Source organism: Paracoccus thiocyanatus, assembly GCF_900156255.1.
In the GTDB taxonomy this organism is placed as follows: Bacteria; Pseudomonadota; Alphaproteobacteria; order Rhodobacterales; family Rhodobacteraceae; genus Paracoccus; species Paracoccus thiocyanatus.
The window spans coordinates 56,090-100,402 of sequence record NZ_FTMK01000014.1; the positions used below are offsets into that span (position 1 = coordinate 56,090).

General features: G+C 67.0%; 43 protein-coding genes (1 of these 43 running past the window's edge). 17 read left to right on the forward strand and 26 right to left on the reverse strand.

Annotation, left to right across the window (positions count from 1 at the left end; genetic code table 11):
- On the forward strand, window positions 1–96 hold the 3' end of the coding sequence (locus F3H32_RS11400) for a nucleoside deaminase (RefSeq protein WP_149766006.1). Its footprint begins 354 nt before the window's first position; 96 of the gene's 450 nt are visible here — the last part of the coding sequence; its start codon lies beyond the left edge, outside the window; the stop codon is at window positions 94–96.
- A gap of 93 nt (window positions 97–189) precedes the next feature.
- Window positions 190–3,624 (forward strand): pyruvate carboxylase, encoded by a 3,435-nt coding sequence (gene pyc / locus F3H32_RS11405; RefSeq protein ID WP_149765964.1) that lies wholly within the window; start codon window positions 190–192, stop codon window positions 3,622–3,624.
- A gap of 50 nt (window positions 3,625–3,674) precedes the next feature.
- Here pyc and F3H32_RS11410 read toward each other — a convergent pair whose 3' ends face one another.
- The 3 genes from F3H32_RS11410 to F3H32_RS11420 form a co-directional block, all read right to left on the reverse strand.
- Window positions 3,675–4,724, reverse strand: coding sequence for a YeeE/YedE family protein (locus F3H32_RS11410; protein ID WP_149765965.1), 1,050 nt, complete (start codon window positions 4,722–4,724; stop codon window positions 3,675–3,677).
- 64 nt (window positions 4,725–4,788) lie between these two features.
- Complete coding sequence (locus F3H32_RS11415) at window positions 4,789–5,121, reverse strand: ArsR/SmtB family transcription factor (RefSeq protein ID WP_223191423.1); 333 nt, start codon at window positions 5,119–5,121, stop codon at window positions 4,789–4,791.
- A 104-nt stretch (window positions 5,122–5,225) separates the two neighbouring features.
- Window positions 5,226–5,588, reverse strand: a complete 363-nt coding sequence (locus F3H32_RS11420; RefSeq protein WP_316702257.1) for a thioredoxin family protein — start codon at window positions 5,586–5,588, stop codon at window positions 5,226–5,228.
- Between the two features lie 110 nt (window positions 5,589–5,698).
- Between F3H32_RS11420 and F3H32_RS11425 the strand changes: the two genes are divergently transcribed.
- The 13 genes from F3H32_RS11425 to F3H32_RS11485 all read left to right on the forward strand — a co-directional run bounded on the left by F3H32_RS11425 (window position 5,699) and on the right by F3H32_RS11485 (window position 17,483).
- Window positions 5,699–6,436: a cytochrome c biogenesis CcdA family protein gene (locus F3H32_RS11425; RefSeq protein ID WP_149765968.1), complete on the forward strand. Its 738-nt coding sequence runs from the start codon at window positions 5,699–5,701 to the stop codon at window positions 6,434–6,436.
- 13 nt (window positions 6,437–6,449) lie between these two features.
- Complete coding sequence (locus F3H32_RS11430; protein ID WP_149765969.1) at window positions 6,450–7,010, forward strand: SoxW family protein; 561 nt, start codon at window positions 6,450–6,452, stop codon at window positions 7,008–7,010.
- A gap of 114 nt (window positions 7,011–7,124) precedes the next feature.
- Window positions 7,125–7,598, forward strand: coding sequence for a sulfur oxidation c-type cytochrome SoxX (gene soxX, locus F3H32_RS11435; protein WP_149765970.1), 474 nt, complete (start codon window positions 7,125–7,127; stop codon window positions 7,596–7,598).
- Window positions 7,599–7,639: 41 nt separating this feature from the next.
- Complete coding sequence (gene soxY, locus F3H32_RS11440) at window positions 7,640–8,062, forward strand: thiosulfate oxidation carrier protein SoxY (RefSeq protein WP_149765971.1); 423 nt, start codon at window positions 7,640–7,642, stop codon at window positions 8,060–8,062.
- A 23-nt stretch (window positions 8,063–8,085) separates the two neighbouring features.
- Window positions 8,086–8,415 (forward strand): thiosulfate oxidation carrier complex protein SoxZ, encoded by a 330-nt coding sequence (soxZ, locus tag F3H32_RS11445; RefSeq protein ID WP_149765972.1) that lies wholly within the window; start codon window positions 8,086–8,088, stop codon window positions 8,413–8,415.
- Window positions 8,416–8,454: 39 nt separating this feature from the next.
- Complete coding sequence (soxA, locus tag F3H32_RS11450) at window positions 8,455–9,327, forward strand: sulfur oxidation c-type cytochrome SoxA (protein ID WP_149765973.1); 873 nt, start codon at window positions 8,455–8,457, stop codon at window positions 9,325–9,327.
- 117 nt (window positions 9,328–9,444) lie between these two features.
- Window positions 9,445–11,139 (forward strand): thiosulfohydrolase SoxB, encoded by a 1,695-nt coding sequence (gene soxB / locus F3H32_RS11455; protein WP_149765974.1) that lies wholly within the window; start codon window positions 9,445–9,447, stop codon window positions 11,137–11,139.
- 23 nt (window positions 11,140–11,162) lie between these two features.
- Entirely contained in the window at window positions 11,163–12,458 is a 1,296-nt protein-coding gene (gene soxC, locus F3H32_RS11460) for a sulfite dehydrogenase (protein ID WP_149765975.1), read from the forward strand.
- Entirely contained in the window at window positions 12,442–13,587 is a 1,146-nt protein-coding gene (locus F3H32_RS11465; protein WP_149765976.1) for a c-type cytochrome, read from the forward strand. The genes soxC and F3H32_RS11465 overlap by 17 nt, the downstream gene beginning before the upstream one ends.
- A 3-nt stretch (window positions 13,588–13,590) precedes the next feature.
- Window positions 13,591–14,301, forward strand: coding sequence for a c-type cytochrome (locus tag F3H32_RS11470; protein ID WP_115756377.1), 711 nt, complete (start codon window positions 13,591–13,593; stop codon window positions 14,299–14,301).
- A gap of 52 nt (window positions 14,302–14,353) precedes the next feature.
- A complete protein-coding gene (locus F3H32_RS11475; RefSeq protein ID WP_149765977.1) occupies window positions 14,354–15,616 on the forward strand; it encodes an NAD(P)/FAD-dependent oxidoreductase in 1,263 nt (420 codons plus the stop codon).
- A 17-nt stretch (window positions 15,617–15,633) separates the two neighbouring features.
- Window positions 15,634–16,545 carry an MBL fold metallo-hydrolase gene (locus F3H32_RS11480; RefSeq protein WP_149765978.1) on the forward strand — a complete coding sequence of 304 codons (912 nt, stop codon included), beginning with the start codon at window positions 15,634–15,636 and terminating at the stop codon, window positions 16,543–16,545.
- Window positions 16,545–17,483, forward strand: a complete 939-nt coding sequence (locus F3H32_RS11485; RefSeq protein ID WP_149765979.1) for an MBL fold metallo-hydrolase — start codon at window positions 16,545–16,547, stop codon at window positions 17,481–17,483. Before F3H32_RS11480 ends, F3H32_RS11485 begins: the two co-directional genes overlap by 1 nt.
- A gap of 53 nt (window positions 17,484–17,536) precedes the next feature.
- On the opposite strand, the gene F3H32_RS11490 is transcribed toward F3H32_RS11485, so the two are convergent.
- The 6 genes from F3H32_RS11490 to F3H32_RS11515 all read right to left on the reverse strand — a co-directional run bounded on the left by F3H32_RS11490 (window position 17,537) and on the right by F3H32_RS11515 (window position 23,265).
- Complete coding sequence (locus F3H32_RS11490) at window positions 17,537–18,121, reverse strand: rhodanese-like domain-containing protein (RefSeq protein ID WP_115756380.1); 585 nt, start codon at window positions 18,119–18,121, stop codon at window positions 17,537–17,539.
- A 105-nt stretch (window positions 18,122–18,226) separates the two neighbouring features.
- Window positions 18,227–19,288, reverse strand: coding sequence for a YeeE/YedE family protein (locus F3H32_RS11495; RefSeq protein ID WP_149765980.1), 1,062 nt, complete (start codon window positions 19,286–19,288; stop codon window positions 18,227–18,229).
- Between the two features lie 230 nt (window positions 19,289–19,518).
- Window positions 19,519–20,688, reverse strand: coding sequence for an NnrS family protein (locus F3H32_RS11500; protein ID WP_149765981.1), 1,170 nt, complete (start codon window positions 20,686–20,688; stop codon window positions 19,519–19,521).
- The gene (locus F3H32_RS11505) at window positions 20,685–21,434 is read right to left on the reverse strand and encodes an ABC transporter ATP-binding protein (RefSeq protein ID WP_149765982.1); all 750 of its coding nucleotides are present in this window, start codon (window positions 21,432–21,434) and stop codon (window positions 20,685–20,687) included. Before F3H32_RS11505 ends, F3H32_RS11500 begins: the two co-directional genes overlap by 4 nt.
- The gene (locus F3H32_RS11510; protein ID WP_149765983.1) at window positions 21,431–22,249 is read right to left on the reverse strand and encodes an ABC transporter permease; all 819 of its coding nucleotides are present in this window, start codon (window positions 22,247–22,249) and stop codon (window positions 21,431–21,433) included. Before F3H32_RS11510 ends, F3H32_RS11505 begins: the two co-directional genes overlap by 4 nt.
- Window positions 22,246–23,265, reverse strand: coding sequence for an ABC transporter substrate-binding protein (locus F3H32_RS11515; RefSeq protein WP_149765984.1), 1,020 nt, complete (start codon window positions 23,263–23,265; stop codon window positions 22,246–22,248). Before F3H32_RS11515 ends, F3H32_RS11510 begins: the two co-directional genes overlap by 4 nt.
- 328 nt (window positions 23,266–23,593) lie before the next feature.
- Between F3H32_RS11515 and F3H32_RS11520 the strand changes: the two genes are divergently transcribed.
- Complete coding sequence (locus tag F3H32_RS11520; RefSeq protein ID WP_149765985.1) at window positions 23,594–24,526, forward strand: sugar-binding transcriptional regulator; 933 nt, start codon at window positions 23,594–23,596, stop codon at window positions 24,524–24,526.
- Window positions 24,527–24,529: 3 nt separating this feature from the next.
- Here F3H32_RS11520 and F3H32_RS11525 read toward each other — a convergent pair whose 3' ends face one another.
- The 8 genes from F3H32_RS11525 to F3H32_RS11560 all read right to left on the reverse strand — a co-directional run bounded on the left by F3H32_RS11525 (window position 24,530) and on the right by F3H32_RS11560 (window position 33,810).
- Window positions 24,530–25,972 (reverse strand): FGGY-family carbohydrate kinase, encoded by a 1,443-nt coding sequence (locus F3H32_RS11525; protein ID WP_149765986.1) that lies wholly within the window; start codon window positions 25,970–25,972, stop codon window positions 24,530–24,532.
- A gap of 15 nt (window positions 25,973–25,987) precedes the next feature.
- Window positions 25,988–26,671, reverse strand: coding sequence for an HAD-IA family hydrolase (locus tag F3H32_RS11530; protein ID WP_223191424.1), 684 nt, complete (start codon window positions 26,669–26,671; stop codon window positions 25,988–25,990).
- The gene (locus F3H32_RS11535) at window positions 26,649–28,112 is read right to left on the reverse strand and encodes a mannitol dehydrogenase family protein (RefSeq protein ID WP_149765987.1); all 1,464 of its coding nucleotides are present in this window, start codon (window positions 28,110–28,112) and stop codon (window positions 26,649–26,651) included. Before F3H32_RS11535 ends, F3H32_RS11530 begins: the two co-directional genes overlap by 23 nt.
- Window positions 28,113–28,131: 19 nt before the next feature.
- Window positions 28,132–29,130 (reverse strand): ABC transporter ATP-binding protein, encoded by a 999-nt coding sequence (locus F3H32_RS11540; protein WP_149765988.1) that lies wholly within the window; start codon window positions 29,128–29,130, stop codon window positions 28,132–28,134.
- A gap of 9 nt (window positions 29,131–29,139) precedes the next feature.
- Complete coding sequence (locus F3H32_RS11545) at window positions 29,140–29,970, reverse strand: carbohydrate ABC transporter permease (RefSeq protein WP_149765989.1); 831 nt, start codon at window positions 29,968–29,970, stop codon at window positions 29,140–29,142.
- Window positions 29,971–29,974: 4 nt separating this feature from the next.
- Window positions 29,975–30,844 (reverse strand): carbohydrate ABC transporter permease, encoded by an 870-nt coding sequence (locus tag F3H32_RS11550; protein WP_149765990.1) that lies wholly within the window; start codon window positions 30,842–30,844, stop codon window positions 29,975–29,977.
- A 79-nt stretch (window positions 30,845–30,923) separates the two neighbouring features.
- Complete coding sequence (locus F3H32_RS11555) at window positions 30,924–32,231, reverse strand: ABC transporter substrate-binding protein (protein ID WP_149765991.1); 1,308 nt, start codon at window positions 32,229–32,231, stop codon at window positions 30,924–30,926.
- Between the two features lie 148 nt (window positions 32,232–32,379).
- The gene (locus F3H32_RS11560; protein ID WP_149765992.1) at window positions 32,380–33,810 is read right to left on the reverse strand and encodes an alkaline phosphatase D family protein; all 1,431 of its coding nucleotides are present in this window, start codon (window positions 33,808–33,810) and stop codon (window positions 32,380–32,382) included.
- 125 nt (window positions 33,811–33,935) lie between these two features.
- On the opposite strand from F3H32_RS11560, the gene ligD reads away from it, so the two are divergent.
- Window positions 33,936–34,823, forward strand: coding sequence for a non-homologous end-joining DNA ligase (gene ligD / locus F3H32_RS11565; protein ID WP_223191425.1), 888 nt, complete (start codon window positions 33,936–33,938; stop codon window positions 34,821–34,823).
- A gap of 8 nt (window positions 34,824–34,831) precedes the next feature.
- Here ligD and F3H32_RS11570 read toward each other — a convergent pair whose 3' ends face one another.
- From F3H32_RS11570 to F3H32_RS11610, 9 genes are all read right to left on the reverse strand, one after another.
- On the reverse strand, window positions 34,832–35,896 hold the full coding sequence (locus F3H32_RS11570) for a sn-glycerol-3-phosphate import ATP-binding protein UgpC (RefSeq protein WP_149765994.1): 1,065 nt from the start codon (window positions 35,894–35,896) through the stop codon (window positions 34,832–34,834).
- Window positions 35,897–36,760: a sn-glycerol-3-phosphate ABC transporter permease UgpE gene (gene ugpE / locus F3H32_RS11575; protein ID WP_149765995.1), complete on the reverse strand. Its 864-nt coding sequence runs from the start codon at window positions 36,758–36,760 to the stop codon at window positions 35,897–35,899.
- Window positions 36,753–37,634, reverse strand: a complete 882-nt coding sequence (ugpA, locus tag F3H32_RS11580) for a sn-glycerol-3-phosphate ABC transporter permease UgpA (protein ID WP_149765996.1) — start codon at window positions 37,632–37,634, stop codon at window positions 36,753–36,755. Before ugpA ends, ugpE begins: the two co-directional genes overlap by 8 nt.
- Before the next feature lie 64 nt (window positions 37,635–37,698).
- Window positions 37,699–38,994 (reverse strand): sn-glycerol-3-phosphate ABC transporter substrate-binding protein UgpB, encoded by a 1,296-nt coding sequence (gene ugpB, locus F3H32_RS11585; RefSeq protein WP_149765997.1) that lies wholly within the window; start codon window positions 38,992–38,994, stop codon window positions 37,699–37,701.
- A gap of 291 nt (window positions 38,995–39,285) precedes the next feature.
- Complete coding sequence (locus F3H32_RS11590) at window positions 39,286–40,389, reverse strand: acetate/propionate family kinase (RefSeq protein WP_149765998.1); 1,104 nt, start codon at window positions 40,387–40,389, stop codon at window positions 39,286–39,288.
- Window positions 40,386–41,312 (reverse strand): bifunctional enoyl-CoA hydratase/phosphate acetyltransferase, encoded by a 927-nt coding sequence (locus F3H32_RS11595; RefSeq protein WP_149765999.1) that lies wholly within the window; start codon window positions 41,310–41,312, stop codon window positions 40,386–40,388. The genes F3H32_RS11590 and F3H32_RS11595 overlap by 4 nt, the downstream gene beginning before the upstream one ends.
- Window positions 41,313–41,462: 150 nt before the next feature.
- Window positions 41,463–43,178, reverse strand: a complete 1,716-nt coding sequence (locus F3H32_RS11600; protein WP_149766000.1) for a cation acetate symporter — start codon at window positions 43,176–43,178, stop codon at window positions 41,463–41,465.
- Window positions 43,175–43,483 (reverse strand): DUF485 domain-containing protein, encoded by a 309-nt coding sequence (locus tag F3H32_RS11605; RefSeq protein WP_149766001.1) that lies wholly within the window; start codon window positions 43,481–43,483, stop codon window positions 43,175–43,177. Before F3H32_RS11605 ends, F3H32_RS11600 begins: the two co-directional genes overlap by 4 nt.
- A gap of 192 nt (window positions 43,484–43,675) precedes the next feature.
- Window positions 43,676–44,313, reverse strand: a 638-nt coding sequence (locus tag F3H32_RS11610; RefSeq protein ID WP_149766002.1) for an AMP-binding enzyme, incomplete at its 5' end; no start/stop codon positions are given.

Below are 44,313 nucleotides of genomic sequence, written 5' to 3' on the forward strand. Positions count from 1 at the left end.
CATGCGCAATGCCACCATCGCCCCGAGGTCAATGACGGCATTTCGGCAGAAGAATCGCGCCGCCTGCTGCAAGACTTCTTCCGTGAGCGGCGATGACATGGGAAAAGCCCGCGGCAAAGCGTCGCGCGGCGGGCTTGCGCTGCATCGCAGCATGATTAGGATGCCCGCCGGGCGAACAGGGGGGAACCGATGTTCCAAAAGATTCTCATAGCGAACCGTGGCGAGATTGCGATCCGGGTGATGCGGGCTGCGAACGAGTTGGGCAAGCGCACGGTCGCGGTCTATGCCGAGGAAGACAAGCTGGGCCTGCACCGCTTCAAGGCGGACGAGGCCTACCGGATCGGGGCGGGGCTGGGGCCGGTGGCGGCCTATCTCTCGATCCCCGAGATCATCCGCGTCGCCAAGCAATCGGGCGCCGATGCCATCCATCCGGGCTATGGGCTTTTGTCCGAGAACCCGGATTTCGTCGATGCCTGCCAGGCCGCCGGCATCGCCTTCATCGGCCCCTCGGCCGACACCATGCGGGCGCTTGGCGACAAGGCCTCGGCGCGGCGTGTCGCCATCCAGGCCGGCGTGCCGGTGATCCCGGCGACCGAGGTGCTGGGCGAGGACATGGAGGCGATCAGGCAGGAAGCCGCGCAGATCGGCTATCCCTTGATGCTGAAAGCCAGCTGGGGCGGCGGCGGGCGCGGCATGCGGCCGATCATGGGTCCCGAGGAACTGCCCGAGAAGGTCCGCGAGGGCCGGCGCGAGGCCGAGGCGGCCTTCGGCAATGGCGAAGGCTATCTGGAAAGGATGATCCTGCGCGCCCGCCATGTCGAGGTGCAGCTTCTGGGCGACGGCCATGGCGGGCTTTACCATCTTTATGAACGCGACTGCACCGTGCAGCGCCGCAACCAGAAGGTCGTGGAACGCGCCCCCGCGCCCTATCTGAGCGCCGAACAGCGCGCCGAGGTCTGCGAATTGGCGCTGCGGATCGGCCGCGCGGTGGGCTATCGCAATGCCGGCACCGTCGAATTCCTGATGGATATGGACAGCCAGCAGTTCTACTTCATCGAGGTGAACCCGCGCGTCCAGGTCGAGCATACCGTGACCGAGGAGGTCACCGGCATCGACATCGTCCAGGCCCAGATCATGATCGCCGAGGGCGCGACGCTCGCGCAGGCGACCGGCGTCGCCCGGCAAGAGGACGTGCACCTGAACGGCCATGCCCTGCAATGCCGGGTCACGACCGAGGATCCGCTGAACAGCTTCATCCCCGATTACGGCCGCATCACCGCCTATCGCTCGGCCACCGGCAACGGCATCCGGCTGGACGGCGGCACCGCCTATGCCGGCGGCGTCATCACCCGCTATTATGACAGCCTGCTGGTCAAGGTCACGGCCCATGCCCAGACCCCGGAAAAGGCCATCGCCCGCATGGACCGGGCCTTGCGGGAATTCCGGGTGCGCGGGGTGGCCACGAATATCGAATTCGTCATCAACCTGCTCAAGCACCCGACCTTTCTCGACGACAGCTATACCACCAAGTTCATCGACACCACGCCGGACCTGTTTGCGTTCCGCAAGCGCCGCGACCGGGCGACGAAGCTCTTGGTCTACCTGGCCGACATCACCGTCAACGGCCATCCCGAGACCGCCGGCCGCCCCCTGCCCCCGGCCGAGGCGCGCATCCCCCTGGCCCCCAGGCCCGAGGCCGAGCCGGCACCGGGAACGCGGCAACTCTTGGAGCAACAGGGCGCCAAGGCCGTCGCCGACTGGATGCTGGACCAAAAGCGGCTCCTGATCACCGACACCTCGATGCGCGACGGGCACCAAAGCTTGCTCGCCACGCGCATGCGCTCGATCGACATGATCCGGGTGGCGCCGGCCTATGCCGCCAACCTGCCCGGCCTCTTCTCGGTCGAATGCTGGGGCGGCGCCACCTTCGACGTCGCCTATCGCTTCTTGCAGGAATGCCCCTGGCAGCGGCTGCGCGACATCCGGGCGCGGATGCCCAACCTGATGACGCAGATGCTGCTGCGCGCCAGCAATGGCGTCGGCTACACAAACTATCCCGACAATGTGGTGCAAAGCTTCGTGGCCCAGGCGGCCCGAACCGGCGTCGACGTGTTCCGGGTCTTCGACAGCCTGAACTGGACCCCGAACATGCGCGTCGCCATGGATGCGGTGATCGAGGCCGGCAAGATCTGCGAGGGCACGATCTGCTATACCGGCGACCTGCTGGACCCCGCGCGCGCGAAATACGACCTGCAATATTACCTGAAGATGGCGCGCGAGCTTCGCGATGCCGGTGCGCATGTGCTGGGGCTGAAGGACATGGCGGGGCTTTTGAAGCCCGCCTCGGCCGGCATCCTGGTCCGGGCGCTGAAAGAGGAAATCGGCCTGCCGGTGCATTTCCACACCCATGACACCGGCGGCATTGCCGGCGCCTCGATCCTGGCCGCGGCCGCGGCCGGGGTGGATGCGGTGGACTGCGCCATGGATGCGCTGTCGGGCAATACTTCGCAGCCCTGCCTGGGCTCGGTGGTCGAGGCGCTGCGCCTGACCGAGCGCGACACCGGGCTGGATATCGCCGCCATCCGCCGGATCAGCAATTACTGGGAGGCGGTGCGCGAACATTACGCCGCCTTCGAAAGTGGCCTTCAGGCACCGGCCTCGGAGGTCTGGCTGCACGAGATGCCGGGCGGCCAGTTCACCAATCTCAAGGCCCAGGCGCGCAGCCTGGGACTGGAAGAGCGCTGGCACGAGGTGGCCCAGGCCTATGCCGAGGTGAACCGGATGTTCGGCGACATCGTCAAGGTCACGCCCAGTTCCAAGGTGGTGGGCGACATGGCGCTGATGATGGTGGCGCAGGGGCTTTCGCGCCAGCAGGTCGAGGACCCGGCGGTCGAGGTCTCCTTCCCCGACAGCGTCGTCGACATGATGCGCGGCAACCTGGGCCAGCCGCCCGGAGGCTGGCCCGAGGCCTTGCAGAAGAAGGTGCTGAAGGGCGAGCCTGCCCTGACCACCCGCCCCGGCGCGGCCATGGCGCCGGTGGATATCGAGGCCACCCGCGCCGAACTGGTCGAGCAACTGGAAGGCAAGGCGGTCGATGACGAGGACCTGAACGGCTACCTGATGTATCCCAAGGTGTTTTTGGACTACATGGGCCGGCACCGGCAATACGGCCCGGTCCGGGTGCTGCCGACGCGGGCCTTCTTCTACGGCATGGAGCCGGGCGAGGAGATCGAGGCCGAGATCGACCCCGGCAAGACGCTGGAGATCCGGCTGCTGACCGTGGGCGACACCGACGAGACCGGCGAGGTCAAGGTGTTCTTCGAACTCAACGGCCAGCCGCGGGTGATCCGGGTGCCGAACCGCCTGGTGAAATCGCAATCCGCCGCCCGTCCCAAGGCCGATCCGGCGAACGAGGGCCATATCGGCGCGCCGATGCCCGGCGTCGTCGCCTCGGTCGCGGTCGCCCAGGGGCAAAAGGTCAATCCCGGCGACCTGCTTCTGACCATCGAGGCGATGAAGATGGAAACCGCCATCCACGCCGACAAGGCCGGGGTGGTCAAGGCGCTGCACGTCAGACCGGGAGAGCAGATCGACGCAAAGGACCTGCTCATCGAAATGGAATAGGAAAAAGGGCGCCGAAAGGCGCCCTTCCAGCCGTGGGTCTGGCGGGCGGGCTAATCCACGGCCTTCTGGAAACCGCCGATCAGGTGGCGCAGGCCGAACGCAGCACCGGCAATGATCGCCGCCAGCGTCACCGGGCCGGACCAGGCCATGGCGGCGAAGGCGGTGATCCCCTGGCCGATGGTGCAGCCCATGGCCACCACGCCGCCTGCCCCCATCAGCGCCGCGCCGCCGACCTGGCGGCCGAGTTCGCGCGGATCCTCGCAGGCTTCCCATTTGAACAGGCCGCGGATCATCGAGCCGATCAAGGCCCCGGCCATCACCCCCACCACCGAACCCACCGAAAAGGTGATCCCGCCCGCCGTCGCGGTCATCAGGAAAATCAGCGTCCGGCCGACCGGCGCGGTGAAGGACGGCCCTTCGATCTGGACCGCGCCCAGGCTTTGGTCGTAAAGCCAGCTTGTTCCGAAAAAGCACCAGGTGATCGCCAGCCCGGCCGCAACGCCCCAGGCGATCATGCCCGGCCGGGCGCGCAGCGGCGCATGGCCCAGCCCCCAGGCCAGGGCCGCAAGGCCGACCAGCGCCGCCGTGACCGCAGCCGGCACCCCCAGCAGGCCCAGGTCGTGCAGGATACCTTGCGGCCCGGTGGCCTCGGGCTGGGGAAACAGCAGCACCCGCAGCGGCGCCAGCGGCCCGGAAAGCACGATGAAGCCGACGATGGCCATCACCACCACCACGACCAGCGAGCGCAGATCGCCGCTGCCAAAGCGCACCAGCGCGCCGAAACCGCAATTGCCGGCCATGGCCATGCCATAGCCAAAGACCAGCCCGCCGATGATCGAGGCCAGCGGATTCCACTGGATGGTGTGATGAAAGCTGTTCTCAATCTCGATCCAGCCGGCCATCGCCAGGCCCTGGGTCGTCAGGATCGCCACGCCCAGCACGACGCCCCAAAGCCGCAGCCGGCGGGAATCCTTGCCATAGACCGCCGATTCCAGCGCCCCGAGCGTGCAGAAATCACCCAGCCGGGCGGAAAGCCCCAGCACGATGCCACCCGCCAGGCCGACCAGCGCCGCAAGCACTCCATAGGGCAGTTCGTCCATCACATCTCTCCATTTCCAGCGGAAGCCGTTCCCCATGGCGCGCCGGCATCATCCGTCCGCAGGATCAGCAATCCGTCCCGAACAGCTTTTTCAGAACCGTCAGCAAGTCAACGACCTTGGGATCCAGGATCGAATAAAAGATCGTCTGCCCATCGCGCCGCGCGCTTACCAGCCCTTCGTGGCGCAGCCGGGCAAGCTGCTGGCTGACCACCGCCTGGCGCGAGGACAGCAGGTTTTCCAGCTCCGTCACGCTTTTCGGACCGCTCATCAGATAGCACAGAATCATCAGCCGGCCATCATGCCCCAGCGCCTTGAGAAAGGTCGAGGCCTCGGTCGCGGCCTTTACGAGCGCGTCGAAATCGGTCTGCTGTTCCGGTTCCGGCCGGATGTTCTCCATACCGCCCAAGGCTGATCCCCATTCCTTCCGGTCCCTAAATGCCGGTTACGACGGCGGGCGGCAACCGAATCCAAAGGATGGGGCCAATTTATCGCAGGCGGATGTCAATGCGCCGTTTCGGTCCCGGCAATCAGCCGCGCCAGCAGCGGCCAGAAGAAATCCTCGCCCGGATAGCCTTCCAGGCGCCCCGCCTCGACATTGCCGTCCAGCAGCACGAAGGTCGGGGTGAATGTGACGGGCCGGTCCAGTTCCAGTTCGGGCGGAACCGGATCGCGAAATTGCAGGCGCCGGAGCGGGGCGGCCTTGCCCTCGTCGGTCAGGGGATATTGCGGCGCGATCTCGGCGTCCCAGCGCGCGCAATAAATGCAGCCGGGCTGTTCGAACATCAAAAGCCGCAACTCGGCCGCAGCCGCGCCCCAGCTTCCAGCCAGCAGCACGAGCAGCGCCGCGAACCAGGGGCCGGACAACTGTTTCAGTCGAAAGGATTGACGGCAGAATTTGTACATAGGAATATTCTAATGTAACGCGAACCGCCGGGCAAGCACCGGCAGGCCGGCAGGCAGCAAGGGAGAGGCCGATGCTTGACGTGACCTATGGCGGGGCGGCGCTGGCCGGGCTGCTGTCCTTTCTTTCGCCCTGCATCCTGCCGATGGTGCCCTTTTACCTGTCTTACATGGCCGGTGCATCGGTGCGCGAATTGCGCGACGGCGGCACCATCGCGCCGGGTGCGCGCCAGCGCATGGTGCTGCGCGCCCTGGCCTTTGCGCTAGGCGTGACGACGATCTTCCTGCTGCTGGGGCTGGGCGCCACGGCACTGGGCAAGGCGTTCGCGCAATGGAAGGAAACCCTGTCCTGGGTGGCGGCAGGCGTGCTGATCCTGTTCGGCCTGCATTTCCTGGGGGTGCTGCGCATCGGCCTGTTATACCGCGAGGCGCGGGTCCAGACCGAGGCCAAGCCCTCGACCCTGATCGGCGCCTATGTGATGGGGCTGGCCTTCGGCTTTGGCTGGACGCCTTGCGTGGGCCCGGCGCTGGCCGCTATCCTGATGGTGGCTTCGGGGATGGGGGATCTGTGGCGCGGCGGGCTGCTTTTGGTGGTCTACGGGCTGGCGATGACGCTGCCTTTCGTGCTGGCCGCGTTTTTCGCCGCGCCCTTCCTTGGCTGGGTGGCGCGTCACCGCGCGCTGATGGGCCATGTCGAAAAGGCCATGGGCGTCATGCTGATCCTGTTCGGCATCCTGATCGCCACCAATTCCGTGAACGCCATCGCCGACTGGATGATTCGCAACTTCGACTGGACCTCCACGCTCAAGTGAAAGGAACCCGACCATGAAACCGATCCGCGCCCTGGCCGCCTGTCTGATGCTGGCGGCCACCCCCGCAATGGCGGTCGATCTTGGCGATGACGGGCTGCACAAGCCCACCTGGCTGCGCGAGACCTTCAAGGACCTGCGCGAGGATCTGGCCGACGCCAATGCCGAGGACAAGCGCCTGCTGGTCATCGTCGAGCAGCGCGGCTGCATCTATTGCGCCGAGATGCACGAGAAGATCTTTCCCGATCCCGAAATCGACGCGATGATTCGCGACAACTACTTCGTCGTGCAGATGAACCTGTTCGGCGATGTCGAGGTTACGGATTTCGACGGCACCGTGCTTTCGGAAAAGGACATGGCAGTGCGCTGGGGCGTCATGTTCACGCCCACGATGATCTTCCTTCCCGAAGAGGTGGCACCGGACCAGACCGCCGCGCAGGCCGCGGTGGCGCTGATGCCGGGGGCCTTCGGCAAGGGCACGACCGGCGCCCTGCTGGCCTGGGTCCGCGACCATGGCTATGAAAACGGCGAACATTTCCAGAAATTCCTGGCCCGGCAGCTTCAGCAGAATGACTGATCCCCGGAGCCTGGCCCCGGCCGACACAAAATATTCAAAAATTGCTATATTTATGTTGTCAGGACCGCGGCCCATTCGCTATCATCACCCCAGGGAGAGCACAGGGAGGACAGCATGAGCAGCCATCTATGGCATGCGGCGGTGGTGGCAACGGCCATGGCCACGCCTGCCATCTGTGAAACGGCACCGAAGGACGTGATCTACGCCGAAGGCGCGATCGAGACTTCTTTGACCGGAGTCGCGGGCAACCCCGAGGAAGGGGTCCGCATCATGACAACCAACGCGCTGGGCAATTGCGTGGCTTGCCACCAGATCGCGGCGCTGCCGGATGTCGAATTTCCCGGCAACATCGCCCCGGCGCTGGACGGTGCCGGCGACCGCTGGACCGAGGCGGAGCTGCGCGGCATCGTCTCGAATGCGAAGATGACCTTCGAGGGCACCTTCATGCCGGCCTTTTACAAGGTGGACGGCTTTACGCGACCGGGCGACGGCTTCACCGGCAAGGCCGCGACCGAACCGCTGCTCCCTGTCCTCAATGCCCAGCAGATCGAGGATGTCGTCGCCTTCCTCGTGACGCTCAAAGAGTGACGCCTGACTTCGACAGGCTCCGTAAAACCAAGGAGAGAACGATGATCCTTTCAAGACGCGAGGCGCTCTGGATCGGCTTTGGCGGGATCGCCGCGGCCGTCCTGCCGGGCCATGCTGCGATGGCAGCGACCGTTGACGAACTGACCGCGGCCTTTACCGGCGGCGCAGCCGTGGGCGAGGGCGAGCTGACCCTGACCGCGCCGGAAATCGCCGAGAACGGCAATACCGTTCCGGTCGAGGTCGACGCGCCGGGCGCGGTGGCGATCATGCTGCTGGCCGTGGGCAACCCCGAGCCGGCGGTCGCCACCTTCACCTTTGGCCCCGCCGCCGCCGCGCAGCGCGCCGCCACCCGCATCCGCCTGGCGCAGACGCAGGACGTGGTCGCCCTGGCGAAGATGGCCGACGGCTCGGTCGTCAAGGCGCAAACCACGGTCAAGGTCACCATCGGCGGCTGCGGCGGCTGAGTTCGGCAACAGGAGATTTTACGATGGCAGATGATGCAAAACCGCGCGTGAAAGTGCCGAAATCGGCCAAGGCGGGCGAAACGGTGACGATCAAGGCCTTGATCTCGCACAAGATGGAATCGGGCCAGCGCAAGGATGCCGACGGCAACCTGATCCCGCGTTCGATCATCAACCGCTTCACCTGCGAGTTGAACGGCGCGAATGTGGTGGACGTGGCGATCGACCCCGCGGTCTCGACCAACCCCTATTTCGAGTTCGACGCCAAGATCGACGCGGCCGGGGAATTCAAGTTCACCTGGTATGACGACGACGGCTCTGTCTACGAAGACACCAAGCCGATCGAAGTGTCTTAAGCGCAGCACTACAAGGACCAGATCCAGGGAGGAGACGCCATGCCGCGCTATACCAAGACAAAAGGCATTCTGGCCGCTACGGCCCTTAGCCTCGCCCTTGCGGGCGCGGTCCACGCCGATCCGGCCGAGGACGAACTGGTCATCGAGGGCGAGGACGGCTCGGTCGAGATCGTGACCAAGACCGCGCCGCCCGCCTTTCTGGCTGACACGTTCGACGCGATCTATTCGGGCTGGCTGTTTCGCGACGATACCACGCGCGACCTGGAGCGGGACGATTTCGACAACCCCGCCATGGTCTTCGTGGATCGCGGCATCGACAAATGGAACGCGGCCATGGGCACTGGCGGCGAAAGCTGCGCCAGTTGCCACGAGGGGCCGGAATCCATGGCCGGGCTGCGCGCCGTCCTGCCGCGGGTGGACGAAAACACCGGCAAGTTGATGATCATGGAAGATTACATCAACGCTTGTGTGACCGACCGCATGGGGCTGGAGAAATGGGGCACCACCTCGGCCGACATGAAGGACATGCTGTCGCTGATCTCGCTTCAGTCGCGTGGCCTTGCGATGAACGTCAAGATCGACGGCCCGGCCGCCCATTACTGGGAGCAGGGCAAGGAGATCTATTACACCCGCTTCGGCCAGCTGGAAATGTCCTGCGCGAATTGCCACGAGGACAATACCGGGCTGATGATCCGTTCGGACCACCTGAGCCAGGGCCAGATCAACGGCTTCCCGACCTATCGGCTCAAGGATGCCGGCATGGTCTCGGCACAGCAACGCTTCGTGGGTTGCGTTCGCGACACCCGCGCAGAAACCTTCAAGGCCGGCTCGGACGAGTTCAAGGCGCTTGAACTTTACGTCGCCTCGCGCGGCAACGGCCTTTCGGTCGAAGGCGTGTCGGTTCGGCACTAAAGCCTTAGGGCCGCCGGTCCATCCGGCGGCCAACCCCAACATTTGAAAGGGCAGTCCAGAAGCGCGCCTTGGCGCGACAGGAAAGCTTTGCCCGAAACGCACAGGAGTGACCGAGGAATGATTACCCGACGCGAGTTCTTCCAGACCGCCATGGCCGCTTCGGCATTGGTCGGGGCCTCGGGCTTCGGGACGTGGTCGCGGGTGGCGGCGCAGCAGGCGCTGACGCAGGACCAGTTGCTGCAATTCGACGATTTCGGCAATGTGACGCTGATCCATGTCACCGACATCCACGCCCAGTTGAAGCCGATCTATTTCCGCGAACCCGAGATCAATATCGGCGTGGGCGATGCCAAGGGCCAGGTGCCGCATGTCACCGGCGTCGAGTTCCAGAAGATGTTCGGCATCGCGCCCGGCTCGGCCGACGCCTATGCGCTGAGCTATCCGGATTTCGAGGCGCTGGCCCGCGGCTACGGCAAGATGGGCGGCATGGACCGGGTGGCCACGGTGGTCAAGGCGATCCGCGCCGCGCGGCCCGACTCGATCCTGCTGGACGGCGGCGATACCTGGCACGGCTCGATGACCTCGTTCCTGACCAAGGGCCAGGACATGGTCAATGTGATGAACGCGCTTGGCGTCGATGCCATGACCAGCCATTGGGAATGGACCTATGGCACCGAGCGGGTCAAGGAAATCGTCGAGACGCAGCTGAAATTCCCCTTCCTCGGCGCCAATATCTTCGACGCCGAATGGGACGAACCCGCCTTCGAGCCCTACAAGATCTTCGAACGCGGCGGCCAGCGCATCGGGGTCATCGGCCAGGCATTCCCCTATATGCCCATCGCCAACCCGAAATGGATGTTCCCCGAATACAGCTTTGGCATCCGCGAGGAACGGATGCAGCAGGTCGTGGACGAGCTGCGCGCCGAAGGCGTCGACCTGGTCGTCTGCCTGTCGCATAACGGCTTCGACGTGGACAAGAAGATGGCCGGCCGCGTCAAGGGCATCGACGTCATCCTGTCGGGCCATACCCATGACGCCGTTCCCGAGCCGATCCTGATCGGCGAGACGATCCTGATCGCCACCGGCTCGAACGGGAAATTCGTCAGCCGCGTCGATCTGGACCTGCGCGACGGCAAGATGATGGGCTTCCGCCACAAGCTGATCCCGATCTTCTCGGACGTGATCACGCCCGATGCCGACATGGCCGCGCTGATCGACGCCGAGCGCGCGCCCTTCAAGGCGCAGCTCGAGGAAAAGATCGGCACCACCGAAAGCCTGCTTTACCGGCGCGGCAATTTCAACGGCTCCTGGGACGACCTGATCTGCGACGCCGTGCGCTCCGAACGCGACGCGCAGATCGCGCTGTCGCCCGGCGTGCGCTGGGGCACCACGCTGCTGCCCGGCGATGCGATCACCCGCGAGGACATCCACAACGTGACCTCGATGACCTATGGCGCGGTCTACCGCAATGAAATGACCGGCGAGACGCTGAAGACCGTGCTGGAAGACGTCGCCGACAACATCTTCAACACCGACCCCTATTACCAGCAGGGCGGGGACATGGTGCGCGTGGGCGGGCTTGCCTATGCCATCGACATCTCCAAGCCGATGGGACAGCGGATCGGCGCCATGGCGCTGGTCGATACCGGCGAAACCATCGAGCCTTCCAAATCCTACACAGTCGCCGGCTGGGCTTCGGTCAACGAAGACACCGAAGGCCCGCAAATCTGGGACGTGATCGAGACGCATATCCGCAAGATCGGCACCGTCCGCCTGAAACCCAACACCTCTGTCACCGTGACCGGGGTCTGACAATCACGAAGGAGCGTTCGCCCATGAAAGACGAACTCACCAAGGACGGCAAGGATGCCGTCGGCACATCGCGCCGCGCTTTCCTGCGCGGCGGGGCGGTAGCCGGTGCAACCCTTGTGACAGGCGCTGCCGGACTGGCCCGCGCCGCCGAAGCCCCCGACCCGCTGATCACCGAGATCCAGCCCTGGGCCTCGGAATTCGGCGAGGCGGTCGATGCCCATCCCTATGGCCTGCCGATCCATTTCGAATCGCATGTGAAGCGGCAATATGTCGAATGGCTGACCGAAAGCCCGGTTTCCTCGATCAACTTCACGCCGATCCACGCGCTGGAAGGCACGATCACGCCCCAGGGCTGCGCTTTCGAGCGGCACCATTCCGGCGCCATCGAACTGTCCAAGCAGGACTACCGGCTGATGATCAACGGGCTGGTGGAAAAGCCGCTGGTCTTCACCTTCGAGGACCTGCTGCGCTTTCCCCGCGCCTCGACCACCGCATTCTGCGAATGCGCCGCGAATGGCGGCATGGAATGGGGCGGCGCGCAGCTTGAAGGCTGCCAGTATACCCAGGGCATGATCCACAACATGGAATATGTGGGCGTGCCGCTGTCGGTGCTGCTGGCCGAGGCCGGCGTCAAGCCCGAGGGAAAATGGCTTTACGCCGAGGGGGCCGACGCCTCGTCCAACGGTCGTTCCTTCCCAATGGAAAAGGTGATGGACGACATGATCCTGGCCTTCTTCGCCAATGGCGAGGCGCTGCGCAAGGAACATGGCTATCCCGCCCGCCTGGTCGTTCCGGGCTGGGAAGGAAACATGTGGGTGAAATGGGTCCGCCGCCTGGGGATCTATGACAAGGCGGTGGAAAGCCGCGAGGAAACCTCGAAATACACCGACCTGATGCCGGACGGCCGGGCGCGGAAATGGACCTGGGTGATGGACGCGAAATCGGTCATCACCTCGCCCAGCCCGCAGGTGCCGATCCGCCATGGCAAGGGGCCGCTGGTGATTTCCGGCCTGGCCTGGAGCGGCAATGGCCGCGTCACCCGCGTCGACGTTTCGCTGGACGGCGGCAAGAACTGGAAGACGGCGCGCATCACCGGCGAGGCGCTGCCCAAGGCCCTGACCCGGTTCCACCTGGATATCGACTGGGACGGGTCCGAGATGCTGCTGCAATCGCGCGCCATCGACGAGACCGGCTATGTCCAGCCGACCAAGGATGCGCTGCGCGAGATCCGCGGCCGCAACAACGTCTATCACAACAACGCCATCCAGACCTGGTGGGTCAAGGCCGATGGGGAGGTCGAGAATGTCGAAGTCGCTTAAGCTGTTCTGCGGCTCGGTGCTGGCCGCCTCGGTGCTGGCCGGGCCGGCCATGGCCGAAAAGCTGGGACTGGGCCGCGAGGCCCTGCCCGAGGAAATCAGCGCCTGGGACACCGCGGTGCTGCCCGACGGCCAGGGGCTGCGACCCGGCTCGGGCGACGTGATGACCGGCGACGAAATCTTCGCCGACAACTGCGCCTCGTGCCACGGCGACTTTGCCGAGGGACTGGATAGCTGGCCGGTGCTGGCGGGCGGCGACGGCAGCCTGAACGATCCGCGCCCGGTCAAGACCATCGGCAGCTATTGGCCGCACCTGTCCACGGTCTACGACTATATCCACCGCTCGATGCCCTTTGGTTCGGCCCAGACGCTGTCTGTCGACGACACCTATGCGATCACGGCCTTCCTGCTTTACTCGAACGGGCTGGTCGACGACGATTTCGTCTTGTCGAACGAGAACTTCACCGAAGTCGTGCTGCCCAATGCCGAGGGCTTCTATCCCGACGACCGGGCCGAAAGCGAATACCCGCTGTTCTCGAAAGAGCCCTGCATGACGGATTGCGCGGCCCAGGTCGAAGTCACCAAGCGGGCGGTCGAGCTGAACGTCACCCCCGAGGATGAGGATGGCCGCCCGGCCGGCTCCATGCCCGATATCGGCAGCGGTGCGCAAGAGTCCGCACCGGAAGAAGCCGCGCCGGAAGAGCCCGCCAAAAAGGCCGAAGCCGCGCCCCAGCAAGCGCCGGAAATCTTGATCAAGACTGCCGCCGCGGCACCCGAAAAGCCGGCTGCGGCCGAAAGTGCCGGCGCCGATCCGGCGTTGATCGCGGCGGGCGAAAAGGTGTTCAAGAAATGCGCCGCCTGCCACAAGGTCGGCGACGGGGCCAAGAACGCCACCGGTCCGATGCTGAACGGCGTCGTCGGCCGCCCGGCAGGCCAGGTCGAGGGCTTCAAATATTCCAAGCCGCTGCTGGGCATGGCCTCCGAAGGGCTGGTCTGGGACGATGCCAGCCTGCACACCTATCTGGAAAACCCCAAGAAGATGATCAAGGGCGGCAAGATGTCCTTCGCCGGGCTCAAGAAAGAGGATGATCGCGCGGCGGTCATCGCCTATCTCGCGACCTTCGCCGAGTGAACCATGGCGCGGCGCACTCTCCTTGCCGCGCTGTTTGTGACCGCTGCGGCCGGCCTTGCGCCGGCTGCAGCCAAAGAAATCGGCGATCCGCAGCGCGGCGCCGAACTTTTTGCCGAAGAATGCTCGGCCTGCCATCGCATCGGGCCCGGCGCCGAACATGCCGTCGGACCGCGCCTGAACGGGGTCTTCGGCCGCCGCGCCGGCAGCCTTGCCGGTTTCGACTATTCGCGGGCCATGCTTCGCATGGGCAATGAGGGGCTGGCCTGGACCCTGCCGACGCTGGACGCCTATGTGGCCAATCCCAGGGCGCTGGTTTCGGGAACGCATATGTCCTATGCCGGCCTTGCCGATGCGGCGGCGCGCAGCGATCTGCTGTCCTTTATCCGCGCCTATTCCGACCGCCCGCAGGACATCCCCGAAGCCGAGCCGACGGCGCGCAAGACCCAGCCGGTCCTGACCGAAGCGGTGATGGCGCTGCGCGGCGATTCCGAATTCGGCGAATACCTGTCAGCGGAATGCACCACCTGCCACCAGCGCGACGGTTCGGACCTGGGCATCCCCTCGATCGCGGGCTGGCCGGCCGAGGATTTCGTGGTGGCCATGCATGCCTATCGCCAGAAGCTGCGGCCCCATCCGGTGATGCAGATGATGGCCAGCCGGCTGAACGAGGAAGAGATCGCGGCGCTGGCGGCCTATTTCGCCATGCTCGAATGACGCCAGGCCCGCTGGCCTGCCGCGCCGCAGCAACCCAGAAAGGAACGCCACGATGATCCTGACCCGAAGAGCGCTGATCGCCGGCAGCGCCGCCGCCACGGGCCTGGTTTATGCACCCGCGCTGCTGGGACAGGGCAAGCCAAGGGTGGTGGTCATCGGCGGCGGCGCCGGCGGCGCCACGGTGGCGCGCTATCTTGCCAAGGATGCGGCCGGTGCGCTGGACGTGACCTTGGTCGAGGCCGAACCGGCCTATGCGACCTGCTTCTTTTCGAACCTCTACCTGGGGGGGCTGCGCGATTTCGACAGCCTGGTCCATGGTTATGACCGACTGGCCGCCGGCAATGTGACGGTGATCAACGACCTGGCCACCGCCGTGGACCGCGAGGCGCGCCGCGTCACCCTGGCCGGCGGTCAGGTGCTGGATTACGACCGGCTGGTGCTGTCGCCCGGCATCGACTTTGTCGCGGATTCGGTCCCCGGCTGGTCCTTGGCCGCAGCCGACGCCATGCCGCATGCCTATAAGGGCGGGGCGCAGACCGAACTGCTCAAGCGCATGATCCAGGCGATGCCGCAGGGCGGGGTCTTTGCGATGGTCGCGCCGCCCAACCCCTATCGCTGCCCGCCCGCCCCCTATGAGCGGGTCTGCATGATCGCCCATCTGCTGAACCAGACCAACCCGACGGCCAAGATCATCATCCTGGACCCCAAGGAGAAATTCTCCAAGCAGGCGCTGTTCGAGGAAGGCTGGGGAAAATACTACAACGACATGATCCAATGGATCAATCCCGAGTTCGGCGGCGCCGATGTCGCGGTGCGCCCCGACAGCATGGAGGTGGTGATCGAGGGCGAGGTGCAAAAGGTCGATTGCTGCAACGTCATCCCCGCCCAGGTCGCCGGGGGGATCGCCGCCAAGGCCGGGCTGACCGACGCATCGGGCTGGGCGCCGGTCCATCCCGACAGCATGAAGTCGCGCGTCGACGGCAATATCTGGATCCTGGGCGATTCCAGCGCCCAGGGCGACATGCCGAAATCCGCCTTTTCCGCCAACAGCCAGGCCAAGGTCGCCGCCATGGCCATCCGCGGCGAGCTGATCGGATCGCGGGTTTTTCCGGCGAAATATTCCAATAGCTGCTGGTCGCTGATCGCGCCCGAGGACGGCGTGAAACTGGGCGCCTCTTACGAGCCGAGCGGCGACCGGATCGCCAGCGTGGACAGCTTTATCAGCGATACCGGCGAAGACGCGGCGCTTCGCAAGCTGACCTATGAGGAAAGCTTTGGCTGGTATGCGGGCATCACCGCCGACATCTTCGGTTGAACCGGAAGGAGAACCAAATGCAACTGAGCCGCCGTCATTTTCTTGCAACCTCTGCCGCCGCGCTGGCCCTGCCCTATAGCCGGGTCTGGGCCGCCACCACGCTGACCATGGGTCCGGTGCGGATCGACAGCCTGTCCGACGGGCATCTGGAACTGCCGCTGGACTTCACCCTGGCCGGCCTGCCCGAGGCCGAGGTCTCGGCCCTCATGGCCCGGCACGGGCTGCCGGCGGGCGGGCTGACGCCGCCCTGCAACCTGACGCTGCTGCGCGACGGCACCAACACCGTGCTGTTCGACCTGGGATCGGGGCCGGATTTCATGCCGACCGCCGGCAAGGTCATCGAAGCGCTTGCGGCGCTGGACCTGGCGCCCGAGGACGTGACCCATGTGCTGATCACCCATGGCCATCCCGATCACCTTTGGGGCCTGCTGGACGAATTCGACGAGCCGGTCTTTGCAGAGGCCGAATACATGATCGGCCAGGTCGAGTTCGACTATTGGATGGACCCCGCCACCGTCGACAGCATCGGCGAGGACCGCGCCAGCTTTGCCATCGGCGCCTCGCGCCGGCTGGAGGTCATCGCGGACAGCGTCCGCAAGCTTGCCGATGGCGAAGAGGCCCTGCCCGGCATCACCGCCCGGCTGACGCCCGGCCATACCCCCGGCCACATGGCCTATGAGATCGTTTCGCCCGACGGCGCGCTGATGGTCGTCGGCGATGCCATCGGCAACCACCACATCGCCTTCGACCAACCCGACTGGCCATCGCCTTCGGACCAGGACCCGGCCACCGCCGTCACCACCCGCACCGCGCTGCTGGAGCGGCTGGCGACCAGCGGGGTGCCGATTTTGGGCTTTCACCTGCCGCATGGCGGGCTGGGGCGGGTCGAAAAATCCGATACCGGCTATCGCTTTACGGAGGAAATCTGATGCGCGCGCTGATCCTGTTCCTGCTTGCCACCCCCGCCCTGGCATCCGAGGACATTCCGGACCAATATCCGCAATCGGTGCTGTATTCCAAGCCGGTCGAGGTGATCCCGCATGTGTTCTCGGCCATCGGCGCCACCGCGCCGCCGACCTACGAGAATGCGGGCCATAACAACAACCTGTCCTTTATCGTCACGGATGAAGGGGTGGTCGTGGTCAACTCCGGCGCCTCGTGGAAGCTGGCCGAGGCGCTGCATGCGGAAATCCGCGCCGTCACCGAACAGCCGGTCAAGCTGGTGATCAACGAAAACGGCCAGGGCCATGCCATGCTGGGCAACGGCTATTGGGCGGCGCAGGGCGTGCCGATCCTGGCCCATGAGGACGCCGCGGCCGAATTCGCCGACGGCGCGCCGCAGGACCTGGCCAGCCTGCAAAACTATGCCCGCGAACTGTCCGAAGGCACGGTCATCGCCCCCCCGACCGAGACCTTTTCCGACACGCGGACCATCACCATGGGCGGCGTCACCATCGAGGTGATGCACCTTGGCCCGGCCCATTCGCCCGGCGACACCCAGGTCTGGATCCCGCAATGGTCGATGATGCTCGCCGGCGATCTTGCCTTTCACGAGCGGATGCCGCCGATCTTCGAAGGCATCTGCACCTCGTGCTGGATCGAAACCTGGGAAACCAAGCTGGAGCCGATGGCCCCGACCTATGTCATCCCCGGCCACGGCCATCCGACCAACCTGGCGCAGGTCACGCGCTATACCCGCGACTACCTGGCCGATCTGCGCGAAAAGATCGGCGCCCATCTCGAAGAGGGCGGCGACCTGGGCGGGGCCTATTACGTCGATCAGTCGCGCTGGTCGCATCTCGACACGTTCGAAGAGCTGGCGACCAAGAATGCCGGCGTGGTCTTTGCCGAGATGGAGTTCGAATAGGCTGACGGCCGGGCGGGGCAAGGCCCCTGCCCGGCCGCAGCCGCTGCACCGGCCTAAATCCCGTGCATCTTGGCCTTGTCCAGCTTGTAGGTCCAGGGCAGGCCCGCGTTCTTCCAGCCGTTGACGCTGCGCGTTCCGGCCAGCGGCCCGTCCTTGGCCATGTCGCCTTCGAACCCGTCCGTCACCGACCAGACATTGCCGAAACCGGCCTTGGCCAGATCGTTGGCGGCCTTGGCGCTGCGATCGCCCGACCGGCAGATCAGGACGACCGCCGCATCCTCGCCCAGGCCCTTGGCCTTCAGCCGCGCCCGGACCTCGTCGACGAAGCCGGGATTGCTTTCCATCTTGAAGGTCCCGCGCTTGTCGTCCCAAACGGGCGTCGCGGGCGGGATCATATGGGGCACATTGGCATCCGCGACGGTCGGCATGCCGACAAAAATCACTTCGCCGGGCGAGCGCACGTCCAGAAACAGCACCTCTTGCGGGGCTTGCACGACCTTTTCATAGGCTTCCTGCGCGGTCAGATACAGCTTCTGCACCGTCTGCTTGTTTTCCGGCAAGGCCGCCGCATCGTCCGCCCATGCCGGAGCCAGCGGCGAAAACGCCGACAAGGCCAGGGCAAAAAGAATGGCACGCATGTGAAATCCTCTCCTGCTTGTATAGCAAGATACGAATATACGATCCAGGCGAGATGACGAAGCGATTTCCTGCATTGCCGGCGCGTGGCGCGGTGCGGCGTCGGGTCAGGCGGTCGCCGGCTGCGCGGATTGGTCCACCAGCCAGTCGGTGATCACCGCACCGATCCACATGCACAGCAGCGCAAGCCAGGCCGTCGCGACAAAGATCGAGCCGCCGGAAACACCGGCGCCGATGGCGCAGCCGCCCGCCAGCATGGCGCCAAAGCCCATCAGCGCCGCCCCCAGCATCGAACGGCGCATCTGGCTTTCGCCGTCGAAGCCCTGGAACTTCAGCCGCCGCTTCAGCGCCGCCGACAGGAAGGCGCCGGCAAAGACGCCGGGCACCAGCCCGGTATCGAAATCCAGCACCGGATTGTCGGTCAGAAAGAACATCAGCGTGCTGGCCGAGGGGCCGGAAAAGGTGGCCGAGGCGACGCTGACCGGCTCGAACGCCTGCTGCGCCAGGGAAAATGTCAGCACCCAGCCAAGCGCCACCGCAAAGCCGACGCCCGAGGCAAAGACCAGCACCGGCACGCCGATCCGGTTCGCCCGCGCCAGCCACAGCGCCAATGCGGCAAAGCCGCAGCCGATCAAAAGCGCACCGCCCTGGGGCAGCGCAAAAGCCGTCAGCAGATCCAGGTTGCGCCCGCCCGGAGTGGTCCACAGCGCCGCAAGCTCCTGGCGCAAGGGCGCCAGCCAGCCATGCAGCGCCATCTGCGCCACCACGGCAAAGATCAGCCCCGACACGACCGAGCGCAGGTTCCCCGTCGCCGCCAGCACCAGAAGCCGCCCCGAGCAGCCGCGCGCCAGCACCATGCCGGCGCCGAACATCAGCCCGCCGATCACCGCCCCCGACCAACTGCCGGTGACGGCCATCATCCGCGCCTCTTCGACCCGGAACAGGCCCAGAAGCCGCGCGCCCTGCACCCAGATCACCGCCGTTGAAAAGGTCAGCAGCCAGACCGCGACCCGCGGCCCCAGTTGTCCGCGCGCGAACTCTACCGTCGCCGCCCGCAGGCAAAAGGCCGAGCGTTCGGCCGAAAAGCCGAAGACCGCGCCGACCAGCAGGCCGAAGATCGCCGCCAGATGCGGTTCGGCGACATGCTCAAGAAGAAAGGCAAGATCCATGATAACCATCCTTGTCGCCATAAGGCCGCAACAATCCCGGCCGATCCTTGATATATGTCAAAAACCCAGTATTTCCTGGCCGCCAAGGCGCCGATCCATGCCGCGGGCCCGGAACCGCCCGCGCGATACCTGGTCCCCGGATCCTGGCCAAGCCTATTTGGTCTGCGGCCGCCGGGAAAGCAGCAACTCGCCGCAGGAAGGCGCTGCCCGCCCCCGGCCAGGCGGCCCGTTCACGGCAGGCGGCGGATCGCCGGCCAGTAATCGACCAGCCACAGCAGGAAGGCCGCCGCCCACAGCAGGGCGGCGATCAGATGCAGCGGGCCGGGCGGCCAGGGCATCAGCCCCATCTCGGGCAGGGCGCGCAACAGCACCGCGGCAGCCGCCAGCAGAAAGCCGGTCCGCGTGGCCAGGTTCAGCCCCAGGCCCTGCCCGGTATGGAACCGCCCGGCGATCGCCAGCACCGCCAGCACGCCCAGGCCCAGCCCGCCCATCAGCGCCAGGTGCAGCGGACCCGCTTCGCCCCAGGGCGCACCCAAGCCGGTCGCGCCAAGGCCCAGCAGCCCCGCGCCGGCAAACCCGGCCGACCCCATCAGCACCATGATTTCCGCCCGAAAGGCCCTTGCGCCGATGAAGCCTTCGGCCATGCGGTCCATGAAGGCGGCCCCGGCGGCGATCCACAGAAAGCCCGCCACCGCCGGCGACAGGCCCAGCCCTTGCCCCGCCAGGGCCAGCGCCACCAGCCCCGAGGACAGGTTCAGCCGCCCCGGATGCGGCCGGAACGGCGATGTCGCCTCGCTGGGGTCCAGCACGATATTCGTAACCGGCACGGTGATCCGCGCCAGGGCCAGGCCCAAAAGCCCCAGGAACAGCAGCCCGCCGGTGCGCAGCCATTCGGTCGCCAGGTCGAATCGCCCGGTTAGCATCGCCAGGCGCGCCATCAGGCAGGCCAGCCCCAGCGCCAGAAGCCAGCCGGAAAAGGTCAGCAGCCGCGTGGTGCGCTGCCGGACCGACAGCCCCAGCAGATAGGCCACAAGCAGCGCCAGCCAGGCCAGATCGGCCAGCATCGCCGGCAGGATTAGCGCGTCCGCCCCCAGCACGCCCGCAACCCGCGCGAATGCCCAAAGCGCCGCCAGCACCCAAAGCGGCCGCCCGTGCAGGGGGCGCGTGTCGGTCCATTCCGCGGCGGCGGTGGTCAGGAAACCCAGCAGCGCCGCGCCCCAGGCGCCAAAGATCATCTCATAGCCATGCCAGATACCGGGCGGAACATCGCGCGCGAAAGGCAGGTCAAAGGACCATAGCGCCACCCAGGCCAGCGGCCACAGCCCGGCATGCAGCGCCGTCAGCGGAAAGAACAGCCGGAAGCCTTCGTCGGAAAGCACGCGATGCAGGGGGGTGTTCATGGGCGCAGCCGTTCGTCGATGTCGTGGATATGCGCAAACAGCGGATCGGCGGCCAGATAGTCCTGGCGCAGCGCAAAGACCGCCTGGTCGTCGCGGCTGCCGGGATTGCCGGGGATCAGCCGCTCGCCGGCGATGCCGCGCCCGCCCGCATCCAAGACCAGGATGCGGTGGCTGATGCGGATCGCCTCCAGCAGGTCATGGGTGATAAACAGCGCGGCGAACCGGGCCGAGGCGGCGGCCTCGATCACCAGATCCTGCATCCGCCGCTTCAGCGCCACGTCCAGCGCGGTAAAGGGTTCGTCGAAATAGATGAAATCCGGGTCCGTCGCCAAGGCGCGGGCGATGGCGGCGCGCTGGCGCATGCCGCCGGACAGTTCGGACGGGTATTTCCCCAGATCCTCGGGCAAAAGCCCGGCGCGCAGGGCGGCATCGGCGACCAGCCGCCGCCGCATCCCGCGCGGCACGCGCGCCAGGCGCAGCGGAAAGCCGATATTGTCCGCCGCGGTCGCCCAGGGCATCAGCCGCGGGTCCTGAAAGACCATCGCATGGCGCAGGTAGCGGCGGATGATGCGCCCCTCGCGCGGGTCCACCAGCCCGGCGGCGATATGGGCCAGCGTCGACTTGCCCGAACCCGACGGGCCGATCAGCGCCACGATCTCTTGCCGGGCCACGCCCAGGCTAATGCCTTGCAGCACGGTGCGACCGAAAAAGGCATGGCCAATGCGGTTCAGCTCCAGCAGGTTCATCGCTTGACGCCCCAGGGTGCCGCGGCCTCGCGCCAGCGTTCCAGTTCGGCCCGGACCGGGCGGATCAGCATATATTCGACGGCGATCAGCGCCGCGACGGCCAGGCTGACCCAGGCCAGCGCCTCGGCGATGTCCAGCATCGCCCGCGCCCGCTCCAGCGCCCCGCCGACGCCGCCGGCATTGGCCAGCAGTTCCGCCATGATCGCCACCTTGAAGGCCGAGCCAAGCGCCAGGATCAGCGCCGGGAACAGCTGCGCCGAAATCTGCCGGGCCGAGACGAACAGGAAGCGCCGCACCGGCCCGGCACCAAAGACCTGCGCCATGTCGTCAAGGCCGCGGTCGCGCGTCACCACCCCCTCGACCGCGCCGACAAAGACCAGCGGCGTGGCCGAGATCAGGATCGTCACCGCAACGGTCATGTCCGAGGGGCCGAACCAGATCATCGCCAGCACGATCCAGGCGATGGGCGGTACGCCCAGCAGCAGGGTCAGGACCGGGCGCGACAGCCGCAGCGTGGCCGGGGAATAGCCCGCCGCCACCCCGGCGGCCGTGCCGATCAGCGCGCATAGCCCGAACCCGGCCAGCGCGCGGGCGGTGGTCAGCGCCAGCAGGTCCTGCGCCCTGCCCTCGTGCAGCAGCCGGGCGGCGGCGGCCAATGTATCAAGGGGCGCGGTCAGGATGAAATCGCCGTAAGCCTCGTGCCCGGCCTGCCAAAGCGCGCCGATCAGGGCCAGCCCGGCCAGCCCGGCCCAGGCCGACCACAGAAAGCGGCCCAGCCGGGCCAGCCGATCCAGGGATGCCGCAAACAGGTTCACAGCAGGTAGAACCCCGCATCCGGCAGCTTGCCGCCGATGATCGCCGCGTCCGCTTCGGCCATCAGCGCCAGGACGGCCTCGATGGCCGGCCGCGCGGCGGTCGCAGGGCGCACGGCCAGGCGGGAATGCGGCACCGACAGCGCCAGCACCGGGGCGGGCATCTCCAGCGGGCCGGCCGCAGCGGTCGCGGCCCGCACCGGATCGGCCAGCACCTCGGCATTCGCGCGGAGCAACGCGGCCTGCAAGGGCGCCAGCAGGTCCGCGCCATGGGCCAGGAAGGCATCGGTCGCGGCCAGCCCGGCCTGGGGCAGGATCGGGGCGACACCGCCCTGCTTGCCCCATTCCTCTTGCAGGTCGATGACGCGGGCAAAGCCCTTGCCGGCCACGCGGCCGCGCATGATGGCGACGCTGGCGGCGGGTTCGGCCAGCAGCGCCGCTTCGACCTGGCCCGCCAGCAGCATCTGCGCCGCCTCGATCGGGCTGCCGATGGGCAGCAGTTCCACCTTGCCGGCCATGCCGCGGCGCGTCAGCAGCGCTTGCAGCACCAGATCGGGCGTATCGTTGACAAAGGGCACCGCCAGCCGCCGGCCCTCCAGCGCGGCGAAATCCGCGATCTTTCCCGCTTCGGCGACGATGGACAGCAGCCCGTCGGTCATGGTGTTGACCAGCCCCAGTCCCATGCCCCGGTTGTAAAGATTGGCCGCCGTCTGCACCGGCACCACCGACAGGTCGATGGCTCCCGAGGTCAGCCCGGCGCGCAGCTCGTCCGGGTTGCGCCAGACCGACAGCGTGACCTGGGCCGACAGGTCCTTCAGCGCGCCCGAGGCTACGGCATGGGCCAGGGTGATGCTGGGCCCGGCGGGCGGGCCGAACAGCGCCAGCCGGGCCAGGGGCGCCGCATGCAGGATCGCGGGCGCGGCCAGCATGGCCGCCATGGCGCCCGCCCCGGCCAGCACGGCGCGGCGCGACACCGGGGGCAATGGGTGGAGCCGAAGGGAACGATGGGAAAGGGACATGGCGGCCCTCCTGTCGGGCATGGGGTGAATCGGCGTCGGCTGGCGAAGGCTGGCAAGAAGTCGACAAAAACCATAGGACGTCAGGACCGGCCGTCCTTGATCTAAGTCACGTCCCATCGCCCCCAGACTGGGCGAGGCCCCGCAAAAGCCGCGCCGCTGCGGCGGGTGCGACCTCGTGTCGCCGCGGCGCCGGGTCCGGCCCGGTCGCCGCGGCGCCGGCGGGTTGGCCACCCGCCATCCGGCCGGTGCTGGACAGCCGGGCCGCCGCCACGCTAGACAGGGCGCCACAGCAGGCGACCCCAGCGCAAAAGGCGAAAGCAAAGCCCCCATGTCGAACCAGGGCCGGAAACTGGAACAGGCGGCCAAGGCGGCATGGCTTTCCTATGTCGCGGGCAAGACCCAGGACGAGATCGCCGGGATCATGGGCGTCTCGCGCCAGACCGCGCAGCGGCTGGTCGCCCAGGCCATGGCCGAGGGCATCGTCAAGATCCGCATCGACCATCCTTTTGCGCATTGCATGGACCTGGCCGCCGGATTGCAGCGCAAATACCGGCTGGCCTTCTGCCAGATCGCGCCCGCGGACGCGCCCGAGGCCGGGGTGGCCCTGATGCTGGCCGACACGATCGAGCAATGGCTGCGCCGCTCTGATCCGATGACCATGGCCATCGGCACCGGCCGCACCCTGCGCAGCGCCATAGCGCAGTTGCCGCATATCGACTGCCCGCAGCATCGCATCGTCTCGCTGACCGGCAATATCGCGCCCGACGGCTCGACCGCCTATTACAACGTGCTGTTCACGCTTTCGGACCTGGTGACGGCGCGCAGCTTTCCGCTGCCGCTGCCCGTCATCGCCCCCACGGTGCGCGAGCGCCAGGCGGTCAACGGCCAGCCCAGCATCGAGCGGCTGATCCGCATGTCGGCCGAGGCGGCGGTGGCCTTTGTCGGCATCGGCACGGTGGACGGCCGCGCGCCGCTGATGCTGGACGGGTTCCTGACCCAGCCCGATATCGACGCGCTGGTCGCCGCCGGCGCGGTGGGCGAAATCACCGGCTGGGCCTATGACGCGCGGGGGGCGCTGGTCCAGGGGCTGAGCAATGACCGCGTGGCTTCGGCGCCGATTCCGCCGCGCGACACGACGCTGGTCATCGGCGCCGGCCATGGCATCGAAAAGGCCCCGGCGATCCGCGGCGCGCTGGCCGGGGGGCTGATCAACGGGCTAATCACCGATGCCGCGACCGGGGCGGCGCTGCTGGCCGGTTGATCCCTACATCGCCGCGATCTCGGCGCGCTGCTGCTGCATGCGCAGGAAGATGCGCCAATCCCGCTCGCGCCGGGCGCGGGCGGCGGGGTCGGGGCGGGTGATCTGGACCGGGCGGGCAAAGCACGCCCGCGCGGCGCGGATGCCGCCCGAAAGCGGCGCGGCGGCGGCGATGGCGGTGCCGCGCAGCACCGCATCCTCGGGCTGCCAATGGATCTCGGCCCCGATGGCATCCGCGTATAGCTGGCGCAGCAGGGCCGAGCGCGCCTGCCCGCCGGCCATGGCCAGCGCGGCGGGCGCCAGCCCCATATGGGCGATGACCTGCCGCGTCCCCAGCGCGATCCCCACCGCCGCGCGCCAGTAAAGCGCGTCCAGCGCCGGCGCGCTGCGATCCAGCGTCAGGCCGTGGATCACGCCGGGCAGCAGCGGATCGGCAAAGGGCGTCCGGCTGCCCTTGATGTCGGGCAGGACATGCAGGTCGGACCCAGGCTCGGGGCTGGCGGCGATGCGGGCCAGGATCTGGTCATGGCTGGGCGGCTGCGGGTAAAGCCCGCGCAACCGTTCAAGCAGCGCGCCGGTGGCGGATTGGCCGCCCTCGGTCACGCTTTCGCCGGCCAGGATGGCGCCGGGATAGGGGCCCCACAGCGCCGCGCGCGGCGCCAGCCCCGTCGCCATCACGCAATTCGAGGTGCCGGCGATCAGCGCCGGCATGTCGGGTGCCGCGCCAAGGGTGCCGGCAAAGGCGTCGATCAAGCCCGCCGCAACCAGCGTCTGCGGTCCCAGGCCCAGCTCGGCCGCGCCTTGCGCCGACAGCGGGCCGATGCGGCTGCCCGGCGGCAGGACCGGGCCGGGCCGGGGAAAGCCGGCAATGCCCAGCCGGTCCAGCAGATCCGCCTGCCAGCCGCCCCGGTCGGGCAGCCAGGGCCATTTCGCCGCCGCCGCGCAATGCGAGCGCGCTTCGATCCCGGTGGCGCGAAAGGCCAGATGGTCGCACAGGTCGCGGATGCCGGTCAGCGCCGCCCAGATCTTGGGCTGGTGGCGGGCCAGCCACATCAGCTTGGGCGTCTGCATCTCGGGCGAGACCGAGCCGCCGGCCCGCCGCACCACCTCGTGCGGGATGCGGCTGAGTTCGGCCGCCTCGGCCACGGCGCGGTGGTCATGCCAGGCGATCACGTCGGGGGCAAAGCCCGGCGCCTCGACCACCAGCGAACAGGTGGCGTCAAAGGCCAGCGCGCCCACCTGCGCAGGCCCGGCGCCGGCTTGGCACCGGGCTTCGGCCAGCGCCTCGGCCACCGCCTGCCAGATCTCGGCAACGTCGTGCATCGCCTGCCGTTCCGGCCCCGCCAGGGTGGCAAAGCCGCGGCTGGCGCGGGCGACAAGCCGGCCGTCAGGGGTGAAAAGCCCCGCTCGCGCACGGGCCGAGCCCACATCCACCGCCCCGATCAGCACGGCGATTCCCCTTCTTCAGCCCAGATCGGCCAAAGTCTTGGGCAAATCGCGCGCCTGGTCAATCAGCGCATCCGGCCGCAGCGCCGCCAGCTTTTCGGCCAGCCGCGCCGGCGCGGCATGGCTGCCGCCCAGGAAACCCACCACCCGCATGCCGGCGGCGCGCGCCGCCGCAAGGCCGGCGGGGCTGTCCTCGATCACCACGCAATCGGCCGGCGCCACGCCCAGATGCCGGGCGGCGAACAGGAACAGGTCGGGCGCGGGCTTGCCATGCGCCACCTGCGCCGCGGAATAGACATGCGGCCCGAACAGCGGCGCCAGTCCCGTGACCGCCAGCGAAAGCCGCAGCCGTTCGGGCGCGCTGGACGAGGCCACGGCGCGCGGGCCGGGCAATTGCGCCAGCACCTCGGCCATGCCGGGCACCGGGCGCAGGTCGCGGCGAAAGCGCAGGGCCAGCGCCTCGGCATAGCCGGGCAGCGCCGGGCCAAGGTCCAGCCCCTGCCCCCGCGCCGCCGCGACCACGGTCGAAAACGAGCGGCCCAGGAATTCGTCATAGATCCGGGCATGGCTGATCGGCAGGCCCAGGCGGTCCAGCATCGCCTTGATCTCGGCCGCGGCCAGGGGTTCGGAATCGACCAGCACCCCATCGCAGTCAAAGATCAGCCCGCGCGCCAAGCGCTCAAGCCCCCAGATAGGCGTCAAGCGTCGCCCGCGTGCCCCTGTCCCACAGCATTGCAAGCCAGCGCGCGAAAGCCTGGGCAAAACGCGCGTCGGACCCGGTCGCGCCATAGACCTCGACCATGCCGAGCCAGGCGCTGGCATCGCTGCGCGCCGCGGCGGCCCGCGCCAGCAGCCGGTCCCAGCTTGGATCGTTGGGCGCGATCACCGCGCCGCTGTCGCTGGTGCCGGCGCAATAGCGGCACCATAGGGCGGAACCCAGCGCCAGCCCCTCGACCGGCTGGTCGCGGTCCAGCCGGTGCGCGATGGTCGGGACGATGAACTTGGGCTGCCGGTTCGAGCCGTCCAGGCAAAGCCTGCGCACCGTGTCGCCGATCTTGGGATTGGCGCAACGCTCGGCCACGCGGTCGAAATAGGCGGCAAGGTCGGTGCCGGGCACCGACGGCACGGCGGGGATGATCTCATCCGCCTCGACCTTTTGCAGAAAGGCGCGGACCTGCGCGTCCGCCATCGCCTCATGCACGAAATGGATGTCCAGCAGCCCGGCCGGATAGGCGATCAGCGCATGGCCGCCGTTCAGGATGCGGATCTTCATCAGCTCCCATGGCGTCACGTCGGCGACGAACTCGACGCCGGCCTTTTCCAGCGGCGGGCGGCCGGCGGGAAAATTATCCTCAAGCACCCATTGGATGAAATCCTCGCAAAAGACCGGGGCCTGGTCGGGGATGCCGAAATCCTCGCGCACCATGCGCCGTTCACGGTCGCTGGTGGCCGGGGTGATGCGGTCCACCATCGCATTCGGAAAGGCCACATTGGCCAGGATCCAGTCGGCCAGCGCCGGGTCCGACAGTTGCGCGGTGCCGGCCACCGCCTCGCGGGTGACATCACCGTTATGGGGGATGTTGTCGCAGCACATGACGGTAAAGGGCGCATGCCCCGCCGCCCGGCGCGCCCGCAGCCCCGCGACGATCAGGCCGAAAACGGTCTGCGGCGCATCGGGGCTGGCCGCATCGGCGGCGATGGCGGGATGCGCCCTGTCGAAATGCCCGGTGGCGGCGTCGATGAAATAGCCGCCCTCGGTGATGGTCAGCGCCACGATGCGGATCGCCGGATCGGCCAGCGTGGCGATCACCCGCCGATGGTCGCCCGGCGCGATATAGTCCACGATCGGCCCCAGCACCCGCGCGTCCGAGCGTTCCGCCGATTGCTCGACCAGGGTATAAAGGTGGTCCTGCGCGGCCAGCGTTTCGCGCATTTGCGCGTCGCCCGGCATGACGCCGGCGCCGATGATGGCGAAGTCCTGCGCCAGCCCCATGTTCATCAGCCGGTCCAGATAGGCCGCCTGATGGGCGCGAAAGAAATTGCCGACGCCGAAATGCAGGATGCCGGGGCGCAGCGTGCTGCGGTCATAGCCCGGCACCGGCTGGGCGATCTGCGAAAGCGTCTTGGTCGAAAGCCTGTCCATCTGGGTCATCCGTTGCGGTTCAAAGTGCCAGCCCCTGCTGGTCGAAGCGATAGACCCGGCCCTCTTGCGGGGTCAGGTGGATGCGGTCGCCGTGATGGACCGGAACCTCTCCGGCCGCGCGCGCCACCACATGCGTGCCATCGTCCAGGTCCACATGCAGGAAGGTGTCCGACCCCAGATGCTCGGCCACGCCGACCGTGCCGGAAAAGGCCCCTTCGGTCGTGGACATGGCGAAATGTTCGGGACGCACGCCGATGGCATGGGCGCCCAGCCCGGCTGCTGCCGCGCCTTCCAGGAAGTTCATGTTCGGACTGCCGATGAAACCCGCGACAAAGCGGTTGCGGGGGCTGCGGTAAAGCTCCAGCGGCGAACCCACCTGTTCGATATGGCCGGCGCGCAGGACGACGATCTTGTCGGCCATGGTCATCGCCTCGACCTGGTCATGGGTGACATAGACCATGGTCGTCGCCAGCTTCTTGTGCAGTTCGGAAATCTCGACCCGCATGTTCACCCGCAGCGCCGCGTCCAGGTTCGACAAGGGCTCGTCGAACAGGAATGCCGACGGCTCGCGCACGATGGCCCGGCCGATGGCGACGCGCTGGCGCTGGCCGCCCGACAACTGGCCCGGACGGCGGTCCAGGTAATCGGTCAGGTTCAGGATGCCCGCCGCATGCTGGACGCGGCGTTCCTGTTCTTCGGCGGCCATGCCCGCCATCTTCAGCGGAAAGGCGATGTTCTTTCTGACCGACATATGCGGGTAAAGCGCATAGGACTGGAACACCATCGCCAGCTTGCGCCTGGCCGGTGCCGCCTGGGTCATGTCCTGGCCGTCGATGACGATCCGGCCCGAGGTCACGTCCTCCAGTCCCGCGATCAGGCGCAACAGCGTGGACTTGCCGCAGCCCGAAGGGCCGACGAAGACCACGAATTCGCCGTCGTTGATCTCCAGGTCGACGCCCGGAATGACCTCGACATCGCCAAAATTCTTGCGGACCTGTTCAAGCGTGATGCTGCCCATGGTTTCCCCCTATTTCACCGCGCCAAAGGTCAGGCCGCGCACGAGTTGCTTCTGGCTGAACCAGCCCAGGATCAGGATCGGGGCAATGGCCATGGTGCTTGCCGCCGAAAGTTTTGCGTAAAACAGCCCCTCGGGCGAGGAATAGCTGGCGATGAAGGTCGTCAGCGGCGCCGCCCTGCTGGTGGTCAGGTTCAGCGTCCAGAACGCCTCGTTCCAGGCCAGGATGACGTTCAAAAGCAGGGTCGAGGCGATGCCCGGCACCGCCATCGGCGTCAGCACATGCACGATCTCGTTTTTCAGGCTGGCGCCGTCCATCCGCGCGGCTTCCAGGATCTCGGACGGGATCTCGCGGAAATAGGTGTAAAGCATCCAGACGATGATCGGCAGGTTGATCAGCATCAGCACCACGGTGATGCCCAGCCGCGTATCCAGCAGCCCCCAGGACCGAAACAGCAGATACATCGGGATCAGCACGCCCGCGGCCGGCATCATCTTGGTCGACAGCATCCACATCAGCAGGTCCTTGGTGCGCCTGGCCGGCTGAAAGGCCATGGACCAGGCGGCCGGAACCGCGATCAGCAGGCCCAAGAGCGTCGAGCCGACCGAGATGATGACCGAGTTCATGAAATGCCGGAAATAGGGCGAACGGGACTGCACCTCGGCATAGTTCTGGGTCGTCCAGTCGAAGAACAGGAACTTGGGCGGCGATGCGATGGCGTCGGCCTCGGACTTGAAGCTGGTCAGGATCGTCCACAGGATCGGGAAAAAGATCAGCAGCGCCACGCCCCAGGCCAGGATGGTAAAGCCCCAGCGGCTTGTATTGGAAATCTTGCGGGCCATGGTCTTACTCCAGCGTCTTGCCGATCATCCGCATCAGGAAGATCGCGACGATATTGGCAAGGATGACGGCGATGATGCCCCCGGCGGATGCGCCGCCGACGTCGAATTGCAAAAGCGCCTGGCTATAGACCAGATAGGTCAGGTTGGTGGACTGGTAGCCGGGGCCGCCATTGGTCGTCACCAGGATCTCGGCAAAGACCGACAGCAGGAAGATGGTCTCGATCAGGATCACCACGGTGATGGCGCGCGACAGGTGCGGCAGCACCAGGTGAATGAACTTGGACAGCGCGCCGGCGCCGTCCATCTCGGCCGCCTCCATCTGCTCGCTGTCCAAGGATTGCAGCGCGGTCAGCAGGATCAGCGTGGCAAAGGGCAGCCATTGCCAGGACACGATCAGGATGATCGACATCAGCGGATACTGAGCTAGAAAATCTATCGGTTGCGCGCCCATGGCCTTGGCGATCCAGGCGAAAAGCCCGTTCACCGGGTTCATGAACATGTTCTTCCACACCAGGGCCGACACCGTCGGCATGATGAAGAAGGGCGCGATGACCAGGATGCGGACGATGCCTTGGCCGAACATCGGCTGGTCAAGCAGCAGCGCCAGCAGGATGCCGCCGCCCACGGTGATGACCAAGACGCCTCCGACCAGCAGCAGCGTGTTCGCCATCGCCGTCCAGAAGGCGGGATCGGACAGGAAATATTGATAGTTGGTCCAGCCGATGAACCGCTCCATGCCGGGCGACAGCAGGTTGTAGCTTTGGAAGCTGAACCACAGCGTCATGCCCAGCGGCACGATCATCCAGGCCAGAAGCAGCAGGACCGAGGGCGCGACCATCAGGCGCGCAAGTGTGTTCTGGTGTCGGGTCGCCATCGGCGCGCCTCCCCATGCGTGGGACAAGGGTTCGGGCGGCAAGGGGCGGGCATCCGCCCCCTGCCCGGTGGTCAGGCCATCACTTGGGATAGCCGGCCTTGGCCATTTCGCGTTCGCTGATCTGCTGGGCCATCTGAAGGGCCTGGTCCACGCTGGCCTGTCCGGCAAGCGCGGCCGAGAATTGCTGGCCGACCGCGGTGCCAAGCGCCTGGAACTCGGGGATGCCGACCCATTGCGTGCCGATATAGGGCACCTCGACCGTGGTGGGGTTCTTCAGGTCGGCCGACATGATGCTGTCCAGCGTCGGCTTGGCAAAGGGCGCGGCCTGCTGGTATTCGGGGTTTTCGTAAAGCGAGGTCCGGGTGCCGGGCGGCACGTTCGCCCAGCCTTCGGCCGCCGCGACCTGTTCGGTATAGGCCTTGGAGGTCGCCCAGGCGACGAATTTCTTGGCCGCCTCTGGCGCGTCGGTCGACGACGGGACCGCCAGCGTCCAGGCCCAAAGCCACATCTGCGGCTTCTCACCCTCGGGGGCCAAGGCATAGCCGACCTTATCGGCGACGGTGGAATCCTCGGGGTTCGACACGAAGCTGGCGGCCACGGTGGCGTCGATCCACATGCCGCATTTGCCGGTCTGGAACAGCGCCAGGTTCTCGTTGAAGCCGTTCGAGGAGGCGCCGGGCGGCCCGGCCTCGGTCATGATGGCGACGTAATCGGTCAGCGCCTTCTTCCACGCCTCGCCCGAGAATTGCGGCTTCCATTCCATGTCGAACCAGGGCGCGCCGTAGCTGGCGCCCATCGAGGTCAGGAAGGCCATGTTCTCGCCCCAGCCGGCCTTGCCGCGCAGGCAGATGCCATAGACCTCGTTTTCCTTGTCGGTCATCTTGCGCGCCGCGTCATAGACGAAGTCCCAGGTCGGGCGCTCGGGCATTTCCAGCCCGGCCTTTTCCATCAGGTCGGTGCGGTACATGATCATCGCCGATTCGCCGTAGAAGGGCGCGGCGTAAAGCTTGCCGTCCAGCGACAGACCTTCGGCAATCGGGGGCAGGATGTCGGCGGCGTCGTAATCCTCGCCCATGTCGTCAAGCGCGGTCAGCCAGCCCTGCTTGGCCCAGATCGGCACTTCGTAATTGCCGACGGTCACGATGTCATATTGCCCGCCCTTGGTGGCGATGTCGGTGGTCACGCGCTGGCGCAGGACGTTTTCTTCCAGCGTGACCCATTCCAGTTCGATGTCCGGGTTCGCGTCGGTGAACGGCTTGGTCATCTTTTGCATGCGGATCATGTCGCCGTTGTTCACGGTGGCGATGGTCAGCGTTTCGGCCAGGGCCGGCACGGCCAGCGCGGTCATGGCGCAGGCCCCCATCAGGCCGCGCAGCATCATGCTCATTTCGATTGTCCTCCCCTAAGGATCAACATTTGCCAATGTGATGGGCAAATGCTCACATAACCGTCACCGTTCTGTCAAGAAAAATCGGCGCGGCCGATAGAAGGGGCCGCGCCGGATGATGGTTTCTTGCAGGATGCCGGCCAGGCGTCTAGGCAGACAGGTCGAGCGCGGGGGTCTCGCCGCTTTCCTCCAGATGCCAGGCCGCCTGCCAACGGCCGTCGCGTCGCGCCAGCGCCAGGTAGTTGCGCTGGGCGACATAGCGGTGGCGCTGGCCCGGCAGCGGAAGGATGCGGATCGGATGGCCGGGCAACGGTGCCTCGCCCAGCCCGGCAAACAGCCCCAGCGCGCGGGCATAGGCTTGCGGCGGCGCGCGATGCGAGATGCCCGAGGCGACCAGTTGATGCACCTTCTGCGCATCCGGCCCCATCACGGCGCGGGTGGCCAGGTGGATTTCCCCCGACAAGGCAGTCACGTCCGCACGGGCGCGCCATTCCAGCACCTGGGCCAGCATGCGCTGCCATTCGGCGCGGTGGGTGCGGCTTTGCCATTGGTCGCGCAGGTCGTCTTCGTAATGCTGCATGCGCGGGACGACCATCATCGCGCGTTCCAGCAGCGACAGGCGCGGGCCCAACAACGGCACGCTGGAGACCAGGAACACCTGTTCGCCCTGCGGCGCCAGCGCCTTGACCGCCCGCCAGCCCGCCGGTCCCATGATGCGGTGGCGGCCGCGTTCCGAACGCAAGTCGGGCGCGGCGACGGTCAGGCCGGGCAGTTCGCGCTTCCAGGTCAGGCTGGCGCCGGTCGGATCCAGGAACAGGTCGGGAATATCGCTTTCCACCGCGCCATGCTGGAACAGCAGATAGGTTTCGCGCGCCACGCCGAACAGCACCTGCCCGACCGGCGAATCGGTCTGCTCTTGCGGCAATGAGCCCCAGCCGTCGCAGATGTCGTGATCGTCCCAGACCGACAGCATCGGCACCTGCGCGGCCATGGCCGCATAGCCCGGCGCCGCAAGGACATGCAGATAGCGGGCGACGAAGCGGCGGCGCAGGTGCTCCGCCAGATCGGCAAGGGCGGCGGGATCGTCCGCCGGCACCGTCCGCTGCGGCCAGTCCGCGCTTAGCGGATGGCCCTGGGTGGCTTCGTCGGCATAGATCTGGTCGCCGCCTTGCAGCAGCAGCGCAAAGGGCGCCTGGGCATGGTCGCGGGCCAGGCGCCGCCACATCAGGTTGCGTTCGTCCCCGTCGCGGTCCATGTCGCCGCTTTCCTCGCCATTGCAGGACACGAAGGCCAGGCGCAGGTCGCCGGTCAGGTCGGCCGCGACCGGGTGAAAGCGCCCCTCGAACTCATAGCCGCCCTGGGCCGGGGTCAGGGTGAAATCGTGGCGCCAGACAGCGAGCTGGGCGATTTCGGCGATGCGGCGCGGCGCGATCTCGGCCCCCGGCAGCCGGATCGGCGGCGGCGGCGGCTCGTCCTTGGGCCGGATCACGATCGCGGCAAGCCGGACCCCCTGCCCGGCCATGCCGCGAAAATGCAGGATCGGTCCCGCCCGCTGGGGTTGCTGCGCCTTGTCTACCATACGGTCCCGTCCTTGTTGTATCGCCGGCAAGGATATAGGTGCGGCGCGCGAAAGCACAAATCGCGCCGGCGGCGAACCGAAGCCGCCGCCCCGGCGTTGGCCAAGCGACAACAGCGGGGCGGGCCATGGCGGAACGGATCGAAGGCGTCGAGATATCGCATCCCGAACGGGTGATCTTTGCCGATACCGGGCTGACCAAGGCCGGGCTTGCCCGCTATTACCAGTCCATCGCCGAACCGATGCTGGAAGAGTCCGCGAACCGGCCGCTGTCACTGCTGCGCCTGCCCGACGGGATGGCGGGCGAGCGGTTCTTTCAGAAGCACCCCGGCAAGGGCTTTCCCAAGGCGATCCGCCAGATGCAGATCACCGAAAGCGACGGCGAGGATGCGGCCTATGCCTATGTCGCCGACGCAGCCGGGCTGGTCGCCGCCGCACAGATGGGCACGGTCGAGTTCCACATCTGGCCCGCCCGCCGCGACCGGCTGGAGCGGCCAGACCGGCTGGTCCTGGACCTGGACCCGGACGAAGGGCTGGGCTTCGACGCGGTGCGCAGCGCCGCGCTGTCGCTGCGCGACCGGCTGCTGGACCTGGGGCTTTCCCCTTGGGCCATGCTCAGCGGCGGCAAGGGCGTGCATCTGGTGGTGACGCTGCGCCGCAGCCTTGGCTGGGACGATCTAAAGCGCTTTGCCCGCGATTTCGCGGCGCTTTGCGCGCAGGACGAGCCGGACCGCTATACGGTGGAACTGTCCAAGGCCAGCCGCAAGGGCCGCATCTTCATCGACTGGCTGCGCAACGAGCGCGGATCGACCGCCATCGCGCCCTTTTCGGTGCGCGCGCGGCCCGGCGCGCCGGTGGCGGCGCCAGTCGGCTGGGACGAACTGGCCGGGATCGACACCGCCGGCGCCTTTGGCATCCAGGCGGCGCAAGAGCGCGGCTGGGCCGGCGTCGCACGCAAGCCGCAAAGCCTGACCCGCGCCATGTTCGAGGCGCTGGAAACCGCGCTGGCCGGCTAAGTCCGGGTTCAGTCCCCGATCCGGCGGCCATCCTGCGGGTCGAAGAAATGCAGATGCGCGGGATCGGGCACGACCTCGACCCGGTCGCCCCGCCCCAGCCCGCTGGTTCCGGGCAGGCGCAGCACCAGGGGCTCGTCCGAGCCCTCGATCATGCCATAGCCGAAGGCGTCGGCGCCCAGCCTTTCGACCGAGCGCAGCAGGACCGGGATCGCGGGCTCGCCCGGTTCGGCGGCGCGCAGATGCTCGGGGCGCAGGCCAAGCCGCAGCGCGCCGGTCCGCGGCGCAGCCGGCAACCGCAGCTCGACACCGCCGGGCAAGGTGACATGGCCCTTGGCCGCCTGGACCGGGACGATGTTCATCGCGGGCGAACCGATGAAGCCCGCCACGAATTCGCTGGCCGGGCGCTCATAGACCTCCAAGGGCGTCGCGATCTGCTCGGCCACGCCCTTGTTCATCACGATCAGCCGGTCGGCCAGCGTCATCGCCTCGACCTGGTCATGCGTGACGTAAAGCGTGGTCTGGCCGGTGCGCAGGTGCATTTCCTTGATCTGCAAGCGCATCTGCACCCGGAGTTTCGCGTCGAGGTTCGACAGCGGCTCGTCCAAGAGCAGCGCCGCCGGCTCGCGCACCAGCGCCCGGCCCATGGCGACGCGCTGGCGCTGGCCGCCCGACAGCGCGCGGGGCTTGCGGTCCAGATAGGGCTGAAGTTCCAGCATGGTCGCGGCCTTGGCGACGCGGGCCTCGATCTCGGCCTTCGGCAGCCGGGCGATCTTGAGGCCATAGGCCATGTTCTCGCGCACCGACATATGCGGGTAAAGCGCGTAGTTCTGGAACACCATGGCGATGTCGCGCTGGCGCGGTTCCAGGTCGTTGACCACCTTGCCGCCGATCTCGACCGTGCCGGCGCTGATCGCCTCCAGCCCGGCCACCATGCGCAGCAGCGTGGATTTGCCGCAGCCCGAGGGGCCGACGATCACCACGAATTCGCCATCGGCGATCTGGGTGGTGATGCCGTGGATGACCTGGTTTCCCGCATAGCTCTTGCGGACGTCGTTAAGCGTGATGCGGGCCATCTATTTCTCCGTCTCGACCAGGCCCTTGACGAACCAGCGCTGCATCAGCACCACCACCAGGATCGGCGGCAGGATGGCCAGCACGCTTGTGACCATCACCAGGTTCCAGGGCGTATCGGCATCGGCGAACGAGATCATCTTTTTCAGCGCGATGACGATGGTGTTCATTTCGTTGGAATTGGTGACAAGCAGCGGCCACAGGTATTGCGTCCAGCCATAGATGAACTGGATCACGAAGATCGCCGCGACATTGGTCAGCGACAAGGGCCACAGGATGTCCTTGAAGAACCGCCAGGGCCCGGCGCCGTCGACGCGCGCCGCCTCCAAAAGTTCATCGGGGATGGTCATGAAGAACTGCCGGAACAGCAGCGTCGCGGTGGCCGAGGCGATCAGGGGCAGGATCAGCCCCGGATAGGTGTCGATCAGCCCCAGGTCGACCATGACCTTGTAAGTCGGCTGGATGCGCACCTCGACCGGCAGCATCAGGGTGATGAAGATCAGCCAGAAACAGGCCATGCGCAGCGGAAAGCGGAAAAAGACGATGGCATAGGCCGAGGCCATCGAGATCGCGATCTTTCCCAGCGCGATGCCCAGGGCGACCACCGTGGTATTGGCCAGAAGCCGCCACAGGCTGACGCCCCCGATGCGGCGGACCCCGCCCTCGAACGCCTGGCCGTAATTCGCGGCGGCCTCGGGTCCCGGCAGCAGCGGCAGCGGCGGGCGCAGGATGGTCTGCACCGAATGGGTCGAGGCGACGAAGACGTAATAGACCGGAAAGGCCACCACGATCACGCCCAGGATCATCCAGAAATGCGCCACCAGCCGCCCCGCGCCACGCGCCGCCAGGGGTGAGGGTTCAGCCATAATGCACCCGCCTTTCGATAAAGCGGAACTGGAACGCGGTCAGCGCGATCACGATCACCATCAGGATCACCGATTGCGCGGCGCTGTCGCCCATGATCAGGTTCACGAAACCGTCGTTATAGACCTTGTAGACCAGCGTCTCGGTCGCCTTGCCGGGGCCGCCGCCGGTCACGGCATGGATGATGCCAAAGGTGTCGAACAACGCGTAGACCGTATTCACCACCAGCAGGAAAAACGTCGTGGGCGCCAGCAGCGGAAAGGCGATGGTCCAGAACGCATGGCGACGCGACGCGCCGTCGATGGCCGCCGCTTCCAGAAGGGATCGAGGAATCGCCTGCAACCCAGCGACAAAGAACAGGAAATTATAGCTGATCTGCTTCCAGGTGGCGGCTGCGACCACCAGGGTCATCGCCTGCTCGCCGTCCAGAAGCGGGTTCCAGTAGAGGCCCAACTGCCGCAGCGGCCAGGCCAGCGTCCCGAAACTGGGGTTGAACATGAACAGCCACAGCATGCCGGCGATGGCGGGCGCCACGGCATAGGGCCAGATCATCAGCGTCCGGTAAAAACCCCGGCCGCGGATGATCTTTTCCGCCTGCACCGCCAAAAACAGCGCGATCGCCATGGCGCAAAAGGCGACCAGCACCGAAAACACCGCCGTCACCCGGACCGAGTTCAGATAGTTCGGATCACCCAGCACCTTGCGGAAATTCGCCAGGCCCACAAAGGTCGATTTCAGGCCGAACGCATCCTCGCGCAGCAGGGATTGCCGGAACGCCTGCCCCGCCGGCCAGTAAAAGAAGATCAACGTGATCGCCAACTGCGGCGCCAGCAGCAGCCAGGGCAGCAGCTTGTGCGGAAAGACCGTGCGTCTCATCCGTCCCCCATTGCCGGATCGGTCCTGCCAAAGCGGGCGGGCGCCGGGGCGCCCGCCGCTAACTTCAGCCGCCGACGGCTTCCTTCAGCGCGGCATTGCCGCGCTCGGCGGCGTTCTTCAGCGCCGTCGCCGCATCCTGCTGGCCGGCCAGCATCTTTTCATATTCCTCGTTCTGGATGTCGCGCAGTTGCGGCAGGTTCGGCGCGCGCACGCCCTTGGAGTTTTCGGTCGGCTGCTTGCCCATCATTTGCAGGATCGGCGTTTCGCGCCCCGGATTCTTGTCATAGAAATCCGACGCCTTGGTCGCCTCATAGGCCGCCATCGTCACCGGCAGATAGCCCGACTGCTCGTGCAGGTATTGCTGCACCTCGGTCTGGGACAGGTAGTTGAAGAAGGCGGCGACGCCCTTGTAGGTCTCGTCCGACTTGCCGCCCATCACCCAAAGCGAGGCGCCGCCCGGCGTGGTGTTCTGCGGCGCGCCCTGGGCGGTTTCGTCATAGGGAAGCTGGCCGATGCCGTAGTTCATGCCCGACTTGACGATGTCGCCAAGCCCGCCCGAGCTTTCGGTCAGGATGCCGCATTCGCCCGAGGTGAAGTTCTGCTTGGCCTCGCTGGTGCGGCCGCCATAGACAAAGGCGCCCTCTTTCGCCAGGTCCGCAAGTTCCTGGAAATGCTTGACGAACAGCGGCCCGTCGATCTTCAGTTCCGGCGTGCCGGCCAGGCCGTTTTCGTTCGTGCCCCAGCTGACATTGTTCCAGGCGGCAAAGTTTTCGGTATGGATCCAGGTCAGCCAGGTCGAGGTATAGCCGCAGCTTGCGGCGCCCGATTCCTTGATCTGGCGCGCGGCGGCCCAGACCTCGGCCCAGGTCTTGGGCGGGCTGTCGACGTCCAGCCCCGCCTTTTCGAAGATGTCCTTGTTGTAATACAGGATCGGCGAGGAGGAGTTGTAGGGAAAGGACAGCATGTCGCCTTCGGGCGTCGAGTAATAGCCGACGATGCCGGGCAGGTATTGGCTTTTGTCAAAGGCGTAGCCGCCCTCGTCCAGCACCTCGGCCACCGGCTTGATCGCGCCCTGCGCGCCCATCATGACCCCGGTGCCCACGTCGAAGACCTGGATGATGTCGGGGGCCTGCCCGGCGCGAAAGGCGGCGATGCCCGCGTTCAGCGTCTCGGGATAGGTGCCCTTGAAGACCGGCTTGACCTCGTATTCTTCCTGGCTGGCGTTGAAATCGCCGGCGATCTTGCTGACCACCTCGGCATTGGCGCCGGACATGGCGTGCCACCACGAGATTTCCGTCTTGGCCTCGGCCGCGACGGGCAGCGCCATCAGCCCTGCAAGCCAGAATGGGGTTTTTTGCATGATATCCTCCGAGTGCCTTGCGGCGTCATCGCTCCCGGACGGCAGCGTCTGGATCCACGCCCTCCGTCCCCAGTACAGACTTGTCGCCCGCGCAGGGGCGGGGTGTCAATTCGCATCTGAACAGCGTGGTGCGGCAGCCGGATGGGGCCGGCGCGGTGATCGGGGTCCCATCGGCGGGGTTGGGGACCGGCAGAAGCGCCGCGCAATGGGTATTTGGAAAACGGAGAAACCCGGACGCCGCGCGCGGCCGGCAGCTTGAAGTTCCGTTCCGGCGCCGGCGGCTGCCTGGCGTCAGTCCAGCAGCGCCGCTGCCTCGATCGCCATCATCCGTTCCTCGTTGGCGGGGATGACCAGGGTGGCGAAATCGCCCAAGGGCGCCATGTGGCGCAAGATCGCCTGGCGCAGCGGGGCCGCGTTCTCGCCGATGCCGCCGGTAAAGACCATGGCGTCGATGCCGCCCAGCGACACCGCCATGGAAGCCGCCGCCTGCGCGCATTTCAGCGCAAAGAAGTCCAGCGCGAAACGCGACTGCGCCGAGCCATCCGCCAGCAGCGCCGCCACATCGTTCGACCGGCCCGACATGCCCAGCAGGCCCGAGCGGTTGTAGATCAGGTCCTCGATCTGGTCGGGGGCCATGCCGAAGCTGCGCTGCATCAACAGGATCGCGCCGGGATCGACGGCGCCCGAGCGCGTGCCCATGGGAATGCCGTCCACCGCGGTCATGCCCATGGTGGTATCGACGCTGCGCCCGTCGCGCATGGCGCAAAGGCTGGCGCCATTGCCCAGATGCGCGGCCACCACCCGGCCGCGATGCAGGTCGGGATGGTCGCGCGCCAGCACCTGGGCCAGCCATTGATAGGACAGGCCGTGAAAGCCATAGCGGCGCACCCCCTGTTCGAACAACGCCTCGGGCAGGGCGAAATGGGTGAATAGCGCATCGCGCCCGGCATGGAAGGCGGTGTCGAAACAGGCCAGGTTCGGCACGTTTTCACCCAGCAGCCGGCGGGTGGCGGCGATGGCGGCCAGGCCGTGCGGCTGGTGCAGCGGCGCCAGCGGGATCAGCGCCGCCAGGTCGCTGAGCACCTGCGGCGTGACCGGGGTCGAGCGGGTATGGCGGGTGCCGCCATGGACGATGCGATGCGCCACCGCCTCGATCCGCCAGCCGTCGTCATGGGCGGCGATGAAATCCAGCACCGCCTGCATGGCGGCGGCATGGTCGCTGCCGGCGACCGGGCTGCGGATTTCGGCGCGCTCGGCCAGCCGCGCGGCCAGTTCGGCATCGCCGCCGATGCGGCTGACGGCGCCGCGCGCCAGCAGCGCCAGCCCCTGCCGGGCAAAGACCCGGAACTTGAGGCTGGAGGAACCCGCGTTCAGCGTCAGGATCGCCGGGGTCATTTCACCTGTCCCAGCCGGCGCGCCTCGGCCATCAGCACGGCCAGCGCGGTGGACAGCAGCCGCGCGCGCACGGAATCGGCCCGGCTGGTCAGGACGACCGGCACCCGCGCGCCCAAGACGATCCCGGCCGCATCGGCCCCGCCCATGAACACCAGCTGCTTGGCCAGCATGTTGCCCGATTCGATGTCCGGCACCAGCAGGATCTCGGCCTGCCCGCCCACCGGCGAAACGATGCCCTTTTCCCGCGCCGCCTCTGGGCTGACGGCATTGTCGAAGGCCAGCGGCCCGTCCAGTTCCGCGTCCAGGATCTGGCCGCGATCGGCCATCTTGCACAGGGCGGCCGCGTCCAGCGTCGCCTGCATCCGGGGATTGACCGTCTCGACCGCGGCCAGGATCGCGACCTTGGGCCGCGCCGGCCCCCACAGCACCCGCCACAGCGCGATGGCATTGCACAGGATGTCCGCCTTGGCCGGCAGGTCCGGGGCGATGTTGACCGCCGCGTCGGTGATGATGAAGGGGCGCGGGTAATCGGGGGTCAGCATCAGGAAGGCATGGCTGATGCGCCGCTCGGTGCGCAGCCCGCCCGCGGGGTCGATCACCGCGCCCAGCAATTCGTCGGAATGCAGCGAGCCCTTGATGATCGCGCCGACTTGGCCGATGCCGGCCATGGCGGCGGCGCGGGCGGCGGCGGCGTGGCTGTGTTCGGCATCGACGATCTCGTAATCCTGGGCGTCCAGCCCCGCCTCGGCCAGGGCGGCGGCGATGCGGGCGGCGGGACCGACCAGCACCGGCTGGATCAGCCCGGCCACTCGCGCCTGTTCGACCGCTTCGAAAACCGAAGGGCGCACCGGATGGACCACGGCGGCGCGCAACGGCGGCAGCCCGGCGCAGCGGTCGATGATGGCTTGATAGGCGTCGGTCATGGCGATCCTTCCTGTGGCGCGCGTCCGGGCCCGAGGATTCCGCCGCAGCACCGTCAAGACAAGCGGATTGTGCCGGATGCGGCGCCATGGCCCGCAGCCCGGCGGAATGGCGATGGCCCGCCCCCGTTGCAAGGGGCGGGCCGGGGCGGTTCAGTGCGACGACGCCTGGGACGCGCCGATGCCGGTTTCCGAACGCACCTGCTGGGCGGCAAAGCCCGCCCGGTCGATGCGGGCCCGCGCGCCGTTGTCCATCTTGGACACCAGCCAGATGCCCAGGAAGGCCAAGGTCATCGAGAACAGCGCCGGCGAGGTATAGGGGAAGGGCGCCGACCCGGCCGGGTTGCCCAGCGTCGCTTCCCAGACCGAGGGCGAGAGCACCGTCAGCACCACCGAGGAGATCAGCCCCAGGAAGCCGCCGACCACCGCGCCGCGGGTCGTGCAATCCTTCCACAGCACCGACATGAACAGCACCGGGAAGTTGGCCGAGGCCGCCACCGCAAAGGCCAGCGACACCATGAAGGCGATGTTCTGGTTCTTGAAGGCGATGCCCAGCACCACGGCCACCAGGCCCAGGACCAGCGTGGTGATGCGCGACACGCGCAGCTCGCTGCCCGGCGCGGGGTTCCCGTTCTTGATCACCGTCGCATAAAGGTCGTGGCTGACCGCCGAGGCGCCCGACAGCGTCAGCCCCGCGACCACCGCCAGGATGGTGGCAAAGGCCACGGCCGAGATGAAGCCCAGGAACACGTTGCCGCCCACGGCCTGCGCCAGATGCACGGCGGCCATGTTGGAACCGCCGACCAGCGCGCCGGTATCGTCCAGGAATTCGGGATTGGTCAGCACGAAGGTGATGGCGCCGAAGCCGATGATAAAGGTCAAGAGGTAGAAATAGCCGATCCAGCCGGTCGCCCACATCACCGATTTGCGCGCTTCCTTGGCGCTGGGAACGGTGAAGAAGCGCATCAGGATATGCGGCAGGCCGGCGGTGCCGAACATCAGCGCCATGCCGAAGCTGATGGCCGAGATCGGATCCTTGATGAAGGTGCCCGGACCCATGATCGACTGGCCGGCCACGGCGGCTTCCTCGGCGGTCTTGCCGCCGGCGGCGGCCAGGTCGGCCTTGACGCGGACGGCGTCGGCGAACATCGCCTCGGGACTGAAGCCGTAATGCCACATGACCATGAAGGACATGAAGGTCGCGCCGCCCAGCAGCAGGCAGGCCTTGATGATCTGCACCCAGGTCGTCGCGGTCATACCGCCGAACAGCACATAGATCATCATCAGCGCGCCGACGATCACCACGGCGATCCAGTAGTCCAGCCCGAACAGCAGCTGGATCAGCGAGCCCGCGCCCACCATCTGCGCGATCAGGTAAAAGGCCACCACGACCAGCGTGCCTGAGGCGGCAAAGATGCGCACCGGCGCCTGGGCAAAGCGAAAGGCCGCCACGTCGGCAAAGGTAAAGCGGCCCAGATTGCGCAGCCGCTCGGCCATCAGGAAGGTCAGGATCGGCCAGCCGACCAGGAAGCCGATCGAATAGATCAACCCGTCATAGCCCGACACCATCACCGCCGCGGAAATCCCCAGGAAGGATGCGGCCGACATGTAGTCCCCGGCGATGGCCAGCCCGTTCTGGAAGCCGGTGATGCCGCCGCCGGCGGTATAGAAATCCGCTGCCGACTTGGTCTTCGCCGCCGCCCATTTGGTGATGTAAAGCGTGCCAAGCACGAAGACCGCGAACATGGTGATGGCGGTCCAGTTCGTCGCCTGTTTCTGCCCGCCCTGGATCACGTCGGCGGCCATGGCGGCGCCCGGCATGGCCAGGGCCGCGGCGATCAGGCCGTTGCGCAGGAAGTTAGGGGTCATTTCAGCGCCTCCAGCCGGATCTTTTCGCTCAGCTCGTCGAACTCGCCATTGGCGCGGCGGACATAGATGCCGGTGATGATGATGGTAAAGACGATCACGCCAAAGCCCAGCGGGATGCCCCAGGTGATGACGCCGCTGCCCATCCGCGCGGCGAGCAGTTCCTTGTCAAAGGCGATCAGCAGGATATAGCCGTAATAGACGACCAGCATGGCGATGGTCAGGATCCAGCCATAGCGGGATCGTTTCTCTTTCAGCAGTTGATAGTTCGGATCTGCGGCGATCCGTTCGGCCAGGTTGTCTTGCATCGGGGTCGTGCTCCTCCACCGCCGCGATTTGCGGTCTTGCAGCCGCGCCGGCGTGCTGCCGGCGGGCAATGTCCTTGGAAAGATTGCGGCAGGCGGCATCCGCCCGGCCGCAGCCGGTCCAGGGGCGCGGTGCGGCGCGCCCATGGCGATCAGGGATGATGCGGGGGCCGCCGCTGCCGCCGGCCCTGGCTGTCAGTGCCGATTCATCCTGTTTTCGATGAGGTCGTCGACGACGCCTGGATCGGCCAGGGTCGAGATGTCGCCCAAGGCTGCGAAATCGTCCTCGGCGATCTTGCGCAGGATGCGGCGCATGATCTTGCCCGAACGGGTCTTGGGCAGCCCAGGCGCCCATTGGATCAGGTCCGGCTTGGCGATCGGGCCGATCTCGGTGCGTACCCATTTCTCCAGCTCGGCGCGCAGGCCGTCGCTGGGCTCGACGCCGTTCATCAGCGTCACATAGGCATAGATGCCCTGACCCTTCAGCGGGTGCGGATAGCCCACCACCGCCGCCTCGGCCACCTTCTCATGCGCAACCAGCGCCGATTCCACCTCGGCCGTGCCCATCCGGTGGCCGCTGACGTTGATCACGTCATCCACCCGCCCGGTGATCCAGTAATAGCCGTCCGCGTCGCGCCGGCAGCCGTCGCCGGTGAAGTAATAGCCCGGATATTGCTGGAAATAGGTCTCCATGAAGCGCTCGTGGTCGCCCCAGACCGTGCGCATCTGCCCAGGCCAGCTATCGGCGATGCACAGCACCCCCTCGACCCCGTCGCCGTCCAGCGCCACCCCGGTCTGCGCATCCAGCACCACCGGCTTGACCCCGAAAAACG

Bases quoted from the DNA above. Each gene is read 5' to 3' on its own strand.
- pyc (WP_149765964.1), top strand. From the start codon at position 190: ATGTTCCAAAAGATTCTCATAGCGAACCGTGGCGAGATTGCGATCCGG.
- F3H32_RS11410 (WP_149765965.1), bottom strand. From the start codon at position 4,724: ATGGACGAACTGCCCTATGGAGTGCTTGCGGCGCTGGTCGGCCTGGCG.
- F3H32_RS11415 (WP_223191423.1), bottom strand. From the start codon at position 5,121: ATGGAGAACATCCGGCCGGAACCGGAACAGCAGACCGATTTCGACGCG.
- F3H32_RS11425 (WP_149765968.1), top strand. From the start codon at position 5,699: ATGCTTGACGTGACCTATGGCGGGGCGGCGCTGGCCGGGCTGCTGTCC.
- F3H32_RS11430 (WP_149765969.1), top strand. From the start codon at position 6,450: ATGAAACCGATCCGCGCCCTGGCCGCCTGTCTGATGCTGGCGGCCACC.
- soxX (WP_149765970.1), top strand. From the start codon at position 7,125: ATGAGCAGCCATCTATGGCATGCGGCGGTGGTGGCAACGGCCATGGCC.
- soxY (WP_149765971.1), top strand. From the start codon at position 7,640: ATGATCCTTTCAAGACGCGAGGCGCTCTGGATCGGCTTTGGCGGGATC.
- soxZ (WP_149765972.1), top strand. From the start codon at position 8,086: ATGGCAGATGATGCAAAACCGCGCGTGAAAGTGCCGAAATCGGCCAAG.
- soxA (WP_149765973.1), top strand. From the start codon at position 8,455: ATGCCGCGCTATACCAAGACAAAAGGCATTCTGGCCGCTACGGCCCTT.
- soxB (WP_149765974.1), top strand. From the start codon at position 9,445: ATGATTACCCGACGCGAGTTCTTCCAGACCGCCATGGCCGCTTCGGCA.
- soxC (WP_149765975.1), top strand. From the start codon at position 11,163: ATGAAAGACGAACTCACCAAGGACGGCAAGGATGCCGTCGGCACATCG.
- F3H32_RS11465 (WP_149765976.1), top strand. From the start codon at position 12,442: ATGTCGAAGTCGCTTAAGCTGTTCTGCGGCTCGGTGCTGGCCGCCTCG.
- F3H32_RS11470 (WP_115756377.1), top strand. From the start codon at position 13,591: ATGGCGCGGCGCACTCTCCTTGCCGCGCTGTTTGTGACCGCTGCGGCC.
- F3H32_RS11475 (WP_149765977.1), top strand. From the start codon at position 14,354: ATGATCCTGACCCGAAGAGCGCTGATCGCCGGCAGCGCCGCCGCCACG.
- F3H32_RS11480 (WP_149765978.1), top strand. From the start codon at position 15,634: ATGCAACTGAGCCGCCGTCATTTTCTTGCAACCTCTGCCGCCGCGCTG.
- F3H32_RS11485 (WP_149765979.1), top strand. From the start codon at position 16,545: ATGCGCGCGCTGATCCTGTTCCTGCTTGCCACCCCCGCCCTGGCATCC.
- F3H32_RS11490 (WP_115756380.1), bottom strand. From the start codon at position 18,121: ATGCGTGCCATTCTTTTTGCCCTGGCCTTGTCGGCGTTTTCGCCGCTG.
- F3H32_RS11495 (WP_149765980.1), bottom strand. From the start codon at position 19,288: ATGGATCTTGCCTTTCTTCTTGAGCATGTCGCCGAACCGCATCTGGCG.
- F3H32_RS11500 (WP_149765981.1), bottom strand. From the start codon at position 20,688: ATGAACACCCCCCTGCATCGCGTGCTTTCCGACGAAGGCTTCCGGCTG.
- F3H32_RS11505 (WP_149765982.1), bottom strand. From the start codon at position 21,434: ATGAACCTGCTGGAGCTGAACCGCATTGGCCATGCCTTTTTCGGTCGC.
- F3H32_RS11515 (WP_149765984.1), bottom strand. From the start codon at position 23,265: ATGTCCCTTTCCCATCGTTCCCTTCGGCTCCACCCATTGCCCCCGGTG.
- F3H32_RS11520 (WP_149765985.1), top strand. From the start codon at position 23,594: ATGTCGAACCAGGGCCGGAAACTGGAACAGGCGGCCAAGGCGGCATGG.
- F3H32_RS11535 (WP_149765987.1), bottom strand. From the start codon at position 28,112: ATGGACAGGCTTTCGACCAAGACGCTTTCGCAGATCGCCCAGCCGGTG.
- F3H32_RS11540 (WP_149765988.1), bottom strand. From the start codon at position 29,130: ATGGGCAGCATCACGCTTGAACAGGTCCGCAAGAATTTTGGCGATGTC.
- F3H32_RS11545 (WP_149765989.1), bottom strand. From the start codon at position 29,970: ATGGCCCGCAAGATTTCCAATACAAGCCGCTGGGGCTTTACCATCCTG.
- F3H32_RS11550 (WP_149765990.1), bottom strand. From the start codon at position 30,844: ATGGCGACCCGACACCAGAACACACTTGCGCGCCTGATGGTCGCGCCC.
- F3H32_RS11555 (WP_149765991.1), bottom strand. From the start codon at position 32,231: ATGAGCATGATGCTGCGCGGCCTGATGGGGGCCTGCGCCATGACCGCG.
- F3H32_RS11560 (WP_149765992.1), bottom strand. From the start codon at position 33,810: ATGGTAGACAAGGCGCAGCAACCCCAGCGGGCGGGACCGATCCTGCAT.
- ligD (WP_223191425.1), top strand. From the start codon at position 33,936: ATGGCGGAACGGATCGAAGGCGTCGAGATATCGCATCCCGAACGGGTG.
- F3H32_RS11570 (WP_149765994.1), bottom strand. From the start codon at position 35,896: ATGGCCCGCATCACGCTTAACGACGTCCGCAAGAGCTATGCGGGAAAC.
- ugpE (WP_149765995.1), bottom strand. From the start codon at position 36,760: ATGGCTGAACCCTCACCCCTGGCGGCGCGTGGCGCGGGGCGGCTGGTG.
- ugpA (WP_149765996.1), bottom strand. From the start codon at position 37,634: ATGAGACGCACGGTCTTTCCGCACAAGCTGCTGCCCTGGCTGCTGCTG.
- ugpB (WP_149765997.1), bottom strand. From the start codon at position 38,994: ATGCAAAAAACCCCATTCTGGCTTGCAGGGCTGATGGCGCTGCCCGTC.
- F3H32_RS11590 (WP_149765998.1), bottom strand. From the start codon at position 40,389: ATGACCCCGGCGATCCTGACGCTGAACGCGGGTTCCTCCAGCCTCAAG.
- F3H32_RS11595 (WP_149765999.1), bottom strand. From the start codon at position 41,312: ATGACCGACGCCTATCAAGCCATCATCGACCGCTGCGCCGGGCTGCCG.
- F3H32_RS11600 (WP_149766000.1), bottom strand. From the start codon at position 43,178: ATGACCCCTAACTTCCTGCGCAACGGCCTGATCGCCGCGGCCCTGGCC.
- F3H32_RS11605 (WP_149766001.1), bottom strand. From the start codon at position 43,483: ATGCAAGACAACCTGGCCGAACGGATCGCCGCAGATCCGAACTATCAA.